This window comes from Myxococcus sp. CA005 (assembly GCF_006518205.1).
Taxonomy (GTDB): Bacteria; Myxococcota; Myxococcia; order Myxococcales; family Myxococcaceae; genus Myxococcus; species Myxococcus xanthus.
Map to the genome: position 1 here is coordinate 1 of NZ_SRLV01000049.1, position 57671 is coordinate 57671.

The window sequence follows — 57671 nt, forward strand, 5'->3', positions numbered from 1 at the left end:
GTGTTCGTCGGCAGCGTCAGATGTGTATAAGGGACAGTCCCAATGGGCACCGTCAACCCCACCTCCTCCTCTGCGACGCGGTGCACTGTCGTGAAAGTCGTCCCCTCTGTCGGCCCGTACCCGTTGAGGAGGATGCCCCCACTCCTCACTCTCTCCCTCACCCGCCCCACCGACAGCACGTCTCCTCCCGCCAGCACCTGCCTCACTCCACTCAGCGCTTCCGGCTGGTACGCCTGCATCTGCTCGAAGAGGGCTGCCGTCAGCCACAGCGACGTCACCCCTGCCTCCTTCAGCCTCCGCCCCAGCGCCTCCAACTCCAGCGGCCCTTCCGGGTACACCACCAGCTTCCCCCCGTGCAGCAGCGCGCCCCATACCTCCAACGTCGACGCGTCGAAGCCCGTCGGCGCCAATTGCAGCCACACCTCCTCCGGCCCGAAGTCCGCCACGCCGCCGCCCAACACCAGCCGCGTTACCGCACGCTGCGGCACCGCCACCCCCTTCGGATTCCCCGTGCTTCCCGACGTAAACATCACGTACGCCAGGTGGCCTCCTCCTACTCGGGCTCCCGGGTTTGTCTCTGGCTGCCTGGCAATCTGCGTGTCCCACTCCGTATCCACGCACACCACCAACTCGCTACCCGACGCCACTTCGTCCGCCAGCTTCTCCTGCGCCACCAGCAGCGCCACCCCCGCCTCCCGCTTCATCCACCCCAGCCGCTCCAGCGGGTAGCTCGCGTCCAGCGGCACGTACACGCCCCCCGCCTTCAGAATCCCCAGCGCGCTCACCACCCACTCCAACGAGCGCTCCGCGCACAATCCCACTCGCACCTCGGGGCCCACTCCCATTCCCCTCAGGTGGTGCGCCAACTGGTTTGCTCGGCGATTCAACGCCTCGTAACTCACCTGCTGCCCTGCCCACTCCACTGCCACCGCGCCCGGGGTCCTCTCCACCTGCGCTTCAAACAGCTCCGCCAGCGACGCCTCCCTCGGGTACTCCGCTCGCCTCCCGCTCCACTCCTCCACAAGGACGCGCCGCTCCTCCACCGACATCAACGACAGCTCAGACAAGGTCCGGCGCTCCGAACCACACAGTTCGCGCAGGAGCTGCCGGGCCTGCTCGACCATCCGCTTCGCCGCCGATGCATCAAAGCGCCTGGCGTCGTAGGTCAGGCGCAGCTGCCATTCACGCCCCGGGACGGCCATCATCGTCACCGGATGTGAGTCCACCTCGACGATGTACGGGTCGCGAACCACCAGCTCGTCCGACATCGTGGTGAGGCCCGCATCCCGGGGGTAGTTCTCGAAGACGACCAGGCTCTCGAACAACGCGGGGCCAGGGGGAACCTCGCTCCAGCGGCGCACCTCCACCAGGGGCGACGTCTCATACTGCCTCGCCTCCTGGAGCCAGGCTTGCAGCCCCTTCAGCCAGGGGCCCACGGGGCTCGACGCGGGCAGGCGCACTCGCACGGGGATGGCGTTGATGAACAAGCCCACCATCGCCTCGATGCCGGCAAGCTCCGGGGGCCTGCCGGAGACGGTCAACCCGAACAGGACGTCGTCCTCTCCGGTATAGCGCCACAGCAACAGCGCCCAGGCCGCTTGCAACAGCGTGCCTCCCGTGACGCCCTGCTGGCGCGAGAAGGCCTCCAGTGCCGCCGTCTCCTCCGCGCTCATCCGGAGCAGCACTTCACCCAGGAGCGTCACATCACGCAGTGCCCTTCCGAGCTCCAAGCGGGTGGGCTGCGTGAAGCCCGCCAGCGCGCCGCGCCAGAAGTCACGCGCGGCGCCAAGCTCCTGACGCCCCAGCCACGCGATGTAGTCGCGGTACGGCCGCACGGCGCTTCGTGCCAGCGTCACGCCTCGCCGCAGTGCCTCATACCGGGTGAGGACCTCCCGCAGCACCACCTGTGTGGACCACCCGTCCAGCAACAGGTGCGTCAGGCTGAACACCACGCGCCACACACGCGCTCCCGTGCGAAGCATCGTCAGCCGGAAGCCGGGCGCGCGGGTGAGCACCAGCCCCCTTCGGCGATCCTCCTCGAAGAACGCGGCCAGTCGGGCCTTCTGGTCGGCCTCGGACAGGTGGCGCAAGTCCTCGACGTCGACGGGAGGCAGCACCTCGCGCATCACCGCCTGGAGCGGCGTGTCCAGCCCCTCCCAGAAGAACGCGGTCCGGAGGATGGCGTACTGCTCGGCGGCCTGCCGCCACGCTTCCACGAAGGCGCGCGCATCCAGTGGGCCTTCGAGCTCGAAGGAGATCTGATTGAAGTACGGCTGGGTCTCACTCTCCTGGAGATGGGAGATCAAGATTCCATGCTGGAGCGGTGACAGCGGGTAAAGGTCCTCGATGTCCTCCAGATGGTAACCGTGCGCGGCCAGCCTCTTGGAGAACGCCTCCAAGCCCTCCGGGGAGAGGCCCGACAACGGAAAGCCGGAAGCGGGCCCGGACGAAGGCTCCTCCGTGAGCTGAGAATCGACGGGAGGGGCCTCCCCCGCCACCGCCGCCAGCCCCGCCACGGTCGGGTGGTCGAAGAGCTGTTTCATCCGGAGGTGCAGCCCCGCCTGCTCGGCCCGCGAGACGACCTGGATGGCGATGATGGAGTCGCCACCCAGCTCGAAGAAGTTCTCGTGGATGTCCACCCGCGGCCGGTCGAGCACCTGCGCCCAGATGGCCGTGAGTGTCTCTTCCTTCGCGTTGCGCGGCCCCTCGAAGACTCGCGCTGCTTCTTCGGGCAGCGCTGGCGGCGGCAGCGCGCGCCAGTCCACCTTGCCATTGGGTGTCAGCGGCAGGGCGTCCAGCACCACCAGCGCCGACGGCACCATGTGCCCAGGAAGCCGCTGCTGGAGGAACGCGCGCAGCGCCGCCGTGTCAGGCGCTGGCTGCGAGGAGGGCGTGGCATACGCCACCAGTCGCTTGTTTCCGGGCACGTCTTCGCGCGCGACCACCACCGCATCCCGGACCTCGGGATGCGCTCTGAGCACCGTCGCCACTTCCCCAGGCTCCACGCGGAAGCCCCGCACCTTCACCTGGAAATCGACCCGGCCGATGAACTCCAAACGCCCGTCCGCCAGCCACCGCACCTTGTCTCCCGTGCGGTACATCCTCGCGCCAGGCTCCCCGCCGTACGGGTCCGGCACGTACCGCTCCGCGGTCAGCTCTGGATGCCCCAGGTACCCTCGCGTCACCTGGGCGCCTCCCGCGTACAGCTCCCCCGCTACTCCCACCGGCACGGGACGCAGGCCCCCATCCAGCACGTACACCCGCGTGTTGCCCATCGGCCGCCCCAGCGGCACCACCACCGGCGACGTCGGCCGACGCGGCAGCTCCACGCGCCCTGCCAACACGCCCACTGTCGCCTCCGTCGGGCCGTAGTGGTTGTACACCTCGCACTCAGGCGCCAGCGCATGCACCTGCTCCAGCAGGATCCACGACGCCGCCTCCCCGCCCACCACCAGCCGCTTCCTCGGCAGCACCAGCCTCGGCTCCGCGCCGCTCATCAGCGCCGCGAGGTGCGAGGGCACCAGCTTCACGCAGTCCACCCCATGCCGAGCGAAGTACTCCGCCACGCCCGTCGGACTGCTCGCTCGCTCCTGCGTCAACACATGCAGCAGCCCGCCGGTGCACAGCGCCGGGAACAGCACCGTGTTCCCCAGGTCCGCCGCCACCGTCGACACCAGCGCGAAGCTGGCGCAGTCGGCCAAACCCAACCTCTCAATGGCCGCTTGCACATAATTCGCCAACTGCCCGTGTGTGACCGCCACCCCCTTGGGCCGCCCGGTACTGCCTGACGTGAACAGCACATACGCCAACTGCTCCGGGTGCACCGTCACGAGCGGCGGTGCCGCTGAAGGCCACTGCTCCAGCAGCGCGGCATCTCCATCCACCACCACTCGGCGCGCGCGAGTCCCTTCGAAGATCGCGGCGTATCGCGCCTGCGTCACCACCACCGGTGCGTCGACCTCTTCCACCAGCATCCGCAGCCGGGACTCTGGCTGCGAAGGGTCCAGCGGCACATACGCGCCCCCTGCCTTCAGGATGCCGAGCATCCCCACCACCCACTCCACACCTCGCGCCAGGCACAGCGCCACGGGCACGTCCGCCCCCACGCCCTGCCCTCTCAACTGGTGCGCGAGCTGATTGGCACGCGCTTCCAGCGCCCCGTACGTCACCTCCTTCTCCTCGCACCGGACCGCTGGCGCGTCCGCGTTGCGTGCGACCTGCGCCAGGAAGCGCTCTTGCACGCTGGCCCAGGGTGCGAAGCCGGTGCGCGTGTCGTTCCACGCCACGAGCATCTGGTGACGCTCGGGCTCGGAGATCAGAGACAGCGTCCCCAGAGCGCCGTCCGGCCTTGCCGCCATCGCCTCCAGCACGAGGCGAATGCGTTCGAGCTGTCCATCCGCGAAGGCCGCGGAGAAGCGCGCCCGGTCGTACCGCAAGCACAGCGGAAGCCGAGGGCCGTTCGTCGAGATGAGCGTCAGCGGGAAGTGGTCCGCCTCGACCGCGCGAATATCGCGCACCGCCAAGGCCCTGGCGGAGGACGTGAGCTCGGCATCCAGCGGATAGTTCTCGAAGACGACCAACGTCTCGAAGAGCGAGGTGCCAGCGGGCACGCCGCTCCAGCGCTGGACCTTCACCAGCGGCGCGTGCTCGTGCTGCCGCGCCTCCACCTGCATCTCCTGGATTTGCCCCAGCCAGGGCCCGAACGATGCACCGGGAGGCAACCGCACTCGCACGGGCTGGGTGTTGATGAACAGCCCGACCATGTCCTCCACGCCGGCCAGTCCCGGGGGACGTCCGGAGACAGTGGTGCCGAAGACGACATCTTCCGCCCCGCACAGGTGACCGAGCACCAAGGCCCAGGCCCCCTGCACCAGGGTGTGCAACGTGAGCCCCTGCCTCCGCGCGAAGCGGCTCAGCTCCGAGGTGAGCGCCTCCGACAGGAACAGCTCCCGCGAGGCCTTACCCGTCCCTTCCCCGCCACCGGGCTCGACGCGAGGATTCGTGGGCGCGTCGAAGCCTTCGAGCGCCTGCCGCCAGAACGACTCGGACACCGCCAGGTCCTGCTCGCCCAACCACCCGATGTAGTCCCGATACGGCCGAGGCGCCGCGATGCGAGGCTGCTTCCCCGCACACGAGCCCTCGTACAGGGCGAGGACATCGCGGATCACCAGCGGTACGGACCAGCCGTCCAGGATCAGGTGGGAATGGCTGAAGACGAAGCGATGCGCATCATCGCCGACGCGCAGCAGCGCCAGGCGCACCAACGGCGCCCAGGACAGGTCGAAGCCCTCGCGACGGTCCTGTGCCAGCAAGGCTTCCAGCCGGGACTCGCGTGCTTCGGGCGACAGGTCGCGCCAGTCCTCGATGCGGACCGGCAGGTCCACCTCACGCAGAACGACCTGCATCGGCTCGTCCACGTCATCCCAGACGAACGCCGTGCGCAGCACCGGGTGCGCCGCGACGACCGTGTTCCACGCCTGGGTGAAGAGCGCCACGTCCAGGTGGCCGCGCAGCTCGCAGACGAGCTGGTTGAAGTACAGCCCCCGGCCGGGCTCTGCGATGGCATGGAACAGCATGCCGCCCTGCAACGGCGACAGGGGGTACAGGTCCTCGATGTTGTCGCTCATCGCGTCTTCTTTCCAAACCGTGCGGCCAGCTTGTCGAGCTGCGCCTGTTTCACCTTCGCGAGCGGAAAGTCAGAGGGCGAGTGCCCTCCCGCATCCGGCGCGCGCGATGCGTGCACCAGCGCATGGAGGCGCGCGAGGAAGTCCTTGGCGACACGCGTCACCGTCTCACGGCGGTGCACCGCCTCGCTGAACGTCCAGAGGACCACCAGCCGCCCGTCACGCACCATGCCCGTCACATCGAGCAGGTATGGCCGCCGCGCGCTCGGGGCTCGCTGCCGCAAGGTGGCCGCCTCGGGTGCGAGGACGAAGGGAGCCCCCTCGCCCACGACACCGTCGAGCTGCCCCAGGTGGTTGAAGCCCACCTCCGCCAACGACAAGGCCGCCAGCGCCGCGTCCCTCGACACGTAGCGGAGCAGCCCCCACCCCATGCCTCGTGACGGCACGGCGCGCAGCCCCTCCTTCACGGCGCGAAGTGCCTCGCCCGGCCCCGTCGTCCCCCGCAGGTCGAGCAGCGCGGGAAACACCCGCGTGAACCAGCCCACCGTGCGAGACACATCCACGCCCGGAAGCACCTCTTCCCTTCCGTGCCCCTCCACGTCCACCAGCGCGACGGCCCCTCCCGCCCACGCGGTCAGTGCCTGCGCCAGCGCCGTCAGCAGGGGCTCCTGAGGCTGCGTGTGCCAGGCCTTCGGGACATCCTGCAGCAGCGCGCGCGTCTGCTCTGGCTCCAGCGTCACCTGCACCGTGCTCGCGGTGGCCTCCGTGTTGAGGCCCCCCGTGAAGTCCACGGGCAGCCGGGAGGCCTCGCGCCAGGGCCGCTCCAGCCACCAGGCCCGCTCCGCCGTCAGCGCCTGCGAGCGCGCCAGCGCCTCCAGGCCACGGGCCCACGCCTGGAACGACGTCGTCTTCGGGGGCAGCACCACGGCGTCCCCCGCCGCGAGCCGCGTGTACGCCGTCGCTAGGTCCTCCAGGAGGATGCGCCATGACACCGCGTCCACCACGAGGTGATGCACCGCCAGCATCAGCCGCGTGGAGTGGCCCGCGCCCCACTCCAGCAACACCGCCTGGACGAGCGGCCCATCCAGCCGCAGCGCGCGTTGCGCAGCCTCCGCATGCCGCGACAGCGCCGAGGGGCGCTCCGCCTCCGGCACGGCGGACAGGTCCACGCGCGCCACCGTGACGCGCGCGCCTGGCTCGCAGATGGCCTGGTGCCAGCCGTCCTCCCCGCCCACGAAGCCCAGCCGGAGCGCGTCATGATGCGCCAGCAGGTGCGCCAGCGCGCGCTCCAGCAAGGTGGCGTCCAGGGCGGCTCTCGCCTCCAACAGCAAGGACATGTTCCAGTGGTGTGGCGCCTCCAGTCCCAGCTCGAAGAACCAGTGCTGGATGGGCGTCAGCGCCACCGGCCCCACGACGGGGCCTTGCTCGGCCTGCACCGCCAAGCGCGTTCCCGCGACCGAGGCGAGCCGCGCCACCGTCGGGTTCTGGAAGAGCTGCTTCGGGGACAGCTCGATGCCCTGCGCGCGCGCGCGGGTGACAATCTGCAGTCCCAGGATGGAGTCGCCCCCCAGCTCGAAGAAGTCGTCGTGGATGCCCACGCGTTCGACGCCCAGCACCTCCCGCCAGAGCGACACCAGCGTGGCTTCCACCTCCGAATGAGGCGCGGCCGGCGCCGCCGCGGAGGCCGGATCCGGCGTGGGCAACGCCCGGCGGTCCACCTTGCCGTGCCGGGTGCGCGGCAGCGAGTCCATCGCGACGAAGGTCGCGGGGACCATGTACGGCGGCAGGCGCGAACGCACCCACTCCTTCAGGGCCTGTGCGTCTGGTTTCTCACCCGGCCCCTCCGTCGCGAGCACCCCGTAGGCGACCAGGCGCTTCGGCCCCTTCCCATCCTCACGCGCGACGACGACGGCCTCCTTCACCGCCGGATGCGCGAGCAGCGCGGCTTCGACCTCACCCGGCTCGATGCGGAAGCCCCGCACCTTCACCTGATGGTCCACGCGGCCGATGAACTCCAGCGTCCCGTCCGCCCGCCAGCGCGCCACGTCGCCCGTGCGGTACATGCGCGCGCCCAAGCGGCCGTCGAAGGGGTCCATCACGAAGCGCTCGGACGTGAGCCCAGGCTGGCCCAGGTAGCCTCGCGCCACGCCCGCGCCGCCCACGTACAGCTCGCCCGGTGCACCCCGCGGCACCAGCCTGCGGTGCGCGTCCAGCAGGTACACGCGAGCCCCAGGCACCACGCGCCCGATGGGCACGCGCCCCTCTTCGTCCACACGCACCCGGTGCACCGTGCTCCAGATGGTGGCTTCCGTGGGGCCGTACTCGTTGAACAGGGACACCGCGGGCAGCGCCTCATGATGCGCCCGCGTCAACTCCACGGGACACGGCTCGCCTCCCACACTCACCGCGCGCAAGCCCCTCAGCCCTCCCACCGGCGCCGCCGCCAATATCTGCCCGTAGAGCGAGGGCACGGAGACGAGGTGCGTGACGTGAGAGCGCGCGATCCGCTCGGCGAGCCGGCGCGGGTCCCCATGTTCCTCGGCGTCCGGGTAGCGCAGCGTGCCGCCTCCGAACAAGGACCACAGCAGTCCCGCGAGCGAGGCGTCGAAGGTGAAAGGTGCCAGGGACATCACCACCCCCGGCTCGCCGTACACGTCGGCGCGGGCCTGGGTCGCGGCCACCAGGTGCCGGTGCTCCAGCACCACGCCACGCGGCCGGCCGGTGGAGCCGGAGGTGTAGACGACGCACGCCGCATCCGTCCCCTCCGGAAGGCCGCACACGTCCTCGGTCGCCTCGGGCAGGGAATCCAGGGGGATGACCGTCAGCCCCTCACGCGAGGGAACCCGGGCACGGCACGACTCGGAGGCGACCAGCGCCTGGGCCCGTGTGTCCGCGAGGATGCCGGCCAGACGCTCCGCCGGGTGGTCCACGTCGAGCACCACCACGGCCGCCCCCGCCCGGGTCACGCCCATCAACCCCGCGACCACGTCCGCCGGCTGCGACACCGCGAGCGCGACGATGTCACCCCGCTTCACGCCTCGCGACACGAGGTGCCGGGCCAGCCGCCCCGACAGCACCTCTACCTCGCGATATGTGAGTGTCCGGACACCATCCTCCACCGCCACCCGGTCCGGCGTCCGTGACACCTGGGCCAGGAACCGCGAAGGCAACGTGTCCGCCGGAAGGTGCCCTTCCGTGGGCGCTGGATTCCACTCCACGAGCAACCGGTTTCGATCCGCGCGGTCCAGCAAGTCGAGCTGGGACAGCCGGACTTCCGGGCTGCCCGCGGCGGCCTCCAGCAACCGGAGGAGCGAGCCCGACAGCCGGGCGATGGTCTCCGCGTCGAAGAGCCCGGTGTTGTACTCGATGCTGCCTCGCAGCCCCTCGGGCGTCTCGGTGACTTCCAGCGCGAGGTCCAGCTTGGTCGCACCCGCATGCACGGGACGGCTGCGGAGCTGGAGCCCGACGAGCGACAACGCCGCGGCGGGCGTGTTGTGCAGAATCAGCATCGTCTGGAAGACGGGCGTGTGGCTGAGGTCGCGCGGCGCGTGCAGCACCTCCAGCAGCTTCTCGAAGGGCACCTCCTGGTGCGCGAACGCGTCCAGCGCCGTTCTTCGCACCCGCCCCAGGACCTCCGCGAACGAGGGGTCGCCGGACAGGTCGGCGCGCAGGGCCATGGAGTTGATGAAGCAGCCAATCAGCGGTTCGACTTCGGGCCGGTCGCGGCCCGCCACCGGCGTGCCCACCGCGAAGTCGTCCTGCCCGGTGTACGCATGCAGCAGGACCTGCCACGCGGCCATCAGCACCATGAAGGGGGTGGCGCCCTCCTTCCGCCCCACCGCCACCAGGGCGTCGGTGAGGGACTTCGGAACGGCGAAGGGCAGTTGCTCGCCATCGTGCGTCTGCAACGGAGGACGCGGACGGTCCACGGGGAGTTGGAGCACGGGGACATCCGCCAGCACGTCGCGCCACCACGCCTGTTCGGCCTTCAGGGCGGAGCCTCGCATCTGCTCCAGTTGCCAGAGCGCGTAGTCCGCGTACTGCACCGGCAGGGCGGGCAAGGAGGCAGGCCGGCCCGTCAGCTCGGCCTCATACAGACGAGCCATCTCGTGCACCATCACGCCCGCGGACCAGCCATCCGAGATGATGTGGTGCAGCGTGATGAGCAGGACGTGCTCGGTACTTCCCAGCCGCAGCAAGGTCGCGCGGAGCAGCGGCCCCCGCTCCAGGTCGAAGGGACGGCGCGCCTCTTCACGTGTCCAGCGGGCGACGTCCGCTGCACTGGCGCCCTCCACCGCCTCCAGGGAGATGGAGACCTCCAGCGACGGCGCGATGGTCTGCACCGCCTCGGTGCCATCCATGGAGAACGTGGTCCGTAGGGCCTCATGCCGGCGCACCACCGCGTTCAACGCTCGCTCCAGGGCCGCGGCATCCAGGGCGCCGCTCACGGTGAACGCGACGGCGTTGTTGTAGGCGACGTTGCCCGGCTCCAGCCGGTCCAGGTACCAGAGCCGCTGCTGCGCGAAGGACAACGGCAGCGGACGGCCCCGGGGGACCCGGGTGATGGACGCGGGTGCCTCGGACTTCTTCGCCACGCCATCCCGAGCGCCCATCACCTTCGGTGGTGTCGGCCTGCCCTCCGGGACAGGTAGGGCGGGCAACAGCTCCAGCGAGCCATCCCGCTTGCGCCGCGCACGCCGGCCCGTGGCCATCCGCCTCGCGGCATCCGTGCTTCCAGCGAGGATGCGCACGGGGGTGGAGTCCGGCGCGTTCCAGAGCCCGAGAGGCACGCCCGCGCCCTTCACCACCAGCTCACCGATGACGCCCACCGGCACGGGCTGGCCGCGCCCATCCACGACGTCCCAGCGCGAGGCATCTCCCGGCTCGGCGGCGAGCGCCCAGGTCCCCAGGCCCAGGTCCTGCTGCCGGTGCGCGACACGCCAGGACATGGCGCGCACCAGGGATGCCGCCGCTTCTTCGGACGCGCCTTCGAGCCAGACGTGGCGGACAGGCCGGAGCGCCTCCGCCGCGTCGGGGAGCGTCAGCATCGAGCGCGCCAGCGCCGCGGTGCAGTGCAGGTGGGTGATGCCCGCCTCGCGCACGAGCGCCAGCAGGGCCTCCGCCGCACCCGGGCCTTCCCGCAGCGACGGCATGGGGACCGCGAGTCCGGGCTCCGGGGAATGGCGACCGCGCAAGGCGTCGAGGTGCCGCAACCCCTCCAGGGTCGCCTCCACCTCCACGCCGAAATCCACCAGGCAGGCGATTTCATCCACGTCGAGCCGCTGGACACGCTCCACCATGGGACCGCAAGAGTCCGGCGTACCGAAGAGGCCGCCGCTCTCCACGTATCGCTCCACGCCGTGCGCCAGCAGCGCATCCATGTCCGCGGGCGTCAGCGAACGGGGGTCCATGTCGAGCCCCATGCCGGCCATGAAGCCCGCGGCGATGTCCACGGAGCTGCGGAAGTAGTCGAGCAGCGGCTGGCGCGCCCTCCGCCGGACCTCGGCCGGGTCGTCGCCGAGATACGCATGCAGCATCAAGCTCACGTGTCCCCGTCCCGCATGGCCATGTTGCCTCCATGCGTCGCGGTACAGCGCCACCTTCCCCTCCAGGTCCTCCAGGTGCTGGCCCATCAGGTTGGTGAGCACGTAGGCCCCCAGCTCGCCCGCCAGCCGGAAGGTCTCCGGGTTTCCGGCAGCGGTGAGCCAGATGGGGAGCGTCTGCTGCACCGGGCGTGGCCGCAGTGAGAGGGCCACTTCGGCGCCCGCGCCGTTGCGTCGGCGCACCGTCCCGCCTCGCCACAGGGTGCGCACCTCCTCGATGCCTCGGTGCATGACCTCCTTCCGGCGCGCGTACCGGTCCGGCGCGAACACGAAGTCATTCGCGTGCCAGCCCGAAGCGAAGGACACGCCCACGCGGCCATCGGACAGGTTGTCCAGCACGGCCCACTCCTCCGCGACGAGGATGGGGTCGTGTAGCGGCAGCACCACGCTCCCCGCGCGGATGCCCAGGCGCTGCGTCACCGTGGCCACCCCCGCGCCCACCACCGCCGGCCTCGGATACAGACCGCCGAACGCATGGAAATGCCGCTCCGGCGTCCACACCGCGGAGAAGCCATTCGCATCCGCGAACTTCGCGGCGTCCAGCAGCAGGCGGTATTTGCGGCCGCCCAGCGAGTCCTCGTCGTTGGCGAAGAACGACAGGCTGAAGTCCAGGCGCCGTCGAGCAGGCTCCGCGCCAGCCCCCACCGGCGTGAAGCGCGCACGCTCCGCCGGCAACACCACCCGCAGCCCGCGTGTCAGGGCCCAGAGGACCTCCAGCCCAGTGCCGGGAACCTGCGGCTCCTCCGCCGCGAGCCAGACGCCTTCCTTCGTGGTCGCATCCGCGTCCAGACGACCGAACAGCTCCGCCACGGTGCGGTGGGTGTGGATGGCCCAGAGCTGCTCACCCCGAGGCCCTGTCCACGGCTCGAGGCAGACCCGCTCCGAGGCGGAAGCCCGCAGCGGCGCCATTGAGGTGCCTCGGCCTGAATCTCCTGTCTGCGCGAACACCGTCTCAACATGGAGGACGCGCGCGGCATCCAATGACACGCGCGTGCGGACCTTCGCGTGGGTCAACAGCAGCGGAGGCGGCGCACCTGGAGGCGCGAGGTCCGGCAGCTCCATCAACCGAGGCACAGGCAGCAGAACGTGGGCCGCGCCCGTCTCCTGGACCGCCCACTGCGCGACCACGCGCTCCACCGATGGCTCCAGGCATACCGCCACCAGCGCATCGGGTCCTACGCCTCGGTCCGACAGCACGGCGGCCAGACGCCCCACGGCCCCTTGCAACTCGCCCCACGTCACGCCCCGCCCGTCCGGCGCCGTCATCGCCACCTGGGACGCGTCCGCCATGGCGCGAGCCCGAAGCAGCGCCGCGATCGGCGTCACCACCGATGCGGATGCCTCAGGCTCCGAGGCCAGCGCCTGACTGGCCCGAGCGTGCTCCAGCGGCAGCGCGGAGAGGGACAGGCCGGGCTCCGCCACCGCCGCTTCGAGCAGCGCGGTCCAGTGCGCCACCATCCGCTCCACGGTGTCCCGCTCGAAGCGCTCCTCCGCGTAGTCGACGGTACCGGAGAAGCCGTGCTCGTACTCCCCCAGACCCACGGACAGGTCCGACAGGACGGTGCCGAACTCGGGTGGACCGTTCTCGAGCTCCGCCAGGCTCATGCGCAGACCCGGCAGCTCCAGGTTCAGATTGAACCGGCTGTGCAGCACGAACATCGAGTCGAAGACCCGGCCGCGGCCGGTGTCCTTCGCGGGCTCGATTTCCCGCACCAGCGACTCATACGGCACGTCGGGGTGCGCGTAGGCATCCATCATCACCTCGCGCACGCGCGCCACCAGCTCCTTGAAGGGTGGGTCCCCGGACAGGTCCGTCCGCAACGGGACGGAGTGCGCCACGTAGCCGATCAACGGCTCCAGCTCCGGCCGGCTCCGGTTGCCAATGGGCGTCCCCACCACGACGTCATCCCGGCCCGTCCAGCGCGACAGCAGCGCCTTCCAGGATGCCAACAGCACCATGAACGGCGTGACACCCTCTCGCTGCGCGAACGCCTGGACCGAGGCCGACAGCGCGCGCGAGAAGCCCACGCGCAAGCACTGGCCACGGAGCGCGGGCCCGTCCCCCTTCGGCCGGTCCACCGGCAGCTCGAGCGGACGCGGGAACGCCGCCAGACGCCCGCGCCAGGCCGCGACCTGGGAGGCGAACGCGCCGCTCTTCAGCGCCTGCTGCTGCCAGGCCGCGTAGTCCACGTACTGCACGGGCAAGGTGGACAGCGCCACCGGCCGCCCCTGCATGAAGGCGGTGTAGTGGTCCCCCAGCTCCTTCGCGAGCACCACCAGCGACCACGTGTCACACACCACGTGGTGCACGGTGACGGCCAGCAGATGCTCCTCCGGAGCCAGTCGCCAGAGCCGGGCGCGGGCGACCGGCCCGTGCTCCAGGTCGAACGGCCGGGCCACCTCGTCGTGCACGCGCGGCTGCCACGCCGCGGGGTCCAGCGGTTCGGCGGAGAGCGGCAACTTCAGCTCCGGGGCGATGCAGACGCTCGGAGCGCCCTCGCCACGCGGATAGGACGTGCGCAGCGCCTCGTGGCGCAGTGCCACCGCCTCCAGTCCCCGCTCCAGCAGCGCCACGTCCAGCGCGCCATGCAGCCGCAGCACCACATACATGTTCAGGGCCGCGTTGCCGGGGAGCGCCTGCTCCAGCGCGCAGATGCGCTCCTGCACCACGGACAGCGGCAACGCTCCGCCACGCGGAATGCGGACCAGTGGCGGCAGGACCGGCTCCGTGGACGCCGTCCCGGGCGTGCCCAGCCGCGCCTGGATGCGAGCCGAAATGCCCGCCACCGTGGGCGCGTCGAAGACGTCACTCAAGGGGAGTGAGACAGGGAAGGCCTCCCGCAGGCGGGTCAACAACTGCGCCGCCATCAGCGAGTTGCCGCCCAGTTCCAGGAAGTCGTCGTGGATGCCGAAGTCGGTCCGGCCCAGCCGCTCGCGCCAGATGGCCAGCACCTTGCGCTCCACGTCCGTGTGGGCCCCGGCCTGCTCCGCTGGCGCCTCCAAGTGGGGCGTGCCTCCGGCTTCCGCGGGGCGCTCCGCCACCGCCGCGGACGTCTCCGGCCGGGCCACCACTGAGGTGGGCAGCGGGGTCCGGAAGGTCTGCCGCTGGAAGGGATAGGTGGGCAGCGCCACCTTCTGGCGTGACTCGTGCGCGTAGACGCGCTGCCAGTCAATCGCGAGCCCCTGCGCCCAGACCGTTCCAAGCGCCTCCATCAACGCGGCATGTGCATCCAGGACCGAGCCCGCCCGAGGCAGCGACGCCACGGCGCGTCCTCGGTGCCCTCGCAGCCCCAGCCTCGCCAGGGCGGTCAGCGCCTGGTCCGGGCCGACTTCGAGAAACACGTCGCACCCGTCCGCCTTCAGCGTCTCCAGCCCGTCCCCGAAGCGCACCGGTGCCCGCATCTGGCGCAGCCAGTAATCCGGGTCCGTCGCCTCCTCCGGGCGAATCCACGTCCCGGTGACACTGGAGATGTATGGACGCTGGGGCGCAGACAGGCGCAGACCCGCAACCACGCGCCGCAGCTCCGCCATCACCGGCTCCACCGCCGCCGAGTGGAACGCATGCCGCGCAGGCAGCCGCAACACGCCCACGCCCCGCGCGCTCAGCTCGTGCTCCAGCGCCTCCACGTCCCCCGAGGGCCCGGACACCACGCACCGGTCCGGCCCATTCACTGCGGCCAGCGACAACGCCCCCGTCAGCAGCGGACGCACCTCCTCTTCCGCGCAAGCCACCGCCGTCATGCTTCCGGGCGGCATCCGCGCCATCAGGCGGCCTCGCGCCGACACCAGCGCCAGCGCATCCTCCAGCGGCAGGACCTCCGCGAGGCAGGCCGCCACGTATTCGCCGAAGCTGTGCCCCAGCAGCGCGCGCGGGCGCACGCCCCAGGCTTCCCACTGACGCGCCAGCGCGTACTCCACGGCGAACAAGGCGGGCAACGCGATGCCAGGGTCGGCCAACGTCTGCTCCGCGGCGGCCTCGGCTCCAGGCGAGGGAAACAGCACGTCACGCACCGCCGCCCCCAACCGGGCCCCCAGCCCCTCCAGGCAGGCCTCCAGGGCCTCACGGTAGACGGGCTCCGCTGCGTGAAGCGCGCGTCCCATGCCCACCGTCTGCGCGCCCTGGCCCGGGAAAAGGAAGGCCACGCCCTGCTCGCGTGCCGCCACGACGTGCTCCACGACCTGGGACTTCCCCGGGCCGCGCAGCTTCGCCAGCAACTCCGCGCGGTCCTTCGCCACGAAGGCGCGCCGGTGCTCGAAGGCACGGCGGCCCACGTTGCGCGTGAAGGCCACGTCCTCCAGCGCCACGTCGGTCGGTGCGGCCTCCATCCAGGAGGCCAGGTCCCGCACCGCGGCGTCCAAGGCCTCCGCCGAGCGGCCCGACAGCGTCACGAGTTGGGTGGGCCGGACACTGGGCGAGGCAGGCTCCGGAAGCGGCGCTTCCTCCAGCACCGCGTGCGCGTTCGTCCCTCCGATTCCGAACGAGCTGACGCCCGCGCGGCGAGGCACCGGGCCCCGGGGCCAGGGCCGCAGGCGGTCGACGACGAAGAACGGGCTGTTCGCGAAGTCGATGGCGGGATTCGGCCGCTCGAAATGGAGCGTGGGCGGCAGTTCCTCATGCGCCAGGGCCAGCGTGGCCTTGATGAGCCCCGCCAGACCGGCGGCCGTGTCCAGGTGGCCGACGTTCGGCTTCACCGACCCCAGCGCGCAGTACCCCTTCCGGTCCGTGTGCCGCCGGTACGCCCGCGTGAGCGCCGCGACCTCGATGGGGTCTCCCAACGAGGTGCCCGTGCCGTGCGCCTCCACGTAGCCGATGTCGCCCGCGTCCAGGCCCGCGAAGGCCAGCGCCTCGCCGATGACGTCCGCCTGCCCCTCCACGCTGGGCGCCGTGTAGCCGACCTTCAGGCCGCCGTCGTTGTTGATGGAGGAGCCGCGGATGACCGCGTACACGCGATCACCATCCCTGCGCGCGTCCTCCAACGGCTTGAGCACCACCACCGCCACGCCGTTGCCCGGCACCGTTCCCGCCGCGCGCGCGTCGAACGCGCGGCAGTGCCCGTCCGGCGACAGGATCATCCCCTCCTGGAACAGGTAGCCCGAGCGCTGCGGCATCGCCAGGCGCACCGCGCCCGCCAGCGCCACGTCCGACTGGCGCATCAGCAGGCTCTGGCAGGCCATGTGGACGGCCACCAGTCCCGTGGAGCAGGCAGTGTAGAGGGACAGGCTTTCGCCCCGCAGTCCCAGTTTGAAGGACGCCCGCGTCGCCAGGTTCTCCGCGGAGGTGCTCATCAGCTCGTAGAACGAGGCCGGGTCCAGGTTCCCCTGCCCCAACATCGCCAGGCCGTGCAGGGATGCGCTCGCGCCCGCGTAGAGCGAGATTTTCCCCGCGAAGCGCTCCGGGTCGAGCGCCGCGTCCTCCAGCGCCGTCCAGGCGCACTCCAGGAACACGCGCTGCTGCGGATCCATCCACTCCGCCTCGCGCGGGGCCATGCCGAAGAAGGCCGCGTCGAAGCGGTCTCCACCTTCCAGCTCCGCCGCCACTGGCACGAAGTCCGGATGATGGCGCACCGCCTCGGACATCAGCGGAGAGGGCTCCAGCGCCTCGACGGGCACGCGGGAAATGGACTCCACACCTTCGCGGAGGTTGCGCCAGAAGGCCCGCGCATCCGCGCTCCCGGGGAAGCGGCTGGCGATGCCGATGATGGCGATGTCGCTACCCGCGCTGCCGTTGTTCTCGCTCATGGTGTCGTGCTCAGTCCTGGCCCCGGGGGTTCCTTCCGCGCCGCTGGAGCGCCTGCCGGCGGGCCTCCGCGCGCGACTGGTGCTTCACGTCAGAGGTGGGCTCGGGGCGTGCCTCGGCCTGCAACCTGCGGGCGAGTTCGTGGATGGTGGGATGTTCGAAGAAGTGGGTGATGGGGACGTCCTGGCCCAGCGCCTCGCCCAGCCGCGAGCACGCGCGCACCGCGGACAGCGAGCTGCCGCCCAGGTCGTCGAAGAAGTGGGCATGCACGTCCACGGCGGGCAGCCCCAGGGCCTCCGCCCAGGCGCGCGCCACGGTCTCTTCCAGCGGCGTGCGAGGCTTGCCCGCTGGCGACACGGCGAGCGACGGCCGCGGCAGCGCCCGCACGTCCACCTTGCCCGTGGCCAGCAGCGGAAGCGCCTCCACCGGGACGATGTCGACCGGAATCATGTGCTCGGGGAGCTGCTCGCGCAGGCGTGCCCGGAGCTCTCCCGGTGGAAGGATGTCTCCGGGCGGTGGCACGACGTACGCGACCAGCCGCGGCTCGCCATCCACGGAAGGACGCCACGAGGTGACGTGGGCCTGGCGCATGCCGGCGAGTTCGCGCAGCGCCGTCTCCACCTCGCCCGGCTCGATGCGGAAGCCACGGATCTTCAGTTGCGCGTCCGCGCGCCCCTGGAAGTCCAGCCGTCCATCCGCGCGGCGGCGGGCCATGTCGCCCGTGCGGTAGAGCCGGGCCCCGGGCTCGCCGCCGTGGGGGTCGGGGATGAAGCGCTCGGCCGTGAGATCCGGCCGGTCCAGATAGCCACGGGCCACCGACGGCCCGCCGACGTACAGCTCGCCCGCGACTCCCACCGGAACCGGCTGGAGCGCCTCGTCGAGCACATAGGTGTCCACGTGGGGCATGGAACGCCCGATGTTCGGCGGCCCCACTTCATCCGGAGCGATGACGCCCCAGGTCGCGCCCACCGTCACCTCGGTCGGGCCATAGCCGTTGTAGAAGGCGCGGCCTTCGGCGAAGCGGGCCACGAGGCTCGCCGGACACGCCTCCGCGGCCACCATGAACATCGACAGGTCCGGCAGCGGCCCCTCCGGAAGGAGCGCGGCGACAGGGGGAGGCAACGTCGCCGAGGTGATGCGCTGCTCGCGCAACATCCGGTACAACGCGTCACCCGCAGGGGGACCACCGGGTGACAGGTGCAGCGCGCCGCCCGAGGCCAGCGCCAGGAAGTAGTCCCACGCCGACATGTCGAACGCGGGCGAGGCGAACTGCAACACCCGCGAGCCGGGCCCGACAGGCAGGTCCGACACCATCGACTCGCACAGGTGCGCGGTGCCGCGGTACGGCACCATCACGCCCTTGGGCTTGCCGGTGCTCCCGGACGTATAGGTGATGTAGGCCGCGCAGTCCGGAGGTGGCTCGCCGGCCTCCCACAGGGACATGTCCGGCATGTCGTCGCCTTCGCCGTGCGCCTCCCACGGCAGCAGCGTCACCCCTTCGGGCAACGCCAGGCGCTGCGCGTAGCGCTCCTGGGCCAGCAGCACGCGCGCGCCGCAGTCCGCCAGCGTCCACGCCACACGCGCGGGGGGATACGAAGGCTCCTGGGGCACCACCGTGCCCCCGGCCTTCAAGATCGCGAGGAAGGCGACGACCTGCTCGGAGCTGCCGCGCTCCAGCAGCGTGCCAACACGAACCTCCGGCCCGACACCGTGGCGTCGCAGGCGCGCGGCGAGCCGGGCCACCCATGCCGCCACCTCACGATAGGACCAGCTCGACGCGCCCGCGACGAGCGCAGGCGCCTGCGGCGTCTTCGCGGCCCAGTCCTCGATTCGGTGAATGATGCCGGGCACGAGCGCGCCCCGCGTGTCCTGTGTCCTCCGTCCCAGCGCCAGCAGTGTGCGGCGCTCGTCGGGAGCGAACAGGGGCAGGTCGCCCAGCGGCACCTCCGGCTGCGCCACGGCGGCATCCAGCAGCGCCCCCAGGTGGCGCGCCATCCGTTCGGCGGTCGCGGCGTCGAAGAGGTCGGCGCAGTACTCCAACCTCGCCACGAAGGCCCCTTCCAGCTCCGTCATCATCAGCGCGAGGTCGAAGGCGGCGCCGGGATGGCTCAGCGGGACGGATTCGACCGTCAGGTCATCGCCCAGCCGGGCGCTCGCGCCCGAAGCCCCGACGGCGAACGCGCCCAGGAGCTCGTTCTCGGTACGGGGGGACTGCAAGGCGAACATCGTCTGGAAGATGGGCGCGCGCGACGGGTCACGCCGCGACTGAAGCTGCTCGACGAGCCGCGTGAAGGGCAGATCCTGATGCTCCAGCACCTCCAGCACGGTGGTTCGAACCCGCGCCACCAGGCCAGAGAAGGACAGCGTGCGCGGCACCCGGGCGCGCAGGGCCACGGGGTTGACGAAGTAGCCCACCTGTCGCGACAGGTCCGCTCGCGGGCGGCCCGTGGTCGGCGTACCGACGATGAGGTCCTCCTGCCCCGAGTAGCGCCGCAGGAACGCCAGGTAACCGGCCAGCAGCACCATGAACGGCGTGGCGCCGTGCGTCCGCGCCAGGGCCTTGAGCCGCGTGGACGTCTCGCGCGGCAGACGGAAGGTCACCTGCGCCCCTCGGAACGACTGGAGCCTGGGTCGAGGGAACGACGTGGGCAGCTCCAACACGGGCAGCTCGCCCCCCAGGTGCTCACGCCACCAGGCCAGGAGCGCTTCGCCCTGCGCTCCCGTGGACCGCCGCGCCAACGACAGGAGGATGGGAGCCACGGGTGGCGGCGGCGACAGGCCGGACGGCGTGCCTCGGACCTCGGCCGTGTAGAGCGCGCCCAGTTCCCCCGCGATGACCTCCAATGACCAGAAGTCCGTGACCAGGTGGTGCATGGCGAGCAGCAACACGTCCCCGCGTGGCGCACCGGTGTAGAGCCGGGCGCGCACCAGCGGGCCCCGCTCCATGTCGAAGGCCTCCCGCGCATCCGCATCGAGCCGCTCACGCAGCGCTTCATCCGTCCAGGTGGACGCCTCCACCCGCGCCAGCTCCGGCGGCGCGACGCAGGCTCTCCTCGCTGGCGCCCCCTGCACCTCGGGGAACGCGGACGACAACGCGGGGTGACGGGCAACGAGCACGGAGAACGCACGAGCAAGCGCTCCGGGGTCCACTGGTGTGACGAAGCGCACCGCTTGGGACACGTGGTAGGCCTTGCTGCCCGGAGCCATGCGCTGGAGGAACCACAATGCCAGCTGGCCATCGGAAACGAAGGCCGCGGGGTCGCCGGGCATGACAGCCGGAGCCTCGGGCCGCGCCTCGGCGCCCTCGGTCCGGGCCCGCTCGACCCACCGCGCCAGTTCGCGGAGGCTCTGCCCCTGGAGCACCGCCGTGATGGGTGGAGACACGCCCCATGCCTCGTCCACGGCGTGCAACACCTCCAGCGCTCTCAGCGAGTCGAGCCCCTGGTGCGTCAGGGGCACATCCACGCTCAGCGCCGGTCCATTCGCGCCAAGCAGTGACGCCAGCCGGGACCGGAGCACCGCGAGCACGTCCGCCGCTTCGGGTGCCGCGTCAGGCTTGATGTCCAAGGACGCCGCCGCGGCGTCCTCCTTCCATCCGTGCACCTCGTCCAGCGTCCCCGCCAGGAATGCCTCACGCGTGGCGCGCCGCTGCACCTTGCCGCTCGACGTCTTCGGCAATGTCCCGGCGGTGATGAGCACCACGGCATGGACGGCCAGGCCATGCGCTTCGCCCAGCGCCGCGCGGATGCTCGCGACGACCTCGGCCGCCGCTTCCGGCGTGGCGACCTTCGCGGCGACCTCCTGCACGATGACCAGCCGCTCTTCGTCGCCAGCGTCCACCGCGAACGCGGCACCACACCCGGGACGCACGCCGGGATGGCAGCGATCCGCGGCGTGCTCCAGGTCCTGCGGGTAGTAGTTGAGGCCGCGCAACACAAGCACGTCCTTCAAGCGACCGGTGATGAAGACCTCGCCGCCGTCGATGACCGCCAGGTCTCCGGTACGCAAGTACGGGCCCTCCCCCGAGCCCGCCAGCCGGCCATGGAACGTGCGCTCCGTTTCGTCGGGGCGCTGCCAGTACCCGTCCGCCACGCTCGGACCGCGCACCCAGAGCTCGCCCACGCGGCCCGGCGCACATGGACGGCCGGTTTCCGGGTCCACCACCCGCACGTCCTGGCCGCCCAGCGCCTGCCCGCATCCCACCAGCGCCGTCGCTGGAGCATCCACCTCGGGCGCCCGCGCCTCGCCGCGCAGCAGGCCATCACGAGCGAAACGCCGCACCACCGGCACGGCCGAGCGCGTCCCTCCCGAGACGATCAGCGTTCCCTCCGCCAGCCCGTAACAAGGATAGAAGGCCTCGCGCCGGAAGCCCGCCGGGGCGAACGCATCCACGAACCGATCCAACGTGTCCGCGCGTACGGGCTCCGCGCCGCTGAACGCCACCTCCAGCCTGCTCAGGTCCAGCGCCGCGCGCTGTTCGGGCGTGGTTTTGCGCACGCACAAGTCGAACGCGAAGTTGGGCGCGCCGCAGACCGTCGCACCGAAACGCGACATCGCCTCCAGCCACCGCAGCGGGCGATGGAGAAAGGACATGGGAGGCAGCAGCACCGACGGGATGTCGCGGTACAGCGCCTGGATGAGCCCTCCAATCAGCCCCATGTCGTGATACGGCGGCAGCCAGAGGGCGGCCACCGGGTGGGGGCGGGTGTCGAAGCCCCGGGCAATCAACCACGAGTTGTGCAGCAGATGACGGTGCCGCAGCACCACGCCTCGTGGCGTCCCCGTCGAGCCCGAGGTGTATTGCAGGAACGCCACCGAGTCGCCCCGCAGGACTGGCGCGCGCCAGGCCTCCGCTTCGTGCTGGAACACGGAGTCCGTGGCCAACCAGCGCAACGCCCGCAAGTCGGGCGCCCCTTGCGTGAGGGGCTCCACCATGTCCGCGATGCCGGAAGTCGTCAGCGCCACCCGGGCGCCACAGTCCGCCACCAGCGCCTGGAGCCTGGGCAAGGTGCGGCCCAGCCGCATCGGGTCCGGTGGATAGGCGGGCACCGCCACCACGCCCGCGTAGAGACACGCCAGGAAACCCAACGTGTAGTCGCGGCCCGGCGGGTACAGCAGCAACGCGCGCTCACCGGGCGCCAGGTGTCGTTGTAGCAGCGCCGCCACCGCGCGAGCGCTCGCGTCCAACTCCGCGTAGGAGACAGCCTGCTCCCCCGCCTCGTCGAGAAACGTATAAATCCAGTCGTCTGGCTGCGCGGCGGCGCGAGCCCGACACATATCCACGAGGGTGACGTCCTCTGGGCAGACGAATTCGGAGGCGGGGTCGGCGCGGGTCGGAAGGTGCATGTCGAGAGTCCCGAAGCACTGCCTGGAGGCACCGCCCGGAACGCCGCGTCACATCCCCTGCTGGAAGCACGAGGGGCACGCTCCGCATCGCTCCGAACAGCGCCCCTTGGATTCCGGCTCTTTCTACCGGATTCCAAGTAACCAGAAAAGGCCTGGTACGCGCGCGCCCCGGTCTTCCACGGTATGAGCCATGACACGCCCAGTGACACAACGAGGCGCGCCGCCATCCACGCTGAATGAATGAGGAACCAACGGAATGAAATACACCAACCTCGGACGCACGGGTCTTCGTGTGTCTCGTCTCGGCCTGGGCTGCATGAGCTACGGCACGCCCAAGTGGCGCCCCTGGGTGCTGGATGAAGAAGCCGCGCAGCCGTTCTTCCGCCGGGCGGTGGAGCTGGGCATCAACTTCTTCGACACCGCGGACATGTATTCACTGGGCGCGAGCGAGGAAATCACGGGCCGTGCCCTTCGCCGTTACGCGCGCATGGACGAGGTGGTGCTGGCCACCAAGGTCTACTTCCCCATGGGGGACGGGCAGAACATGCGGGGCCTGTCGCGCAAGCACATCGTCCAGGGCTGCGAGGCCAGCTTGAAGCGGCTGGGCGTGGAGGCCATCGACCTCTACCAGATTCACCGGATGGACCCGAACACGCCGCTGGAGGAGACGCTGGCCGCCCTGGACCAGCTCGTGCGCCAGGGCAAGGTGCGCTACCTGGGCGCGTCCTCCGCGTATGCGTGGCAGTTCGCGCGGGCGCTGGGAGTCGCGGACCTGCGCGGCTGGACGCGCTTCGTGTCCATGCAGGGCCACTACAACCTCGTCTATCGCGAGGAGGAGCGGGAGATGCTGCCCCTGTGCGAAGCCGAGGGCATTGGCGTCATCCCCTGGTCGCCGCTGGCTCGCGGCCTGCTCGCGGGCTCTCGCAAGTCGCTGAAGGACCGGGACGCCACCACGCGGGCGAAGTCGGACACGCTGTCACCCATGCTCTATGACCAGGCCAGTGACTGGGACGTGGCGGAAGCGAACCGGAGCGTCGCGGAGAAGCGCAACGTGCCTCCCGCGCAGACGGCCCTGGCCTGGCTCCTCTCGCGCCCCGCGGTGACGGCGCCCATCATCGGCGCCACGAAGCTGGAGCACCTGGAGGATGCGGTGCGCGCGGTGGACCTCAAGCTGACCGCCGACGAAGTGAAGGCCTTGGAGGCCCCCTACCAGCCTCACGCCGTGCGTGGACTCTGAGCGCACGGCCGCGTCGACGGGACGCTGACACAGGCGAACCTGTCACGGCGCAAGCCTCCTGCGCTCCGGCGAGATGCACCCGGGCCCGCGGCGTCATGGACCCTCCACGCGCCGGGCCCGCGCGTCCCCCGTGAGCCGCTGCCGCAGCCACGCCGCCGCCGACCGGAGATCCGCTTCGAAGTGGATGCGCGCCTCCGCCCGCGCCCGGCCTTCCGGAAGCCGAAGCACCGCTTCGGGGTCAAACGTGGCCATCCAGCCCTCCGCCCACCGCGTGTCCAGCAGCTGCCCCCGGCTCAGGTGCATGCGAAACCCCACCCCCAAGAAGGCCTGCGCCGCCACGGGCCCCAGCGCGATGATCATCCGCGGGCGGACCTCCGCCACCACGCCCTCCAGCCCATGACGGCAGGTGCGCCCTTCCCCCCGCGCCGTCGGAGGGAGCACTCCGTGCCGCGAGCGGCATCCGTCCCCGCACGGCCGCACCACCCGGCGACTGGAACGCGTGAGCCCCGCGCGGCCCAACACGACCTCCAGGAGCGCTCCCGCGGAGCCCGCGAAAGGCGGCTCCGCGATGTCCACGGGTGAAGCCCCCACCAGCAGCAAGGACGCGCGCTCCGCGCCCGCCCGTGGATGCGAATGGGACGCCGCCAGTCCTACCCGGGCGCGTGCCCACTCCGGCAGCGCCCCGCCTTCCTCGAAGGTCAACCGCTCCCGGTCCCAATGCGCCCAGGTGTCTGGCGTGAACAGGCTCCAGGAGAAGGCCGGGAAGCGGCGCACGAGGAACGGCGCCACGTCCCGGACGATGAGATGTTCGGGCCGGTACCACGCGACATGGTGTTCGCGCCCGTCCCGCCACACCCGGCGGAAGCGCAAGGCCGCCATCAACGCCTGCGTGTCCCGCCGCACCGCCTGCTCCAGCCACCGCAGCCGCCACACGTCCGCGTCGTCGTGACACTCCAGCAGCGACGGCTCTCCATGGGTCAGCCGCCACAGCACGCGGTACAGCAGCGCCCAGCGCGCCGGCTCGCGGTGGCACACCACCTTCTGCGCCAGCCCCACGAAGTCCCGAGGCACCCCGGACGCCGCGCGCCCCCAGGCCTCCCAGCGCGCGGCCTCCAGCCACATGCCCTGGCGTCCACGCGTTTCCTCGAAGCGCACCCGCTCTGGAGGTTCGCCCCGCGCCAGCAGCCCCCGCGCCACCACCCGGAAGGACGCCAGGTCCGGCGCCACGAAGACCCGCGTCAGCCCACCGTCCCGGTGTCCGGCCGCGAGCCGTTCCCCCTGCACGCCCCGGACCTGCGACCACCGGGCACCGATGACAGGCCTCAACTCCTGATGGACGTCCATCCGGGCATTCCTACCTGCCCGGTCTGACATCCGCCGTCCCGCCCGTGACGTCCTGCCGGCCCCTGCCGGCTCACGGGTCGCGCGCCAGCGCGTCCACCTGTTCCTGGACCTTCACGGCGTCGGAGAAGAAGTCATCCAGGGGCTCGGTTCCCACCAGCCGGAAGACCGGCGGCAGCAGCGACCGGCGGAAGCCCAGCTCCGTGCTGAAGGACTCGTTGCCCAGCCATGCATCCGCCCGCGACAGCGCGCCAAACGACAGCGTGACGACGGCGATGACCCGGATGAGCCGCCCCGGCTCCCAGCGCGTCACGTAGCGCAGGTGCCAGTAGAGCCCCCAGGCCATCAGCGACAGGAAGGCGACGTGGTGGGCCCAGGCCAGGTTGCCGCTCACCCCCAGGCTGAAGCCCACCAGCGTGAGCAGCGGCTGGATGACGACGGAGCCCAGCAGCACCAGCGCGGCCACGGTGGCATGCGTGCGGTAGTGGAACTGGCGCCGGGCGATGCGGCTCGCCACCGACCAGCCACCCGCCCACAGGAAGGTGATGCCCAGCGGCACCACCAGCGCCACCGTCAGCTCCCCCCAGTCCGTGCGCCCGTAGTTGGCCAGGTAGCCTTCCAGCAGGCTGGCGCCCAGCAGGGCCTGCAGGGCCAGGGAGAAGTAGCGGGGCTGCTCGAACACGCGTGGCCTCGGCGCGGTGGGCGCCGCCGCCACGACGGTCTTCTCCACCGGGTGACCGCGCGCGCGGAAGCGCAGCACCGTGTCCCCCACCGACACGCGGATATCCGTGGCCAGCTCCAGCTCGGCCAACTGCGCCCAGGGCTCCACGCGGTAGGTACCGTTCTGGCTGCCCACGTCGCGCAGCACCAGCGTGCCGTCCTCGCGGCGCTCGATGCGCAGGTGCTCGGCGGAGACCTTCGGGTCATCCAGGATGACGTCGTTGCCGTAACCCCGGCCGACGTTGACGGGGAAGCGCTCCAGGCGATGACGGGCCTGGACGGAGTCCCCTTCCAACACCTCCAGGAAGATTACTTCGTCCACGACAGCCCCTCCAGGTAGCGGCGCGCCAGCTTGCGGCCATTGTCCGCGGTGAAGCCAGCCAGCGTGAGCGACGTGTCCACGCCGCTGGTGCTGCCATTGAGCGTGGCCGCGCGCAGCACCAGGTCATAGAGGCCGGGGAACTTCCGGTAGGCACGCATGCACAGCGCGGCACGGACGGGCAGGCCCGCCACGTCCACGAACTCCGACTGGCAGCGGTAGTTGGTGACGTCCTGCCGTGTGGCCTCCACCGCGTCCGGGTCCTGTGAGAAGAGCGCGCTGTAGAGCGCGGAGAAGCGCAGCGCCCCCAGCTTCTGGCTGGTGGCGTGTTGATGCAGGAAGGCCACCACGCCCGTCCGGTGGCGCGAGGACACGAAGATGTCCTCCTCCGACGAGCACTGGTAGTTCGTCACCGTGTACGGCACCTCGGGGTCATGCGGCGTGTCCCCCCAGCACTTGAGAAACGTGCCCCAGCGCCCCGGCACGCGGTAGCTGCCCAGCGTCTGCTGCGGCACGGGCGCGCCCAGCAGCCTTTCGGTGACGCGCTGCTGGTTGTCCAGGAGCTGCGCGCGCACGGTATCCAGCAGCGCCTGCGCGCCGGAGTCCTTGGCTTCCAGCGCGCGGGCCAGCAGCGCGCGCGCGTGCTTCACCGGCACCAGAAAGCCCACCTGGTTGCCCATGGTCGCCACGTTGACGCCCACCACGCGGCCCTCTCCCGTGAGCGTGGGGCCGCCGCTCATGCCCGGATTGATGGCCCCGCTGAAGTGCAGCCGCTCATAGAGCGCGTCGTGGATGAAGCCGTTGTACGTCCCCTCCACGATGGTGGTGCCCAGATCGCGCGGATTGCCCATGGCGAACAGGCGCGCGCCCTGCGGCGGCTCGCGGTCGTCCAGGTCGAAGAAGCTCTGCACCGGGGTGGCCGTCTGGATGATGGCCAGGTCGTGCACGACGTCCACGTCCACCAGGCGCACCGGCACGGGCTCTGCGCCGCCCTTCAGGACCAGCTCCGCCGTGTAGTCCTCCGGGTGGATGACCACGTCGGAAATCACGTGGTAGTTCGTCACCGCGTGCCCGGCGGCCGACACGAAGAAGGCCGAGCCGATGGACGAGCGCGTGCCAGAGCGCCGCTCGATGATGCGCACCTGCGCGACCTGTCCCTCGATGCGCTGGAACAGCTCGTGCGTGGCGGGTGGCAGCGTGCTCAAGGGCACGGCGGGCACGGCTTCGGGGGTGCCAGGTGCGGGAGGCGGGCTCGGCGCCGCCGGCACCACCGGCGACTGCGTGAGCACCGCTGCGAGGATGAAGGCGAACATGGATGCGGCGCACCCTACCCCACCGCGCCCTCCGACGGACGTGCAGCCTCATGTCTCGCGCCAGGCAGGCGGCCGGGCGGTCCGTCCACCCACCGACGCGGCCCTGCGCCGCCGGTCCATGGTCGCACCGCGCGCGGGGTCCCCATCTTCACCCTTCGGGTGGGGGAGCCGGCATGCGTCACAGCCAGTGGTGCGGCCGGCGCGGACCCGCGGCGCGATGGCGGAAGGTGGCGCTGCTGGTGTCCCTGCTGCCCTCGCTCGCCCAGGCGGCGGAGTTTCCCGCGGATGCGCCACGCGCCGAGGACGAGGAGGCCGCCGCCCCACCTCCCCGGCCTCGCCAGTTCTGGTGGGCCCTGGGTGAAGTGACGGCCATCAACCTCACGGTGTGGGGCTTCAACCGATACATCATGAACAAGGACTTTGCCCGGGTCGGACTGGACGCATGGCGAACCAACTTCGAAATGGGATTCGTCTGGGACAAGGATGATTTCAGTACCAATCAGTTCGCGCACCCCTACCACGGCAGCACGTACTTCAACGCCGCCCGGGACCATGGCTTCAACTACTGGGGCGCCATGGGCTTCACCCTGGTGGGCAGCCTCCAGTGGGAGTTGTTCGCCGAGAACCATCTGCCCTCCTACAACGACCTCATCAACACCACGATGGGTGGGTGGGCCCATGGAGAGGTCATCTACCGGCTGTCCTCCATGCTGCTGGACCAGCGCGCCACGGGAACCCGGCGCGTCGCCCGCGAGGTGAGCGCGGGGTTGCTCAATCCCATCCGAGGCTTCAACCGCGTGGTGCGCGGGGATGCCTGGCGCAGCGCGCCCACCCCAAAGGACTGGCAGCCGCCCGTGTTCGCCGTGCTGGCGCGCACCGGCTACCTGAACATCGACGCGGGCACGACGCTGAACCAGTTCTTCGCGGAGCTGGACCTGCGCTACGGCGATGCCGTGCGCTTCCCGGTGGACACGCCCTTCGACGCCTTCAACATGGGCGTGCAGTTCACCACCGGCGAAAACCGACTCATCAGCCGCGCCGAGGTGAAGGGCGCGCTGGCGATGCTCCCGCTGGAGAACAGTGGGAACGAGCGCGTGCTGCTCGGCGCCTTCCAGCACTTCGACTACAACGACACGCAGGCCTACGAGCTGGGCGGTCAGTCGATCGGCGCAGGGCTCGTGTACCGGTACCTGACGCAGGGGGGCCGTGAGCTGCGCCTGGCGCTTCATCTGCGAGGCGTGGTGCTCGCAGGCATCACGTCCGAGTACGCGGACAAGGTGGGCCGCGACTACGACTACGGCCCGGGCCTGGGCTTCCACTTCGAGGCGTCCTACGGGCGCTGGCCCTGGGAGTACCTCAAGCTGCACGCGGGCAGCACGTGGCTGCACACGCTCAACGGCGCGGACGGCAACCACCTGGTGCATGAGGGCACCTTGCTGCTGGACGTGCCGTTGTTCGCCAACCTGGGCCTGGGCGCCAGCTTCACCTTCTTCGAGCGAAACAGCTTCTTCCGCGACTTCGATACCGTCTCACGCGGAGTCCCGCAGGCCCGGGTGTTCCTCTCCGTGCACTGACCGTCCACGCGGGGCACGCGTGACTACGTGGGGTTGCCCGCCGCGTGACGCAGCCGCCGCCGGCGCCACGCCGTGTACGAGACGACCAGCGCTCCAGCCAGGGTTCCCGCCAGCGCGCCCAGCACCCGGCGTGGGACGGGGCCACCCGCGCTCGGCGGCTCGTGGCGGAAGGTCTCCAGCGAGGCGCGCACTTGCGGCTCCAGCGCCTGCCACCGCACCGCGGGCGCACTGACCATCACCACGGCGTGCTCCCCCTCCGAGGCCAGGCCCGCGACGAGCACCGTGCGGACCTGCCCCGCCTCGCGCAGCGTCCCCAGCACCTCCACACGCGGTGTCACCCCGCCCAGGCGCTCCACGCGTTCCGCTGCAAGCGAGAGCCCCAGCTCGCGCTGGTAGTGCTGCATCACCGCGGACGCGAACTCTTCCCGGTCGGAGGGGCTCGCGCTGAAGCCGCGCCCCACCACGGACACGAGCAGCGTGGCTGCGTCCGGGCCATCACCGTCGGTGAGGGCCGCCGACAAGGCGCGCGGAGCGTCCGGGTCCAGCGCCACCGCGCCCACGCGCGAGCCGGCGTACTGCTCCCACCGCACCATGTGGAAGCCTTTCGGTGGGCGAAACGAATAGCCATCCCGGCGCAGCTCCGTTCCGAGCGCGCCCGGCAGCGTCAGCAGTCCGACGGCCAGGAAGGTGGCGTGCACCGGTGCATCATAGTCATCCCCCTACGCCCGCGCCCGCCCGGAAGCCGGGTGGCCTCGCGACCTCAACGCACGGCGTGTGGCGCTTCGGGGCTGGGCTGACGATGGAGACGGACCCGGAGTGCCGAATCCGGCTGTCCGAAAGCGCTCGCTCGCAAGGACATTCGTGCGATTCGCATTTCGAGCGAGACCTGAGACAGGCGCGCTCGCTTCGGGGTCAACGGTCCGCATCAACAACCATGCGAACATCGTGGGCGCCGGAGGCAACGGCGGCTCGGGAGGCAATGGCGGAGGCGGAGGCCGGCCCCGCTCGTGCAATCGCGACGGGCTGCCGGGAGGCACGGCCATTGAGCTCACGGTTCCAGCCACCCTCACCAATCGCGGCAACATCTGGGGCGGCGGCGGTGGTGGTACCGGCGGGTCCGGGTGCAACCGAAACGCGGGCGGTGGCGGCGGCGCCGGCTTCGTCGGAGGCGCGGGGGGTGAAGGCGCCAGTTCCCTCAGCGGTTCGGAAGAGCTGGCGTATTGCGGCCAGGACAACGGCGTGCGCACCGGCGAACCAGGCAGGGCCGGCGGCACCGCGGGAGGTCAAGGCGGCCGGACGGGCGACTCCAGGGGCGATGGCTCGCACGACATGCTCGGCGGGGATGGCGGAGGCTTTGGCCAGCCCGGCGACCCCGCGGGAGCGTGTGGTGGACTCGGCGCGTCGACCGGCGGCGCCGCCGGTGCCGCGATCAAACGCCGGGGGCACGCGGTGAACGTGCCGGATGGCCGCTACGACACCGGCGGGGGTCGCATTCGCGGCCCCGTCTTGCCTTGAGGTGCTGACACCGCCGCTACTGGCAGGTCACCGGGTCCTTGCAGGAGTACGTCAACTGAAAGAGCGCGTGGTGGTCGCCATACGGCGTCTGCTCGCAGCGCAACTCCTGCTCCACCGCGTTGCAGTATCCCGCGGGGCATGCCGCCGAGGCCTCCGCATAGGCCTGCTCCCGAGCGGTCTCCATGGCACGGTGGCAGCGGAGCGGATGATTGACACCTCGCGTCGCGACGTACCGCTCGCCGCCGCAAATACAAGGCGCGGCACAATAGGTGTAGCCCTGCCCACAAAACACCCAACCCCCGTTGCTGTCCCCCGAGAGACACAGGCCGTTGGTGGCACCACAGGACACAGGAGCGGCTCCCGGACATTGGCGGGTCACAGTACAGGACAGCGCCTGCCCCGCCTCTCCCAGCCGGATTTCATCCTCACCCGGGTCCCCCACGTTGCACGCCGCCAGCGCCACGGCAGCCAACACCACACCCCAGTACCTGGATCCATCGAAGTGGATATGCATCGCCGGGACGCTAGTGGCGGCCGCGCCAAGGCATCCATCGTGGGAAGCCGCAACGCGCTGGCGCATCGGAATTCCGACGCGATACTCTTGCAGCGTGAGCGACACTCCCACCGAGTCTTCTCAGCGCATGAGCGGGTTCATCGCAGGGGCCGCCATCGCCCAATCGCTGATGGTCCCCTACCTGGTGCTTGCCGGGCTCATGGCCGCCGAGGTGTCAGGGGCCCTGGCCGCGGCACTGCTGCTGTACGGGCTGACCTTGGCTGTCGCGACGGTGTTCCTGTTCCGTCGCAAGCGCTGGGCATGGAGCCTGTCGTCCGCGCTCGCGGTGGTGGCGTTCCTGGCGGGAGCCGGCGTGGCGTGGATGCCTCCATCATGGGTGGGGGGTATCCACGCCCTGGGTGCGGCAGCGATCCTCGGTGCCCTGTCCGCGGGCCGCCCGGCCATCGCGGCGCCACCGGCGCTCACGGCCGGCTAGCCACGACGCACCTTGCCAGCCATGCTCCAGGCATTTCAGAACATCACCACAGAACGCCTGCTGCTTCGCGCCGTGCGCGACAGCGATTTGGACGACGTGTTCGCCCTGCATGCGGATCCGGAGACGAACCGGTTCAGCGTTTCCGGCCCCATGCCCTCGTTGGACGTCGCGAGGAAGCAACTGGCGCTGTGGCTGGACGACTGGTCCCGTCACGGCGTGGGCTACTGGGTGGTGGTGCGGCGCGAAGCCCCGGGTGACGTCGTGGGCTTCGGTGGCGTGCGCCACAAGGTGCTCGAAGGACGCACGGTGCTGAACCTCGCCTATCGCTTCACGCCCCGGAGCTGGGGCACCGGGTATGCGACGGAGATGGCCCGCACGGCCCTGGCGCTGGCCCAGCGTCACCTGCCCGACGTGCCCGTGGTCGCCATCATCCACCGGGACAATGAGGCATCCCTCCGCGTCGCGGAGCGCAGCGGAATGCGCTTCGAGCGCGTCATCGACTACGAGGGCACACCCAGCCGGCTCTACGTGCCCGCCCCGCCGTAACGCCGGACTCACTCGAGCGCCGCGATCCGGTACTCCCCTTCTTCCAGCACCAGCCGGACGGCGCGTTCGTCGCCCAGCGGGAACACGGCCTCACCCGCGCCGACACGGACATGCGTATTGAGTGCGAGCCGAGCACGGCGGAGACGCTCCTTCGCAAGCGGTTCGCGCTCGAAATCCTCGCGAAGGCGCTCCGGGGTGTAACGCGCGCGCAGGGGCCCGGCGAGTTGGCCCCAAGCGGCCGTCCAGTCACGGGCCTCCACGCTGTCGATGAATTGGCGAAGGGCGGCCCGAGGCACATCCGCGGGCCGGGCCTCGACGACACGCCACCCCTGGGTGGACTGCGCGACCGTCAAGGAGGGCGCTCGCGCCTCGAGGAGCGGCGCGCCGGCGCGGACGTCCGCGGCCCTCGCGCTGCGAGCCCCCGCATCGGAATAGCGCTCCAGGAACGCCGCCTCCTCCTCGGGCCCCCCCACAGTCAGCGCGAACGCGTCCCCGACACGCCCTTCCTCGAGGGCGCGGGCATACGCCTCCGCGACGGAGGCGGGTTCGCGCGGCGTGGTCGCACAGGCGGTCAGCAGGAGGCAGAAGACCAGGGAACGGTTCATACGCATCGCGGGGAGAATACCTGCCCGGGCACGCCGGCCAATCGCTGTCTTCGACCAGGCACGGTGCCTCACCCAGGCGTGCCTGGCCGAGCGCCGCGGCGCTGCGCCCTCTCCGCCTTCGTCACCTGCTCCAGCAGGTCATGGAGCCGTGGCTCCTCCACGGGCTCGATGAACTGGACGGTATGCCGCCGCCCCTCCTCCTCCACGGTCACGGTGAACCGGCGGGCATCCGCGGCGCCTGGAGGCAGGGTGCCCACAACGGGAGGCAGTTCGAAGAAGCGGGCGGCCTGGACACTGTGCCGCAGCGCCTCCGCCTGCTCTGGTGGCAGGCTCGTCAGGTCCACCACTCTTGGCCGAGCCAGCCCAGGGAAGTAGGCCGGCCCGCCTTCACGCTTGAGTTCGATGCGCATGGCAGCCGCGGCGCAGCCCTCACGCCCTGGGGGCGCGCCCCGCTTGTGGCGAAGGCTGGGTGACGGCGCCGACGAACGCGGGCATGCGGACACCAGACCGGGCGACGCGGATGCCCACCTGCTCCCAGGCCTCCCGGACCGCGTCTTCCTCCTCTCCCGCGCCGAACAAGCGCGTCGCGGACATCACGGTGATGCGCGCAAAGTCGAGGAAGCCCATGTCGGGCTTGATGTGTGAGTCGCGAATGGCGTCGTACCAGATGCGCCCCGCCCGCTCCCAGGCGTAGCCGCCCAGGTGCGACGCAACCAGGTAGAACGCCCGGTTGGGGATACCGGAGTTGATGTGCCCCCCCCCGTTGTCCTCCCACGTATGGACGTAGTCCTTCATGTGCCCGGGCTGAGGGTCCTTGCCCAGCACGTCGTCATCGAAGGCCGTCCCCGGATTCTTCATGGAGCGCAGCGCGACTCCCTCCACGTTGCCGGTGAGGAGTTCCTTGCCGATGAGCCAGTCCGCCGCATCCGCCTTCTGCTTGAGCTTCATCTGGCGCACCAGCGAGCCGAAGACGTCGGACATGGACTCGTTGAGCGCGCCCGCCTGGCGGAAGTACCAGAGCGGCCCCTCGTCCTCGGTGACACCGTGCGCGAGTTCGTGCGCGATGATGTCCAGGCAGATGGTGAAGCGGTTGAAGAGGTCGCCGTCCCCATCCCCGAACACCATGCGCCGGCCATCCCAGAAGGCGTTGTCGTAGGTGTTCCCGTAATGGACGAAGGCCTGCAGCGGCATCCCATCTCCGTCGATGGAACTGCGCCCGAAAATCTCCCAGAAGAAGTTGTAGGTGTCTCCCAGGCCGTCATAGGCCTCAGTGACGGCGATGTCGTCCGTCGCCTCCTGTCCCTCGAAGCGAACAGGCGTGCCAGGAAACGCCTCACTGTTCCTCAAGTCGTAGATGGTCCGATGCAGCGCGGATTCCACCATCATCGCCCTGGGACGGGTGACGAGCGTCGACGGGGTCGTTCTGCTCCCCGCGAGCCGGAGCGCACGGAACGTCGAATCCGTGGAAAGCGTCCGCAGGACGCGCTCACGTTGTTCGCTGGTGCCGTTCTCCGCGATGGAGCGAGCCAGGTATGGCGGCAGGATGCAGTGAATGGAGTGCCGGTGTCGTGTTGGGTGGAACATGACGAATCCCTCTGCTGAATGGGCTCAGCCACGAGGGTAGGAACGCCGGACCTCCCTTCGGGCGACTCGGCCGCGCACGGGCTCCGCCGTCCTGAAGGAGCACAGGCACGCGGACGAGCCGGGGCCCTCGTTTTCCAGGGCGTCTCCCTGTTCGCCATTCCCATGCGAACAGCGCCCCCGATCAGTGACACCACACGCGGCCAGCGCCTATTCCTCCGCGTCGCCTTTGGTGAGGGGGGACGCGGAACATGGCGAACACGATGAGCCGATGTCTCAGGGGCGTGCTGTTCGGAACCGTGCTGCTCTCCAGGAGTGCGGCGGCTCAGGAAGTTCCGGCACGACTCCAGGAGACCTTCGGTCCGGTGCTGAATTTGAGCGGGACGCCCACCTTCAACTTCGAATTCCAGACAGCCGTCGCCGACAGCAACGTCTACATCGTGTGGAGTGATACATCGTCCCTGGACGTCACCCACGTCTACCTGCGCAGGAGCTCGGACCAGGGAAAGAGCTTCGAGCCTCCCCAGAGGCTGAGCAACGACACCGGGTCCGCCTACCTCCCCACCGTGGTCGCGGAGGGAAAGAAGGTCTACGTCGCCTGGCACGAACAGGGCATCCAGTTCCGCGTGAGCCACGACAACGGAAGAAACTTCGCTCCCGCGGTGACCCTGGCCGCGCACGGCATTTCGCCCCGGCTCGCGGCCGAGAACAGCGATGTGTACGTGACATGGACCGAGCTCACGGGCGCGCGGTCAGCGACCCAGCACTTCCGGGCGAGTCACGACAAGGGGCTGACCTTCGGCCCCACACTGGCGCTGGATGACCGTCATGGCACCGGGGTGACAGAGATGACCGCGTCCAACAATCGCGTCTACATGGTGGGCGACGACATCGACGCGGATGACCGGCCCGACGTGTACCTGAGGACCAGCCCCGACGAGGGAACGGCCTTCGCACCGCGTCTCAACCTCAGTGCCGGCGAGGGCCCGGGGCAGCCGTCGCTGCTCGCCCGCATCGCCGTCAAGGCTCAGAAGGTCCACGTGGTCTGGGAGGAATGCAACGACCTCTTCCCGGACACCTGCACCATCCTCTACCGCCGCAGCACCGACCGGGGGGAGAGCTTTGGCCCCACCCAAGCCATGAGTGGGAGCCAGGGCTTCGCGCTCGCTCCGGACCTCGAAATCTCGGGTCAGCACGTCTTCGTGGCGTGGCAGGACGACAGCCCCGGCAACTTCGACATCCTCCTGCGCGCCAGCAACGACCACGGGGCCACGTTCTCCGCGCCACGCAACCTGAGCCTCACCCCGGGATACTCCGGCTCCGTCAGCCTCTCCGCGGCCCAATCGCATCTGCGCGTCGCGTGGGAAAACACCACCGCCGGCTCGGTCGACATCTTCTACCGGGCCAGCGGTGACCTGGGCGCGTCGTTCACGCCCGTGACGAACCTGAGCAACACGCCGACGCGCTCTTCCGCGCCGCGTGTCTTCGCCTCCAGCGGCGGATCGCATGGCTACGTGGCCTGGCTGGAAGACCTGGCCAACGAAAACACCGACGTGTTCTTCCGCCGCACCGAGGCGAAATAGCCCGGGACACCACGTCTCCTCGCAATCGCGGCGGCCACCCTCGCACCGCGCCCTGGCCTCGAGCGTCCGCGCGCGCGACATGCACCGCACAGACAGCCTCCTGAAATCCGCGCCTGAGTGCCAGCCACCCCGACACAGCGTGCGGCCTCCCGGAATCCGAGCCTTGTCGCGGCGTCTCCCTGCGTGTTCGTTGTGACATCCCCGCGCAGCGCGGGTAACCTGCCCGGGAGATGAACCCCGCCGCCAGGGCCGACATGGAGTCACGTGCCGATCGCGCCCTGCGCCGCGGCGAACTCACCGAAGCGCTCCGCCTGTACGAGTCGCTCGTGCGGGCCTTCCCGGCGGACGAGGGGCTCGCCCTCAAGCTCGCCAACGCGCGCGAATTGCTCCAACCCGCGGAGTTGGAGGTGCTCGAAGCCGCCCGGGCCGAGGCCAGCATCCCCCTCCCCGTGGGCCCTTCCTCCCCCGTCCAGGAAGGCGAGCGCCTCTTCGCGCTGGGCGACTATGCGGGCGCCGCTGCTTGCTACCGGCGCGCGGTCCAGGAACGCCCGGACAGCGAGCTGCTCAAGGAGCGGCTGATCGAGCTCTATGGCCTCGCGAAGGCCATGCCCCTACAGTCACCGACAGATAGGGCACTCCCCGACAAGCCGGAGCCTCGGCTCCAGGCCCTGCTGGACCGGGTGGCCTCGCGCCGCCGCCTGAAGCGGGACTGAGGAAAACGCCCGTTTCCACTCACGAATCAGCCCTGGCCGGTGATTCACGCGTTGCACCCCCGGGGGGCCCCCCCTACAATCAGGTCCGACGTTTCTGTCATGGTGAAGCACCCTCCCTCTGACACCCGCGTCCGACCTGTATGCCCCGTCCCATGAGACTTGGAGTCCTGACCGGCGGTGGCGACTGCCCCGGCCTCAACGCACTCATTCGCGGCCTCGTGAAGCGAGGCACGCACGAATTCGGCTACGAGTTCGTGGGCATCGAGAACGGCTACATGGGGCTGGTGGAGCCAGGGCTCGCCCACCCGCTCACCGAGGAGGACACCCGCGGCATCCTCCCCAAGGGCGGCACCATCCTGGGCACGTCCAACAAGGCCAACCCCTTCAGCTACGCGACCCGTGAGGATGGGCACTGGGTGGAGCGGGACGTGTCCGATCAGGTCCTGCTCCGCTGCGAGGAGCTGGGCCTGGACGGGCTCATCGCCGTGGGCGGCGACGGGACGCTGTCCATCGCCCACCGGCTCGTGGAGAAGGGGCTCAAGGTCGTCGGCTGTCCGAAGACCATCGACAACGACCTGTCCGGGACGGATCAGACCTTCGGCTTCGACACCGCGCGGCTCATCGTCACCGAGGCGCTCGACCGCCTGCACTCCACCGCCGAGGCCCACGACCGGGTGATGGTCGTGGAGATCATGGGCCGCCACGCCGGCTTCCTCACCCTGGAGAGCGGCATCGCCGGGGGCGCGGACGTCATCCTGATTCCGGAGATTCCGTACAGCGTGGAGTCCGTGGTGGAGAAGATCCGCCGCCGCTCCACCCGCCGTCGCAGCTTCTCCATCATCGCCATCTCCGAAGGCGCGTTCCCCCAGGGCGGCGAGCTGGCCGTGCTGGACACGGCGGAGGCCATTCCCGGCCGGGGCGTGGTGCGGCTCGGCGGCTCGGGGAAGGCGCTGGCGGACCTGCTGGCCCGGCACATCGAGGCGGAGATTCGCGTGACGGTGCTGGGCCACCTCCAGCGCGGGGGCAGCCCCAGCGCGGCGGACCGGGTACTGGCCACTCGCTACGGCTGCAAGGTGCTGGACCTGGTGAGCGCGGGCCAGTGGGACCACATGGTGGCCCTGCGTGCGGGCGAAATCATCGCGGTCCCCTTGAGCGAGTCGCGCAAGGAGCGCCGCGTGGATCCGGCGGGTGAGCTGGTGCGCTTCACCAAGAGCATGGGCATCAGCTTCGGGGACTGAGGGGACCGCCAAACCGCCATGACGACGCTCGTCGGCCGCCATATCGGTCGCTACCGCATCCTCGAGCAACTGGGCTCGGGGGGCATGAGCGTCGTGTACAAAGGGCTCGACACCGCCCTGGACCGTGAAGTCGCGGTGAAGGTGCTGCACCCGCACCTGGCCGGCAAGGACGAGTCCCGCCGGCGGCTGGCCCGCGAGGCCCGCGCGGTGGCCAAGCTGCACCACCCCAACATCCTGGAGGTCTTCGACTTCTCCGCCGCGGACGCCCAGGACGCGTTCATCGTCACCGAGTACATCCGCGGCCAGACGCTGAAGGCGTTCATGGACGAGGGCCCCATGGACCCGCCGGAGCTGGCGGCCATGGTCATCCACGAGTTGGCCGCGGCGCTGGCGCACGCGCACGAGTCCGGCGTCATCCACCGCGACCTCAAGCCGGAGAACGTCATGGTGCGCGAGGACGGCGTCCTCAAGCTCATGGACTTCGGCATCGCGCGGCTGATGGACATCGAGGAGCGGATGACCGTCACCGGCACGCTGGTGGGCTCGCCGGCCCACATGGCCCCGGAGATCATCGAAGGCCTGGAGGCGGGCCCCACGGCGGACGTCTTCAGCGTGGGCATCATGTTCTACGCGGCGATGACGGGACGGCTGCCCTTCAGCGCGCCGAACACCACCGCCACGCTCAAGCGTATCCTGGACGGGGACTACGAGGACGCACGCCGGCGCGTGCCCGCGCTGTCGGACGAGCTGGCGGACATCTGCGCCATCTGCCTGCAGCGCGACCCGGAGCGGCGCTACCCCGACGCGGCCCGGCTGCGGGACGCCCTGGCGGACTACCTGGCCGGCCTGGGCTTCGCCCGCGTGGGCGAGGAGCTGGTGTCGTACTTCGCGGACCCGCCGTCGTACCGGAAGCTGGCCCGTCAGCGCATCGTCGCCACCCTGCTGGAGCGCAGCGAGCGGCAGCTCGCGGAGAAGCGCACCCCGCGCGCCCTGGCCAGTCTCAACCAGGTGCTGGCGCTGGACACCACCAACGCGCGGGCACTGGCGCTCCTCAAGGGCATCCAGCGCGCCCAGCGCATCAAGACGTGGCGCCGCCGGGGTCTGCGCCTGGGCGTGGGCGTGGCCGCCGCCGGACTGCTGGGACTGGGCGGCTGGAAGGCCCGCCACGCGAACGACGCCGAAGCCACCACCCCGCCCGACGCCACCACGCCTGGACAGGTCGCGGCCACGCTGCCTCCGACCCCGCCCTCCGAGCCGCTCGCCACCGTCGCGCCTCCCGACACCACCCCGGCCCCGAAGGAGAGCGCCGGGCGCCCCGGCCCTGGCACGTCGCAACCGCCCCGCCCGGCTTCGCGCGGGGTCAAGGGCGCGACGGCACCGGGAGGCCTGTCGCCGCGGACGGATGGCACGCCGGCCGTGGGCGGCACCGTTCGCGGCATGGGCACACGCCCCGCGGGCGAGGACGAGGAAGCACCGCGCAAGCCGCTGGTGCGCAAGCTGCCTGTGTCCATCCTGGTGCGCCCCTATGGCAGCATCCGCGTCGATGACGGCGTGCCCAGCGCCCAGCCGCTCCAGAAGCATGACGTGGAGGTGACGCCGGGCCGGCACACCGTCACCATCTCCTGCGACTACTGCGAGGACGTGGTGGACACCATCGACGTGCAGCCGGACGGCGACAACGTCTTCCACCTGCGCGCCCAGCCGAAGGCGTCCCGCCTGTCGGTCGACTTCGAGCCCGCGGGCGCGCTGGTGCGCGTGGGCGACGAGTTCCGCTCCGCGGAGGACAGCCTGAAGACGCCCTTCGAGGTCCGCTCCCCGCGAGGCCCCGCGGGCTTCCAGCACACCGTGGTGGTGGAGGTCTCCCACCCGGGCTACGTGCCGGAGCGCCGGGTGGTCCATCTGCGGCCGGGCGAACCCACCACCCTGCGCGGGAGCCTCCGCCCAGAATGAGCCGCTGCCTCCCGCTCTTGTTCACGGCGCTGATGCTGCTCGCTCCGGGCGCCACGCTCGCCCAGGACGCCGGTGACCCGGAGGTCGCCGCGCTGCGTGCCAGCTTCGAGTACGGCAAGTACGCCGAGGTGATGGACCGCGCGGCCTCGCGCATCGACCGGGGCGGCCTGGACGAGGACGACCTGGCGGAGCTGCACAAGCTCGCGGGCCTGGCGGCCTTCAACCTGGGCCGCACCGACGACGCCCGCCGTCACCTGCGCGCGCTGCTCCGGTTGGATCCGGACTTCAGCCTGGACCCCTTCGTCGTCCCGCCGCCCGCGGTGGCCTTCTTCGACACGCTCAAGGAGGACATGGACACGGAGCTGGACTTCCTGCGCCAGGAGCGGCGGCTGCGTCAGGAGCGCGAGAAGGCGGAGGCCGAGCGCCGCGAGCGCGAGCGCCTGGAAGCCGAAGTGCAGCGCCGCCGCGCCGAGGAGCTGGCGTCCCAGGTGACGGTGCGCACGGTGGAGAAGCGCAACTTCCTGGTCAACTTCGTCCCCTTCGGTGCCGGCCAGTTCCAGCAGGGCCGCACCAGTCTGGGCATCGTCTTCGCCGCCACCGAAGGGGTGCTGGCGGTGACGAGCATCATCTCCTTCTTCGCCTACGAAGGGCTCTTCGAAGAGCGCACCATCGATCTGGACAACGTGCTGGACCCGGACGGCCGGGCCTCCGTCACCGTGCGCTACATCCCCACCAGCCGGGCCAGGCAGCGCGACGCGTGGCAGTTGCTCAAGCTGTCGTCGGCCGCGGGCTTCTACGCCATCTACGCCGTGGGCGTGGTGGACGCGCTGTTCCACCACGAGGACCAGGTGGTCCGCAGCACGGTGGAGCCTCGCGCCGAACAACCCGCGGAGCCGTCCCCTCGCTCCACTTCCGCCCGCGCGACGGCACCGAAGACGTACACGCGCGTGGGCCTCTACCCGACCCGCGGCGGACTCGGCGCCGGTCTCACCCTCTCCTTCTGACGGAGACTCCCTCCAGGTACGTGAAGCCATGGCCAGCCTCACCGTCCGCACCCCCGATGGCAAGATCCGCGCAGTCTCCCTGCACAAGCGCCTCACCAGCATTGGCCGGGGCCCGGACAACGACATCCCGCTGGAGGACACCTCCGTGCCCGCCAGCGCCCTGCACGTCACCTTCGACGGCACGCGCTACGAGGTAGGCAGCCTGGGCGCCACCTTCCACGTCAACGGCAAGAAGCGCGACGCCCATGCGCTCTCCACCGGCGACGTGGTCCGCGTGGGCCACACCGAGCTGATCTTCGCCCGGGACGACGCGCCCCGTGCACCGCCGCTACCCGCGTCCCCTCCGCGCGAGCTGATTCACACGTCCAACCCCGACTCGCACACCTCGGAGCTGCCCGGCGTCCCCGGCCGCGAGCTGCTGCTGCTGCGCCGGCTCACCGCGTTCAGCGAGCGGCTGCTGGGGCTCTACGACTTGGAGCGCCTCCTGGAGGGCCTGATGGACGAGGCCATCGAGGTGACGCGCGCCGACAAGGGCTTCCTCATCCTGATGGAGAACGGGGACCCGCGCGTGAAGGTGGCGCGCAACGTGTCCCGGGAGAACATCGAGGACGCGGTGGAGAAGGATAAAATCTCCGACTCCATCATCGCCAAGGTGGTGAAGGAGCAGAAGGCGCTCATCGTCGCGGACGCGCTGGACTCGCCGGAGTTCAACAAGAGCGAGTCGGTGGTGAACCTGCGCGTCCACTCCGTCATGTGCGTGCCGCTGATGCAGAAGGGCGACCTCTTCGGTGTCCTCTACGTGGGCAATGACCGGCTGGTGAACCGGTTCGAGCCCAAGAGCGCGGACATGCTCACCATCTTCGCGGCGCAGGCGTCGCTCATTCTCCAGAACGCGATGCTGGTGAGCGACCTCAAGCTCGACAACACCGAGCTGCGCCGCAAGCTGGAGGACCAGCGCTATGGCGACATCGTCGGCGCGTGCCAGGGCATGCGGGACGTGTACAAGCGCATCGACAAGATCGCGCCCACGGACATCTCCGTGCTCATTACCGGTGAGACGGGCACCGGCAAGGAGCTCATCGCGCGGGAAATCCACCGCCGCTCGACGCGCGCGAAGGGCCCCTTCATCACCATCAACTGCGGCGCGATTCCGGAGAACCTGCTGGAGAGCGAGCTGTTCGGCCACGTGAAGGGCGCCTTCACCGGCGCGGTGGCCACCAAGGCCGGCAAGTTCCAGGCGGCCATTGGCGGCACGCTCTTCCTGGACGAAATCGGTGAGATGCCGCTGCAGCTCCAGGTGAAGCTCTTGCGCGCGCTCCAGGAGAAGGTCGTCTACAAGGTCGGCGACAACCGCGGCGAGCCGGTGGACATCCGCGTGGTGGCGGCCACCAACAAGGTGCTCGAGGACGAGGTGAAGAAGAACACCTTCCGCGAGGACCTCTACTACCGTCTCAACGTCGTCACGCTGAAGCTGCCGCCCCTGCGAGAGCGCGGCGAGGACGTGGTGGTGCTCGGCCGCTTCTTCCTCCAGAAGTACGCCCGCGAGTTCAGCTCCAAGGCCCGCGGCTTCACCCCCTCCGCCACCGTGTCCATGCGCAAGTACGGCTGGCCGGGCAACATCCGCGAGTTGGAGAACCGGCTCAAGAAGGCGGTGGTGCTCGCGGACAAGCCGCTCCTGGGGCCGGATGACCTGGACCTGAAGCCGGAGAACCTGGAGCCCATCATGCCGCTGCTCCAGGCCAAGGAAGAGTTCCAGAAGCGTTACATCAACGAGGTGCTCGCCCGGAACAACGGGAACCGCACCAAGACGGCCAAGGACCTGGGAGTGGACCCGCGCACCATCTTCCGGCATCTGGAGAAGCTGGAAGCGGAGAAGTCAGGGCGGCCCCTGCCGCCCGAGGAGGGAGACGAGCTGCTCTAGGGGAGCAGCCCGTCCGGATGATGGAAGCGACGACGCGGCGATACTCCTGGAGACGAGAGCTGTGGCTGCTGATGGCCGCGGGCTGCGCCGCGTCCGGCTGCCTCATCCCCCAGGACGACACGCTGCTGGACGCCGTGCCGGACTTCATGAACCGGCCGCCGCGCATCATCGACAGCCTGGTGGCGCCCCAGCAGCGCTTCATCTCGGACTTCGGCGCGGACGGCTGCGACCTCACCTTCGAGGTGGCCGTCGAGGACCCGGACGTGGACGACCGCATCGTCGTGCACTGGTACGTGGACTACAACCCGCAGGACCCGCGCGGCCCCTACCGCCAGTATGAGTTGGCCAGCACCCGCGAACCCCGGCGCTCGGACCGGGGCACGCTGCTCATCAGCCTCGCGTCCGCCAACAACCCGCTGAGCACACCCGGCCCCCACCTGGTGGAGGCGCTGGTGACCGACGCGGAGCTGGTGGACCGCGTGGTGCGGCCCCGGCCAGTGCAACTGCCGGATGGCACCACCATCAACAACCCGGGCTTCGTCGTCACCTATTCGTGGGTGGTCAACACCGTCCAGGGAGACTGTCGGTGAGGCGGGTGCGGCGGCTCGCGTGGACGGTCCTGCTGTCGGGTCTGCCCAGCGCCGGCTGCGTGCTGCTGGAGGAAGCGCCCGACCCCAGCCAGTTGGTGTGCCGCGCGGACAGCGACTGTGCCATCAACGAGGTGTGCTTCCCGGACGGCTGCGGCGACCCGGGCCGGGACATCGTGGTGGAGGTGACGCCCAACCCCCATGACGGCCTGCACGCGCAGGACTTCCAGGTAGACGCCATCCGGCCGGAGCTGAACCTGGCACTGTTCGGGCCCGCCACCGTCCAGGGCAGCACCGTGCGCGCCACGGCCCCCGCCGGCAGCGCCCCGCGCCCCTACAACGAGCCGCTCCACCTCACCGCCCGCGGGGAGAGCGCGCTGCTGCCGGGTGTGGCGCGCCTCTTCACGGCCGACCTGGTCCCTCTCAACGGCGCCTGGGTGCTGCCCGTGGGGACCGGGACGTACACGGTGACGTTGGAGCCGGAGGACCTGGGGCTGCCACCGGTGCGAGGCGAAGCCACCGTGTCGCCCGGCGGCGCCGTGCCCCTGCAACTGGTGCTGCCCTCCCCCAACCAGGTGGCCCGGCTGGAAGGCCGGGTGGTGCGCCAGGGCGCGCAGCCCGTGGACGCCGCGCTGCAGGTCCAAGCGCTGGACGCGGACCTGACACCCCTGTCCCAGCGCGTGCCGGTGGCGCGCGGCTCGGGCGCCTTCTCCCTGGCCCTGCCGCTGGAGGCCTCGCAGCGCACCAGCCTCCTGGTGCGCGTGACGGCGACAGGCGACGTGTGGGTGCCGCAGAAGACGTTCACCGTGGATCCCCGCGAGCCGCTCGCCGCGCCGCTGGAGTTGGGTGACTACGGCGACCCGGTCCAGGTGTCCGGCCGCATCCTGGGACGGGACGGCCGGCCCGTGGTCCAGGCCTCCGTGTCCCTGCGCGGACCCGTGGGAGGCGGCGGCAGTTACCAGGGGCCCCTGGGCACCACCGACGCGGAGGGCCGCTTCACGGTGGAGACGCTCCCGTCGGGGCCGGGCGGCAACCTGTCACTGGTGGTGGTGCCGCCGTCAGGCTCCACCGCGGGCCTGACGGTGCAGTCGGTGGAGGTGCCTCGCACCGGCGCGGTGCTGCCGGACGTCGTGTGTCCGGACCGCCGCTTCATCCGGGGGACGATTCTCCAGACGGACAACGCCTCACCGGCGCTGGGCGTGAGGGTGCTGGCGGATCCGGTGGGACAGGTGCCCGGCTGGCCGCGTCCACCGGCGGGCAGTGAGTCCCTGGGCACCACCGACGACACGGGCGCCTTCCGCCTGGGGTTGGATCCGGGCATCTACCGTGTGGACTTCATCCCCACGGAGAACCTACCCCGCGTCAGCCGCGTCATCACCGTGCTCCCCGGCGACGACGCGTCCGAGCAGGTGCTGGCCACCTTCCCCCTCCAGCGCGGCCGCACGGTGCGGGGCATGGTGACCGAGGCCGGAGCGCCCTCGCCCTATGCCTCCGTGCGCTTCTACCGGGTGGCGGACCTGGGAGGGCGCCCGTCTCCGGTGCTGCTGTCGCAGACGGTGTCGGACCACCTGGGCCGCTACACCGCCCTGCTGCCGGTGCGCTGACTCAGGGCAGCCGGCCGGCGCCAGGGTTGCGGCCCGCGGTGTTCAAGGCGTCATGCAGCGCATCCACCTCGCCGCCCACCTCTCCCGCGTACTGCACCGCATGGATGGCGTAGAGGTCCTGCACGCGCACCAGGCGGCGGAACACCTCCCGCAGGGGGGCCCGCTCACGCGAGTCGAGCGCGCATTCGGACTCACGCACGCGGAGCTTCTGCAGCCACGCGGTACGGAAGCGCATCCATTCCTGGTCGACGCTCTTGGCGGGAGACACGTTCACCAGCTTCTCGCGCCCGCTCTCCAGATCCGCCCACAAGGCGCGCGCGCCATCCAGGCACTCGCGGAACGTGAGCGCCACGGGGGCGGGAGGCAGCTTCTCCGGCGTCATGGCCAGGACAGAGTGGCCGACACTCCAGATGAGCCACAACGAGAACAGCGTGGTGACGAGGATGTAAATCCCATACGCGGCACCACGAAAGCGGCGGTAGCGGGGATCTTTCCGGGGGTCGGGAGCGGACACGGGGCCCACGTCTTATGACCGTGGACCCCGTGTGGCAACGCTTCCGTGTGTCGACTTTCCGGTGAGTGGGGTTCCGGACCCCACGGGCAGCTACTGACCGGGCTGGCTGGTCGCCTGGGCCGGAGCCGGGGGCGCCGCGCTCTCCGGGTTCTTCAGGCGCTTCACCGTGGCGATGCGGCCCCGGAACTGCGACTGGTACGGGCTGTTGAGGTAGGCGCCGGCCGCGTCACGGGCGACTTCCAGCGCCTTATCGTACTGGCCGACCTCCTGGTAGGAGTGCGCCAGCAGCAACATGGCGTAGTCGCGCGTCTTCGACTTGCGGTCCCCGTCCACGAAGCGGGCGAGCAGCGGCACCGCCTTCTCGTGGTTACGGGTGTTGTTGTAGGCCGTACCCAGGTAGAAGGACGCGTCCAGCGCCTGGTCCTGCGGCGGGTTCATGGCCAGGAACCGCTCCATGTTGGAGATGACGCTGTCCATCTCGTTCTTGCGGAAGGCAATCTTGCCCTGCTCGAACGCGGCGTCGCCCGTCTCCCGGCGCAGCACGGCGGCGCGGTCATTGAGGGCCTGGCGCTCCAGGTTGCTCAGCCGCGACGTGTCCAGCTTCACCAGCGCGTCGATGCCCTTGAGGCGCTCGTCACCGGGCAGGCTGGTCATCATCTTGTAGACCTTGTTCGCCTCCTGCTGGACCGACTGGTGCGCCGCGGTGTCCGCGCGCTGCTTCTCCAGTTGGCCGGTGAGGTCGGCGACCGTCTTCTCCAGGCGCTCCTTCTCGTTGGTGGCGCTGGTGCTGCGCGCGCTGGTGATCATCAGCGCGGCGCCCACGCAGATGACCGCGAACAGCACGTAGGCCACCGCGGACGACAGCCACTGGCGCTTCTGGAAATCTTCGTGACGTTTGCCAACCGCCTTCACCTCCGCATGGAGGTTCTTGAGCAGGTTGTCGCTCTTGATGACGAGGTTGCGTGCCTCGACAATCTCACGGCGCAGATCCGTGAGCTCCTTTTCCACATCCGTTTTCGGCTGGTCTGGCATGGACATCTTCCTAGGCCCGGAAATGAATTCGGCCGATTCACGCATCGTAAGGAGTTCTCCCGGTCATGCGTCGATAATTTCCGCAGCGGAACAGCGCTGCTTAGCCAATGCATTTCCCGAAGAAGGGCAACAGCGCCCGGCTCGCCTGCTTCCCCTCCGAACCTACAGGCTCCCAGGGAGCAGCCGTGATGGCTCTGCTGGAAAGCTGTACGTCACGCCCAGCGAGAGCCAGCTCCCTCCCAGGCTGAAAGAACCGACGCGCGCCGTGGACGGCCCCACCGGACCTCGGAGGAACGCGAGCCGGTAGTCGGCAGTGATGCCCCAACGCGGCGTCAGGCGCAACGTGGCGCCCACGTTGCCCATCCACGTCTGGGTGGTGGTTTCCTGGAGCTCCTCACCCTTGCGCTCCGACGAGGCGAGCGTGGGCCCCGTCAGCAAGCCCGCGAAGGGCACGAGCCCATGGGGGCCCAACTGCGGAATCACCGTCTGGAAGCGCAGGCCGATGAGCGCCCCGTAGCCCAGCACGTCCACCTGCCGGGCCTGCGGCGGCCCGCCGTCGACACCCGGCTCGTTGAGGTACAGGCGACTCTGCGTGCCGAACAGGTCGATGCCCACCTCCAGCAGGTCGGAGATGGCGTAGGCGAAGGACGCCACCACCGTGGGCCCGCCCGCCACTTCCCGGGCACGCGGCAGCCCCTGGTTGGCGGAGCGCGAGTACCAGCCGTCGTAGAGCGTCTTGTTGGGGGTGATGCGCCAGCCGCCCTGGATGGTGATGCGGCCCACCCCATCCAGCGAGGTGGACACGTCCTCATCACCGTATCCGTAATCCTGAGCGGCGGCGGGAGCGGAAAGCAGCAGTGCGAGCGGAAGAAGGCGACGGAGCATCAATGGCGGCTTTGGCGTCAGGGGCGCTTGGGGCTCAGCGCGATTTCCAGGAAGGTGGTCCGCCGGCGGCGAAGTGATGCGACGAAGCAGCGCACCACGCATCCGGCGCCGAACTCGCGCAGCACCACGCCGAGATTCGCCACCACGTCCCGCAGGGTGATCACACCGTGCATGTGCCCGCTCCTGTGCGCTGCGGAGGTTGGCCTGGGTGCTACAAGCGTGTGGCGCACGGTAACAGGGGGTCCCCCCCCGTCAATTTTCGGGGCACTCAGCGGGCGCGCCGCTCCAGCTCCAGCAAGGGCATCTCCAACACCACCACCGTGCCGTGGCTGCACGTGGGGTGGAAGTCGGCCCGGTCCAACTCCCCGAGCAGCGCGCGGAACTGCGCGTCGGAGAGCGGCACGGCGCCGGCCTGCTTCGCTGCGTGGCACGCCATCACCCGCACCGCCTCCGCCAGCGACACCGTGTCCAACGTCGCGCTCTTCGGCGGAAGCGCCCGCGCCAGGGCCTCCAGCAGCGAACGCGCGTCCGCCCCTTCCAGTCCCGGCGGCACCGTCTTCAACGCCACCGTGGTGCCGCCGAACGGCTCCACGTCGAAGCCCAGGCGGGACAGGGCTTCCCTGCCCTCCACCAGAGCCTTGGCCGCCGCGACGGGCAACTCCAGCGTGGTGCCGAAGAGCGTGGGCGCCGGAGGCGGCTTGCCGGACTCCAACGCGCGCAGGTAGCCCGTCAGGCGCGCGCGCTCCAGCGCCGCGTGCGGATCCATCACCACCAGCGTGCCCCCCGGTCCCTCGCAGACATGGAAGCGGCCCCCCAGCATGCCCAGGGGCCGCAGCGCGCCGAAGTAGCCCGGCGGAGGTGCCTCGTTGAGTTGCGGCTGCGCCTGACCGAAGGCGGGGGCCTGCCCCACCGCGGCGGCGAAGGGCAGCGCTCCCGGCCGAGCCCCCTGCCCCAGCGGCCCCAGGGACGGCGCCCCTGGACCGGGGCCCGGCGCGTCCATGGCGGTGGGCAGCGGGCCGCCCCACGCGGCTTCCTGGGCGCGGGTGAGGAAGCGCTCCACGGCGTGCGCGTAGTGCGCGGCGTCCATGGGCTGGCCGGCCTGGGGCGCGGCGCCCTCCACGCCCGAGCCCAGCCACGGCGCGGCGCGCAGCATGCGGCTGAGCGCGGCCGTCAACGCCTCCTGGACACCCCGGGCGTCGGCGAAGCGGACCTCCTGCTTCTGCGGGTGCACGTTGACGTCCACCGCGCGCGGGTCCACGTCGATGTGCAGCACCACCACGGGCTGGCGCCCGGCGGCGAGGAAGTCCTGGTACGCGCGCTGAATAGTGCCAATGAGGCCGCGATCCCGGATGTAGCGGCGGTTGACGAAGGTGTAGAGGCCGCGCGCGTTGTTGAATGTGAACTCGGGCGACGCGGCGAACCCCGTGACGGCCACGCCCAGCCGGCGCTCCTCCACGGGGAACAGGTGCGGATGCGACGTGGAGCCCAGCGCCGCGGCGATTCGCTCGCGCGGGTCATCCGGGCAGGCCGCGCTGGAGAAGAGCGTGCCGCCCTCGTGCGAGGCGAAGAAGCCCACCTCCGGGTACGCCAGGGCCAGGCGCACCACGGCCTCCTCCGCGTGCTTCAGCTCCGTGTCGCCCCGGCGCAGGAACTTGCGGCGCGCGGGCACGTTGAAGAACAGGTCCTCCACAGTCATGACCGTGCCCGTCCGCGGCGGCGCGTCCTCCACCAGCGGTGGCCCACCGCCCTCCACCGACACCCGCGTGCCCACCTCGGAGTTCGCGGCCGCGGAGTGAAGTGTGAACCGGGAAACGGATGCGATGGCGGGAATGGCCTCGCCCCGGAACCCCATGGAGTCGATGTGGAACAGGTCGTCCAGCTCGCGCAGCTTGCTGGTGGCGTGGCGCTCCAGGCACGCCACGGCGTCCGAGCGTCCCATACCGTGCCCATCATCCGACACGATGATGCGGTCCACGCCTCCACCGTCCAGCTCGACGCGGACCGTACCGGCACCGGCGTCGATGGCGTTTTCCACCAGCTCCTTCACGACGGAGGCAGGGCGTTCCACCACTTCGCCGGCGGCAATCTTGTTGATGAGGACGTCGCTGAGACGGGCAATCCGGGACATGGCGGCCGGACACCCTCCGCCACCCAGGCGACGTTGTCCAGCAACACAACATGGGTGGCGGCTGACAATCCCAGGCGGCTGGGCTAACACACGACGCCGCGTATGGACGTGTCACGACCAGGCAAGGGACGGCTGCGCATCGCGGTAACGGGCGCGAGCGGCGACTATGGGCGGCTCCTGCTGTCTCGGCTGGACCAGGATCCCGACGTGGAGAGCATCCTCGTGCTCGACGTCGTCCGTCCGGAGGGCGACAAGGTGGAGTTCCACCGCGTGGACCTCACCCGGTACGATGCCGAGAGCGAGCTCACCGACGCGCTCACCGAGCGCCCCGTGGACGCGCTCTATCACCTGGCGTTCCTGTTCGGACCCATCCGCAACGGCTCCCTGGCGCACGAGCTGGAAGTCATCGGCACCATGAACGTGCTGACGGCGGCGGGCCGCTCCCGGCTGCCCCGGCTGGTGGTGCCCTCCCTGACGGCTGTCTACGGCGCGCGCGGGAACAACCCCGCGATGCTGCGCGAGGACTCGGCGCTCCAGGGTTGCCCGCACAGCCGCTTCGTCACCGACAAGGTGGAGGTGGAAGGCCAGGTGCGCGCCTTCCGGGAGCGGCATCCGTAAATGCGCGTGCTGGTGCTGCGCTTCGCGCCGGTACTCGGGCCCTCGGTGGACAACCCGGCCACGCGCTTCTTGAAGAATCCCGTGGTGCCCACGCTGATGGGCTTCGATCCGCTCTGGCAGGGGCTGCACGAAGACGACGCCGCGCGTGCCTTGCACCTGGCCCTGCGCGCGGACGCGTCCGGTGAGTTCAACATCGTGGGCCGCGGGGTGATGCCGATCTCCGGCCTCATTCAGCAGGCGGGCGCACGGCCGCTCCCTCTGCCAGGGCCCTTGTTTCGGGCCGGCCTGCATACGTTGGACGCCGTGGGCGCGGGCACGTTGCCCGTGGCCCTGCTCGACTACATCCATTACTCATGGGTCGCGGACGGCGAGCGCGCCGAGTCCGCACTCGGTTTCATCCCCCTCCACCATGTCAGAGACGCCGCTGCGGCGCTGAAGAGGAGCTAGTCATGGCCAAGGGTGTCCTTGGGAACGATCCCTTCAAGCGCGGCGCCGCGCCGCGCCCCACCGAATCCTCCACGCCGGGTGGCGAGGAAAAGGCCGCCGCCGCGGAGACGGTGACGAAGAAGAAGCCGGGGCCTGGCGGGACGGCGCCCGCGAAGGCCGGTGGCAAGGCGGCTGCCGCGAAGTCGCGCAAGCACGAGGGCAAGAAGACGTCCGGGAAGGCCAAGGGAGGCAAGGCGGCCGGAGGCATGAAGGGCGCCGCCGCGGCTGCCCGGCCTCCGGCGCAGGCATCGGGGCCGCGGGCTCCCGCGCCGCAGGCCGAAAGGACTGAGGCAGCGGACGCCGCGCTGTCGCCGCGCGAACCCGCCCCGTCCCAGCAGGCGCGGACGCCGCAGGCCCCCCAGACTTCTGCCCACGGCGCGGACGACGCCGTGCGTCCCCTGCGCGAGCCCGCGGTGTCCGCGCCGCTCACGCTGGATTCACAAGCCCCCGGCCCGGTGAACGATGCCGGTGTCCCCACGCCGAAGCAGCGCGACGTGGACCTTGCCTTGGCGGAAGCCCTGGCAGCCGACGTGGCCGAAGCCGCCGCCACCGCCGCGGTGGACGCGGCGCTGGGCGCGGAGGCCGGCCCCGACGCCGAGGTCGAGCGGCTCATGGCCACGGAGTTTGCGACCGAGCTGGCCGAAGCCGCGGTGGAGGAAGCGCTGGAGCGGGGCGCTCCTGCCCAGTCTCTGGAACAAGAGCAGGAGCTCGCCGCCGCCGTGGCCGCGCAGGTCGCGGACAGCGCCGCACGGGCCGCCATCGACCAGGTGCGCGCCCGCCACGCCACACCGGATGCTCCGGCCGTCACCCGGTGGGAGCGGGAGACGCCGGTCCGCGTCGTGGTGACGGACGAAGCGGACACGTCCGCGGTGGAACCGGAAGTCGAGCTTCCGGATGCCACACGCGACGAGCTCCCTCCCAGCCGCAGGGGCCCGCTGTCGCTGGTGCCTCCGCCCGCCACGGACGCGGGTGAGTCGTCCTATCGGGAGTCCTTCTCTCCGGAGTCCGGACGGGGTGAGCCAGAGGGTATCCGTCCCCTGGCGGAGCGCGCCGTGGGGGCCCTGTCCCTGGCGCGTGACATCGCTGGGCAGGCCCTGGCGAGCGAGAGTCTGGCCCGGGCGATGCTCGCGATGGGCGGCCTGAAGGACATGCTCCGCGCCGGCCTGGGCACTGGCGGTGGCGCGAACCTGGACGAGTACGGCAAGGACCCATCGCTCGTCGAGCGGCTGGAGCCCGTGCTCGAGTTCCTCTATTCGCAGTACTGGCGCGTGTCCGTGCAGGGCGTGGACCACGTGCCGCCGGGCGCGGCCATCCTGGTGGCCAACCATTCGGGCGCCCTGCCCTACGACGGGCTCGTCATGTCCATGGCCCTCACGCGTGAGCGCCCGGACCTGCGCGAGCCCCGCTGGCTGGTGGAAGACCAGGTCTTCCACGCACCGATGCTGGGCACCCTCTTCAATCGGCTCGGCGCCGTGCGGGCCTGCCCGGAGAACGCGCTGCGGCTCCTGGACGAGCATCGTCCGCTGGTCGTCTTCCCCGAAGGCTACCAGGCACTCAGCAAGCCCTTCGGCGAGCGTTACCGGCTGAAGCGCTTCGGCCGCGGTGGCTTCGTGAAGCTGGCGGTGCGCACCGGCGCGCCCATCGTCCCGGTGGCCATCGTCGGCGCGGAGGAGACGTCGCCGCTGCTGGGCCGCATCCCCGCCTCCTTCCTGGGACTGCCCTACGTGCCCCTCACGCCGCTGGGCCCCCTGCCCCTGCCGGCCAAGTGGAGCATCCGTTTCGGCGAACCCATTGGCGTCGAGGACCTCGCGCCCGAGGCCGCGGACGACCTGGGCGAGGTCCAGCGCCTCACCGAGCGCACCCGTGAGGCCATCCAGAGCATGCTCCAGTCACTGCTGCGCGAGCGCCGCTCCGTCTTCGCGGGCTGAAGCGGAAGCGCCTGGACAGGCACTTGGTGGGCTGGAGACTCAGCCCACCACGCGGTTGCGGCCGGACGTTTTCGCATCGAAGAGCTTCTCGTCGGCGTCGCGCACCAGTTCACCTGGCTCGCGGTGGTGCGGCTCCAGCACCGCGAGCCCCACGGACACCGTGACGGGAATCACCTGCCGGTCGAACTCGAAGCGCTGCTTCTCCACCAGCCGGCGCACCTTCTCCGCGAGCTGACGCGTGCCGGACAGCGACACCTCCGGCAGCAGGATGGCGAACTCCTCGCCGCCGTAACGCGCGAACACGTCCTCACGGCGGATCTTCGTGCGCACCGTGGATGCGAGCTGCTTGAGCACCGAGTCCCCCGCCAGGTGCCCGTACTTGTCGTTCACGGCCTTGAAGTGGTCGATGTCCAGCAGCACCAGCGACAGCATCCGCTCGTAGCGGCGGCTCCGCGAAATCTCCCGGTCCAGCTGCTCGTCGAAGTAGCGCCGGTTGTAGATCTGCGTGAGGCCGTCCATCGTGGTCAGCCGGTAGATTTCGTCGTGGTACGCGGCCTCGATGTTCCCGCCGGCGATGTACTTGAAGATGGTGCGGCCAATCTTCACGAGGTCGCCGTTGCGCAGCTCGCGCACCCCCTCCGCCAGTTCGTCGTTGACGAACGTGCCGTTGGTGGAGCCCAGGTCGCGGATGCGCACGCCCTCGCGCGAATTGGTGATGCTCGCGTGGTTGCGGCTGACCGATTCCTGGTCGATCTGGATGTCCGCCTTGGACGAGCGCCCGATGAGCGTCTCCTCGGACGTGAGGTCGAACTTGCGCCCCAGGTCCAAGCCGTAGATCACCACCAGCGCCGCGTCGAGGTTGACCGGCCGGTCGGAGATCTTCGAGATGACCGTGACGACCGTCTCCTTCTGCACCTTGCCTCCCGGAACGACAACGCTACCACCCGGCAAATCACGAAAGCGAGCCAGCACGCGAAAACCCAGGCGGATGTTCCCTTACGCGGAGCTCAGGGAATGTCGACCTGCCGGGTCGCGGTGACGAGCGGACGCAGGGGGTCACCCTCCAGGTCCACCAGGGTGGCCACCAGCGACACGCCCAGCCCCGAGCACTGCGCCGGGAGCTGCAACTCCACCTCGCCGCGTCCCGGTGCAATGGGGGCGGAGGCGAACAGCGCCTGGTCGTTGCAACCCGAGCCGCCCCGCATGCTGACGCGCACCTGGCCTTCGCCGCCGGAACCCGTGCCCAGCCGGAAGCCGGAGACGCTCACCCGCACCGCGCTGCCTCGGGCCAGCCGCTGCCCGTCCGCCTCCGGATGGCGCCACGTCACCTCCGGCCGGCCCACGCTCAGCGTGGCGACGGCATCCGTCAGGTCCGCGAGCCGCTCCGCGCCCAGGCCCTCTGAAGCCACCAGGCGGGACGGGCCCTGCCCCACACGCCGGTCCAGGCCCCGCACGCGCAGCGCCTCCACCTGGAGCTTCGCCCGCGTCGCCTGCAACACGCCGTCGAAGTCGAAGGTGCGGTCCTCGAACCCTGGCGGCGGCCGGGGAACGACGACGCCGTCGTCCGTATCGTCCGGATCCATCAACACCGTCCAGCGGCGGCCGGCGCGGTTGGTGAACTCGGCGCGCACCACGCTGGCCCGCCCGTCCACCTGGGCCTGGAACTCGCGGCCGACGAGCTCGCCGCGGGGGGCCCCATCGAAGTTGTAGCGAACGGACTCCGGTAGGGAGAGGAAGCTCAGCCCCGCGTCCACGGGCTGCACGCCGTCCGGGTCGAACTCCGGCCTGGGCAGGTTCGCCACGAGCGTGCTGGTCGCCACCGTGCCGTCCTCGGCCTGGTCACCTGATGTGGCGGACACCACCAGCCGGTACGGCAGGCCCTCCAGGCCCCGGTGCGTGGGCGCCATGCGCACGGGCACCAGCCCGGGCCGGCCCAGCCGCGCATCGGCGTCCGTGTTCGGATCGGCCGGCGCCACGTTGGCCGCGGCGCCCAGCCCCAGCGGAACCATGCCTCGGCCGGGGACCGCCACGGTGGCCAGCACGTAGGCGCGGTCCAGGTGCGCGCCCCGGTACTGAGGCAGCGGCGGTACGCGCACGGCGAAGGGGAACGACAGCCGCACGCCCGGCGTTTCCCGCTCGAAAGGCAGCGCCTGCGCGTACTCCGCCGCACGGGTGTCCGGCTCGCCGGTGAGGATGCCGGGCGTGGGCGCCAGGGTGAAGCGGGCGTCACGCGACAGCGCCGAGAAGAAGCGCGTCGAGCCGGGCAACAACTGCCCCAATTGCAGCAACGGATCCGTCCCCGGCGCCATGAGGTTGAGGGGGAGTTCCTTCAGGGGGAGCTCGCCCGTCAGCGCCCAGGCCGTCCGCGTCCCACAGGCGCCCGTGCGAATGGCCAGCTCCGCATCCAACACACCCGGAAGCGAGCTGTCACACACACCCGCCACGCCCGGGGCCGCGACGTCTGGAGCCGTGCTGCCCGTCAACCACAGTGCGCTGCCCGACGGCAGCGACAGGCGGTCCTGGCCCGTGCCCACGGGGAGCGCCACCTCGTGCTCCGGGCCCAGGAAGGACTCGGGAGCCAGGTCGGTGGGGAGCCCGGGCACGGACAACCCCATCAGCCCCACGCGCAGCGAAACCGCCGTCGAGAAGGTCTCCGTCAACGTGGGGAATGGGCCCTTCACGCCGCCGAAGCGGTCCAAGGGGTTGCGGCGCAGGGCCATCCGCACGTCGCGGAACTGGCTCGCGTCGTGGCGCGCCAGCGTCAGGTAGCCGTAGTCGGAGTGGAAGGCGGAGAGCGCCACCTCGCCTTCCGCGGGCACCCAGACGGCTCCGTCGGCGTTCGTCACCATCGCCGCTTCCAGGCCGCCGTCATCGGCGGACACCGCGACGACGGCCAGCGGCACCGGGCGCCCGGTCAGCGCATCCACCACCAGCACGCGCACCCCACCCGGGGCTACTTCGGCGGGCAGCACGGTGACGCGCGCATGGCAGGAGACATTGCCCACTCGGACCGCCAGCGCCTGGTGCTCCGAGGCGGGCTCGCTCAGCACGACAGAGGCCTGGTGGCCGCCCCCGCCTCCGACCACGGAGGGAGACAGCACCTCCCATGCCACGCCGTCACGCAACACCAACGGAGCGCCCGTCGATTCGCGCACCCACACGCGGAAGTCCACCGTCATGCCCGGGGTGCCCACGACGACATCCGGCGTCACCTCGCACGCGACCGCGCGGGATTCGGACGGCGGCGAGCCACACGCGCCGTCTCGGCACACCGTGCCTGAGTCACAGTCCGTGTCGGCGGCACAGACAACGGGCACGCACCGGTTCATGTCGCATTGGCAGCCAGCGCCGCCTACCTCGTCACACGCGGCCAGTGCATGAGGGCCCCGCCGCGCCACGCCGCAATCCTCGCGCGTCAGGCAGGCGGGCTCGCAGCGCGAGGTGGCCGAGTCACAGAAGAAGAGCGAGGGGTCCGGGCAGTCCTGATCGACGGAGCAGTAAGTCACCTGTGGGAACGGACCCACGGGGTTGTCAGGCCCCATGTCCATGTCGCCGCAGCCGCTCAGGTACAGGAGGACACAGGCCAGGCAAGCCAGCGCGAGGGGACGGGGGGGGTGACTCATACGAATGCGGCTCCGGGGGGACCGTCCGCGACCTTACAGGCAGGACGCGCGCTGCGCGACGGTACGCGGCGCCGGCCGCCGCCCTTCGAGCCCCATCATAGCCGGTCCGCCCGCCGTGCGCCCCTCCTCCGCACGGGATGGTTGGCTTTCAGGGTTAACAGATCGATGATCGCCTCCTGATGGCTCGTAGTGAACCCAAGTCCCTGGAAAGTCTCCTTCCCCGCGTCCTGGCACGGCTGGCGGGAGAGTCCGGCAAGGGCCACGCGCTGGCCCCCGTGTGGGAGGCGGTGGTCGGTCCGCACCTCGCGCGCCACACCACCCCCCAGGCCCTGCACGGAACCACCCTGGTGGTGGCGGTGACGGGCGCCCAGTGGGCCCAGTCGCTGGAGTCCGAAGCGGCGTCGCTCTGCGAGCAGCTCAACGCGCGGCTCGGCCCGGACACGGTGAAGTCCCTCTCCTTCACGTTCCAGGTAGCGCGCCGATGATGGCCTTGTTGCCGCTCATCGCCGTCCTGGCCGCCACACCGCCGGCGTCGGCCGGAATGGAACGCAGCGCCGCGCAGCACGTCAGCCGCGAATTCGAGCGCGTGGGACGGCGCGCCCCGGTGGAAGACCCGAAGCTGACCACCGCCGCGCGGCGGCTGGCACACGAGGCCCTCACCGAATACACCACCGGCGCGCCGGGCCTCTTCACCCTCACCTCCGCCGTCAGCGACGCGGGCGCGGCGGACCCCTCGCCTCGCGCGCTGGTCATCCGGGCGTGGGTGCCACAGCACGCCGTCGAGACCTTCCTCGACCGCGACGACTTCAACAGCGAGCGCGCCTCGCACTTCGGCGTGGGAGTGTCCGTCCTCGGCAAGCGCGCGGCGCTCGTCCTGCTGCTGGTGGACCGCAAGGCGGAGCTCCAGGACTTCCCGCGCCTCATCGCCAACGGCGAGCGCTCGACCATGACGCTCTGCGGCGCCCTGGTCCCACCACTGCGGCGGGCAGAGGTGTACGTCACCCAGCCGAACGGCGGGGTGAGTCTCATGCCCGTCCAGAACCGGGGGGCGGGGGGCGGCTTCTGCAGCCGGCTCGCCTTCGCCACGCCGGGTACGTACACCGTGGAGGTGGTGGGACGCGCGGACGGCGGGCCGGAGGTGGCGGCGCTCTTCCTGGTGGACCAGGGTGAACCCCGCAAGCACGCCGCCAGCGAGGACACCGCCGAGCCCACCACGCTGGAGGACGCCCGCCGGGCCGTCTACGAGCGCATCAACGCCCTCCGCCGCGCTCACGCGTTGCCCGAACTGTCCCCCGACGCCGTGCTGGAACAGGTGGCCCAGGACTACAGCGCGCGCATGTCGAAGGAGGGCTTCTTCGCCCACATCGCCCCGGACGGCTCCACGCTGACGAAGCGCCTGCCAGCGGGCGCGCGCTACGTGCGCGCGGGAGAGAACCTGGGCCTGGCACCGGGGCCGCTGGCGGCCCACTTCGGCATCGAGCACAGCCCTGGACACCGGCGCAACGTGCTGGACCCGGGCTTCCGCTTCATGGGCGTGGGCGTGGCGTTCCACACGGTGAACGGGCGCCAGGAGGCCGTCCTCACCGAGGTCTTCACCGTCGCCCCGCCCGCTTCGCCGGAGCTGGCGGACCCGCAACAGGAGGCCTACGACGCCCTGAGCCGGCGGCGTGCGTCCCGCAAGCTGCCGCCCCTGACACGCAACGCCGCGCTCGAGACACTGGCACGCGCCCACGCCAGGCGCGCGCTGGAGCTGGACCAGCCCTCCGCCCAGCCGGGTGAAGCCCCGGTGCACGACCGCGTCTTCGAA

The 57671-nt window shown here is 70.7% G+C and carries 33 protein-coding genes and 1 pseudogene (1 of these 34 running past the window's edge); 17 read left to right on the plus strand and 17 right to left on the minus strand.

Annotation, left to right across the window (positions count from 1 at the left end):
- Positions 1–5623 precede the first annotated feature (5623 nt).
- Positions 5624–16966 carry a hybrid non-ribosomal peptide synthetase/type I polyketide synthase gene (locus tag FMQ63_RS21630; protein ID WP_011554011.1) on the minus strand — a complete coding sequence of 3781 codons (11343 nt, stop codon included), beginning with the start codon at positions 16964–16966 and terminating at the stop codon, positions 5624–5626.
- A gap of 10 nt (positions 16967–16976) precedes the next feature.
- Positions 16977–22310 (minus strand): non-ribosomal peptide synthetase, encoded by a 5334-nt coding sequence (locus tag FMQ63_RS21635; RefSeq protein WP_011554012.1) that lies wholly within the window; start codon positions 22308–22310, stop codon positions 16977–16979.
- Between the two features lie 256 nt (positions 22311–22566).
- On the opposite strand from FMQ63_RS21635, the gene FMQ63_RS21640 reads away from it, so the two are divergent.
- Positions 22567–23547 (plus strand): aldo/keto reductase, encoded by a 981-nt coding sequence (locus tag FMQ63_RS21640; RefSeq protein ID WP_011554013.1) that lies wholly within the window; start codon positions 22567–22569, stop codon positions 23545–23547.
- A 93-nt stretch (positions 23548–23640) separates the two neighbouring features.
- Here FMQ63_RS21640 and FMQ63_RS21645 read toward each other — a convergent pair whose 3' ends face one another.
- The 3 genes from FMQ63_RS21645 to FMQ63_RS21655 form a co-directional block, all read right to left on the minus strand.
- Positions 23641–24891 (minus strand): DUF4130 domain-containing protein, encoded by a 1251-nt coding sequence (locus FMQ63_RS21645; RefSeq protein ID WP_020478348.1) that lies wholly within the window; start codon positions 24889–24891, stop codon positions 23641–23643.
- A 70-nt stretch (positions 24892–24961) separates the two neighbouring features.
- Positions 24962–25930 (minus strand): FHA domain-containing protein, encoded by a 969-nt coding sequence (locus FMQ63_RS21650; RefSeq protein WP_020478347.1) that lies wholly within the window; start codon positions 25928–25930, stop codon positions 24962–24964.
- Complete coding sequence (locus FMQ63_RS21655; protein ID WP_011554016.1) at positions 25918–27240, minus strand: S1C family serine protease; 1323 nt, start codon at positions 27238–27240, stop codon at positions 25918–25920. The genes FMQ63_RS21650 and FMQ63_RS21655 overlap by 13 nt, the downstream gene beginning before the upstream one ends.
- 173 nt (positions 27241–27413) lie before the next feature.
- Here FMQ63_RS21655 and FMQ63_RS21660 point away from each other — a divergent pair, with 173 nt between their 5' ends.
- Positions 27414–28814 carry a DUF3943 domain-containing protein gene (locus tag FMQ63_RS21660; RefSeq protein WP_011554017.1) on the plus strand — a complete coding sequence of 467 codons (1401 nt, stop codon included), beginning with the start codon at positions 27414–27416 and terminating at the stop codon, positions 28812–28814.
- A gap of 23 nt (positions 28815–28837) precedes the next feature.
- On the opposite strand, the gene FMQ63_RS21665 is transcribed toward FMQ63_RS21660, so the two are convergent.
- Complete coding sequence (locus FMQ63_RS21665) at positions 28838–29512, minus strand: hypothetical protein (protein WP_011554018.1); 675 nt, start codon at positions 29510–29512, stop codon at positions 28838–28840.
- 163 nt (positions 29513–29675) lie between these two features.
- Between FMQ63_RS21665 and FMQ63_RS38585 the strand changes: the two genes are divergently transcribed.
- Positions 29676–30329: a hypothetical protein gene (locus FMQ63_RS38585; RefSeq protein WP_176973846.1), complete on the plus strand. Its 654-nt coding sequence runs from the start codon at positions 29676–29678 to the stop codon at positions 30327–30329.
- Positions 30330–30345: 16 nt separating this feature from the next.
- On the opposite strand, the gene FMQ63_RS37505 is transcribed toward FMQ63_RS38585, so the two are convergent.
- Complete coding sequence (locus FMQ63_RS37505; protein ID WP_020478345.1) at positions 30346–30513, minus strand: hypothetical protein; 168 nt, start codon at positions 30511–30513, stop codon at positions 30346–30348.
- Positions 30514–30970: 457 nt separating this feature from the next.
- Here FMQ63_RS37505 and FMQ63_RS21675 point away from each other — a divergent pair, with 457 nt between their 5' ends.
- The gene (locus FMQ63_RS21675) at positions 30971–31318 is read left to right on the plus strand and encodes a hypothetical protein (protein WP_020478344.1); all 348 of its coding nucleotides are present in this window, start codon (positions 30971–30973) and stop codon (positions 31316–31318) included.
- Positions 31319–31330: 12 nt separating this feature from the next.
- Complete coding sequence (locus tag FMQ63_RS21680) at positions 31331–31864, plus strand: GNAT family N-acetyltransferase (protein WP_011554020.1); 534 nt, start codon at positions 31331–31333, stop codon at positions 31862–31864.
- 8 nt (positions 31865–31872) lie between these two features.
- Here the strand turns inward: FMQ63_RS21680 and FMQ63_RS21685 are convergent, their stop codons facing one another.
- The 3 genes from FMQ63_RS21685 to FMQ63_RS21695 are packed head-to-tail and all read right to left on the minus strand — an operon-like array spanning position 31873 to position 34053.
- A complete protein-coding gene (locus FMQ63_RS21685; protein ID WP_011554021.1) occupies positions 31873–32541 on the minus strand; it encodes a hypothetical protein in 669 nt (222 codons plus the stop codon).
- Entirely contained in the window at positions 32538–32879 is a 342-nt protein-coding gene (locus tag FMQ63_RS21690; protein WP_011554022.1) for a protealysin inhibitor emfourin, read from the minus strand. The genes FMQ63_RS21685 and FMQ63_RS21690 overlap by 4 nt, the downstream gene beginning before the upstream one ends.
- Before the next feature lie 19 nt (positions 32880–32898).
- A complete protein-coding gene (locus FMQ63_RS21695; RefSeq protein ID WP_011554023.1) occupies positions 32899–34053 on the minus strand; it encodes a M4 family metallopeptidase in 1155 nt (384 codons plus the stop codon).
- A gap of 362 nt (positions 34054–34415) precedes the next feature.
- On the opposite strand from FMQ63_RS21695, the gene FMQ63_RS21700 reads away from it, so the two are divergent.
- The 8 genes from FMQ63_RS21700 to FMQ63_RS21735 all read left to right on the plus strand — a co-directional run bounded on the left by FMQ63_RS21700 (position 34416) and on the right by FMQ63_RS21735 (position 44650).
- Positions 34416–35633 carry a sialidase family protein gene (locus FMQ63_RS21700; RefSeq protein WP_225909297.1) on the plus strand — a complete coding sequence of 406 codons (1218 nt, stop codon included), beginning with the start codon at positions 34416–34418 and terminating at the stop codon, positions 35631–35633.
- Positions 35634–35863: 230 nt separating this feature from the next.
- Complete coding sequence (locus tag FMQ63_RS21705; RefSeq protein ID WP_011554025.1) at positions 35864–36346, plus strand: tetratricopeptide repeat protein; 483 nt, start codon at positions 35864–35866, stop codon at positions 36344–36346.
- A 152-nt stretch (positions 36347–36498) separates the two neighbouring features.
- Positions 36499–37584, plus strand: coding sequence for a 6-phosphofructokinase (locus FMQ63_RS21710; protein WP_011554026.1), 1086 nt, complete (start codon positions 36499–36501; stop codon positions 37582–37584).
- 18 nt (positions 37585–37602) lie between these two features.
- Positions 37603–39534, plus strand: a complete 1932-nt coding sequence (locus FMQ63_RS21715; protein WP_011554027.1) for a serine/threonine-protein kinase — start codon at positions 37603–37605, stop codon at positions 39532–39534.
- Positions 39531–40538 carry a hypothetical protein gene (locus tag FMQ63_RS21720; protein ID WP_011554028.1) on the plus strand — a complete coding sequence of 336 codons (1008 nt, stop codon included), beginning with the start codon at positions 39531–39533 and terminating at the stop codon, positions 40536–40538. The genes FMQ63_RS21715 and FMQ63_RS21720 overlap by 4 nt, the downstream gene beginning before the upstream one ends.
- A gap of 28 nt (positions 40539–40566) precedes the next feature.
- Positions 40567–42459: a sigma-54-dependent Fis family transcriptional regulator gene (locus FMQ63_RS21725; RefSeq protein WP_011554029.1), complete on the plus strand. Its 1893-nt coding sequence runs from the start codon at positions 40567–40569 to the stop codon at positions 42457–42459.
- 17 nt (positions 42460–42476) lie between these two features.
- On the plus strand, positions 42477–43049 hold the full coding sequence (locus FMQ63_RS21730; protein ID WP_011554030.1) for a hypothetical protein: 573 nt from the start codon (positions 42477–42479) through the stop codon (positions 43047–43049).
- Positions 43046–44650, plus strand: coding sequence for a carboxypeptidase-like regulatory domain-containing protein (locus tag FMQ63_RS21735; RefSeq protein WP_225909298.1), 1605 nt, complete (start codon positions 43046–43048; stop codon positions 44648–44650). The genes FMQ63_RS21730 and FMQ63_RS21735 overlap by 4 nt, the downstream gene beginning before the upstream one ends.
- A gap of 1 nt (position 44651) precedes the next feature.
- Here FMQ63_RS21735 and FMQ63_RS21740 read toward each other — a convergent pair whose 3' ends face one another.
- The 5 genes from FMQ63_RS21740 to mutL all read right to left on the minus strand — a co-directional run bounded on the left by FMQ63_RS21740 (position 44652) and on the right by mutL (position 49209).
- A complete protein-coding gene (locus tag FMQ63_RS21740; RefSeq protein WP_026114282.1) occupies positions 44652–45164 on the minus strand; it encodes a hypothetical protein in 513 nt (170 codons plus the stop codon).
- Between the two features lie 90 nt (positions 45165–45254).
- The gene (locus FMQ63_RS21745; RefSeq protein WP_011554033.1) at positions 45255–46241 is read right to left on the minus strand and encodes a tol-pal system YbgF family protein; all 987 of its coding nucleotides are present in this window, start codon (positions 46239–46241) and stop codon (positions 45255–45257) included.
- 117 nt (positions 46242–46358) lie between these two features.
- On the minus strand, positions 46359–47081 hold the full coding sequence (locus FMQ63_RS21750) for a hypothetical protein (protein ID WP_026114283.1): 723 nt from the start codon (positions 47079–47081) through the stop codon (positions 46359–46361).
- A gap of 17 nt (positions 47082–47098) precedes the next feature.
- Positions 47099–47254 (minus strand): hypothetical protein, encoded by a 156-nt coding sequence (locus FMQ63_RS38090; RefSeq protein ID WP_163884409.1) that lies wholly within the window; start codon positions 47252–47254, stop codon positions 47099–47101.
- Positions 47255–47349: 95 nt separating this feature from the next.
- The gene (gene mutL / locus FMQ63_RS21755; protein ID WP_011554035.1) at positions 47350–49209 is read right to left on the minus strand and encodes a DNA mismatch repair endonuclease MutL; all 1860 of its coding nucleotides are present in this window, start codon (positions 49207–49209) and stop codon (positions 47350–47352) included.
- A 102-nt stretch (positions 49210–49311) separates the two neighbouring features.
- On the opposite strand from mutL, the pseudogene FMQ63_RS21760 reads away from it, so the two are divergent.
- Both FMQ63_RS21760 and FMQ63_RS21765 read left to right on the plus strand, forming a co-directional pair.
- Positions 49312–50274: pseudogene (locus tag FMQ63_RS21760) on the plus strand (SDR family oxidoreductase).
- 2 nt (positions 50275–50276) lie between these two features.
- Positions 50277–52241, plus strand: coding sequence for a lysophospholipid acyltransferase family protein (locus tag FMQ63_RS21765; protein WP_020478342.1), 1965 nt, complete (start codon positions 50277–50279; stop codon positions 52239–52241).
- Positions 52242–52280: 39 nt separating this feature from the next.
- On the opposite strand, the gene FMQ63_RS21770 is transcribed toward FMQ63_RS21765, so the two are convergent.
- Positions 52281–53156: a GGDEF domain-containing protein gene (locus FMQ63_RS21770; RefSeq protein ID WP_011554038.1), complete on the minus strand. Its 876-nt coding sequence runs from the start codon at positions 53154–53156 to the stop codon at positions 52281–52283.
- A 92-nt stretch (positions 53157–53248) separates the two neighbouring features.
- Positions 53249–55864 (minus strand): carboxypeptidase-like regulatory domain-containing protein, encoded by a 2616-nt coding sequence (locus FMQ63_RS21775; RefSeq protein ID WP_011554039.1) that lies wholly within the window; start codon positions 55862–55864, stop codon positions 53249–53251.
- A gap of 179 nt (positions 55865–56043) precedes the next feature.
- Here FMQ63_RS21775 and FMQ63_RS21780 point away from each other — a divergent pair, with 179 nt between their 5' ends.
- Positions 56044–56349 carry a DUF721 domain-containing protein gene (locus FMQ63_RS21780; protein WP_011554040.1) on the plus strand — a complete coding sequence of 102 codons (306 nt, stop codon included), beginning with the start codon at positions 56044–56046 and terminating at the stop codon, positions 56347–56349.
- Positions 56346–57671 carry the 5' portion of a CAP domain-containing protein gene (locus FMQ63_RS21785; protein ID WP_011554041.1) on the plus strand. It continues 189 nt past the right edge of the window, so the window shows 1326 of its 1515 coding nt (coding positions 1–1326); the start codon lies at positions 56346–56348; the stop codon falls past the right edge of the window. The genes FMQ63_RS21780 and FMQ63_RS21785 overlap by 4 nt, the downstream gene beginning before the upstream one ends.

Bases quoted from the DNA above. Each gene is read 5' to 3' on its own strand.
- FMQ63_RS21630 (WP_011554011.1), bottom strand. From the start codon at position 16,966: ATGAGCGAGAACAACGGCAGCGCGGGTAGCGACATCGCCATCATCGGC.
- FMQ63_RS21635 (WP_011554012.1), bottom strand. From the start codon at position 22,310: ATGCACCTTCCGACCCGCGCCGACCCCGCCTCCGAATTCGTCTGCCCA.
- FMQ63_RS21640 (WP_011554013.1), top strand. From the start codon at position 22,567: ATGAAATACACCAACCTCGGACGCACGGGTCTTCGTGTGTCTCGTCTC.
- FMQ63_RS21645 (WP_020478348.1), bottom strand. From the start codon at position 24,891: ATGGACGTCCATCAGGAGTTGAGGCCTGTCATCGGTGCCCGGTGGTCG.
- FMQ63_RS21655 (WP_011554016.1), bottom strand. From the start codon at position 27,240: ATGTTCGCCTTCATCCTCGCAGCGGTGCTCACGCAGTCGCCGGTGGTG.
- FMQ63_RS21660 (WP_011554017.1), top strand. From the start codon at position 27,414: ATGCGTCACAGCCAGTGGTGCGGCCGGCGCGGACCCGCGGCGCGATGG.
- FMQ63_RS37505 (WP_020478345.1), bottom strand. From the start codon at position 30,513: ATGGAGACCGCTCGGGAGCAGGCCTATGCGGAGGCCTCGGCGGCATGC.
- FMQ63_RS21675 (WP_020478344.1), top strand. From the start codon at position 30,971: ATGAGCGGGTTCATCGCAGGGGCCGCCATCGCCCAATCGCTGATGGTC.
- FMQ63_RS21690 (WP_011554022.1), bottom strand. From the start codon at position 32,879: ATGCGCATCGAACTCAAGCGTGAAGGCGGGCCGGCCTACTTCCCTGGG.
- FMQ63_RS21695 (WP_011554023.1), bottom strand. From the start codon at position 34,053: ATGTTCCACCCAACACGACACCGGCACTCCATTCACTGCATCCTGCCG.
- FMQ63_RS21705 (WP_011554025.1), top strand. From the start codon at position 35,864: ATGAACCCCGCCGCCAGGGCCGACATGGAGTCACGTGCCGATCGCGCC.
- FMQ63_RS21710 (WP_011554026.1), top strand. From the start codon at position 36,499: ATGAGACTTGGAGTCCTGACCGGCGGTGGCGACTGCCCCGGCCTCAAC.
- FMQ63_RS21715 (WP_011554027.1), top strand. From the start codon at position 37,603: ATGACGACGCTCGTCGGCCGCCATATCGGTCGCTACCGCATCCTCGAG.
- FMQ63_RS21720 (WP_011554028.1), top strand. From the start codon at position 39,531: ATGAGCCGCTGCCTCCCGCTCTTGTTCACGGCGCTGATGCTGCTCGCT.
- FMQ63_RS21725 (WP_011554029.1), top strand. From the start codon at position 40,567: ATGGCCAGCCTCACCGTCCGCACCCCCGATGGCAAGATCCGCGCAGTC.
- FMQ63_RS21730 (WP_011554030.1), top strand. From the start codon at position 42,477: ATGATGGAAGCGACGACGCGGCGATACTCCTGGAGACGAGAGCTGTGG.
- FMQ63_RS21745 (WP_011554033.1), bottom strand. From the start codon at position 46,241: ATGCGTGAATCGGCCGAATTCATTTCCGGGCCTAGGAAGATGTCCATG.
- FMQ63_RS21750 (WP_026114283.1), bottom strand. From the start codon at position 47,081: ATGCTCCGTCGCCTTCTTCCGCTCGCACTGCTGCTTTCCGCTCCCGCC.
- FMQ63_RS38090 (WP_163884409.1), bottom strand. From the start codon at position 47,254: ATGCACGGTGTGATCACCCTGCGGGACGTGGTGGCGAATCTCGGCGTG.
- mutL (WP_011554035.1), bottom strand. From the start codon at position 49,209: ATGTCCCGGATTGCCCGTCTCAGCGACGTCCTCATCAACAAGATTGCC.
- FMQ63_RS21765 (WP_020478342.1), top strand. From the start codon at position 50,277: ATGGCCAAGGGTGTCCTTGGGAACGATCCCTTCAAGCGCGGCGCCGCG.
- FMQ63_RS21775 (WP_011554039.1), bottom strand. From the start codon at position 55,864: ATGAGTCACCCCCCCCGTCCCCTCGCGCTGGCTTGCCTGGCCTGTGTC.
- FMQ63_RS21780 (WP_011554040.1), top strand. From the start codon at position 56,044: ATGGCTCGTAGTGAACCCAAGTCCCTGGAAAGTCTCCTTCCCCGCGTC.